Genomic DNA, 56,451 nt, shown 5'->3' with positions numbered 1-56,451 from the left:
CACGGCGGGCGTCGCCCATCGTGTCGGCCTTGAGGTCCGACAGCTCCACGGGCTTGCCGAAGTGGACCTTGAGCACCGGCCGCCTGCGCACCGCGCGCAGCCACGACGTCAGGTAGGGCAGGACGTCCTTGAAGCCGCTGACGCTGAGGTTGCCCCAGTAGACGGCCTCGTGCGCGCCCCACTGGCTGATGGGGATCACCGGGATGCCGCCACCCAGCGCCATGCGGGCGACGCCGGTCTTGCCGCGCTCCGGCCACAGACCGGGGTCCAGGCTGATCTTGCCCTCGGGGTAGACCGCGATCGGGTCGCCGCCCTTGTTCAACGCCTCGACGGCCCGGTGCATCGCCTCGCCCACGTTCGCCGACCGCCGGTCGACGCGCAGGTGACCGCACGCCTTCAGGGCCGGTCCCATGATCGGCGCGTCGAGCAGTCCGCCCGCGAGCATGAAGCGCGGGTTGATGCCGATCTGGCGGCACGCCGCGATGAGCACCATCGGGTCGAGGTTGCCGATGTGGTTGGAGGCGAGCAACAACGGCTTGCCGAGCAGTTCCGGTGGAACGTCGCCGGACACTTCGAGCTTGCCGGTCAGCGCGATGAGGCCCCGGTCGACAGCCATGAGCACGCGCCAGAAGAGCGGTGTGGACACGCGGGGCAGCGTACGGCGTGTCGGAACGACACCGTGCCCGATCCGGTGAACCATGAGGATTCGGGCGCGTCCCAGTTGCCAACGGGGCTGGTGAGACGCGAGGGACTACCTTATACACATGGCCGGGCGCACAGGGACTTCGAGAAAGACCACGTCACGCGGCAAAGCACCAGCGAAGCCGCGGGCGCGATCCACCGCGTCCAGAAAGCCCGCTCCACGCAAGAGCGGCGGCGCCATCAGCGCCGTGTGGGGTGCTTTGGGGCGTGGCGTCGGCAGCCTCGTGCGCACCGTCAGCCGCACCAAGGACCTCGATCCCGAGCACCGTCGTGACGGTCTCGGACTGCTGCTGATCGCCCTGGCCGTCATCACCGGCGCGGGCGTGTGGTGGCAGGCGGGCGGCCCGGTCGGCCAGTGGGTCGACGTCGCCGTGCGCAGCTCCGTCGGGTTCCCGGCGGTGATCGTGCCGGTCGTGTTCCTCGGCATCGGCATCACGTTGATGCGCACCGACCCGAAACCCGACGCGCGCCCTCGGCTGATCATCGGCTCGTTGCTGATGATGATCGGCGTGCTGGGCATGTTCCACCTCATCGGCGGCCTGCCGATGGACCCGCTCGAACGCCGCGACGCCGGCGGCGCGCTGGGCTACCTGGCAGGCGGGTTCCTCGCTCAGGGCCTCACGCCGTGGGTCGCCGGGCCGCTGCTGTTCCTGATCTTCGGCTACGGCCTGCTCGTCGTGACGCACACGCCGATCCGCCAGGCGCCCGAACGGATCCGCTCGCTGCTGCACCCCGGCAAGCAGTCCGACGAGTTCCCGTCCGACACCGAAGAGCCCGTCGAGGAGCCGAAGCCGGTCCGCCTGCGCCGCCCGTCGCGCCGCCGCCAGGCCGTCGAGCCCGTCGAGGACGAGCCGCAGGCCGAACTGCCGCTGGAGGAGCCTTCGGAGCCGGCGCCCGTCAAGCCGCCGAAGGAGAAGAAGGCCGCGGCACCGGCGATGGTCGTGCGCGCCGTCGACGGCGAGTACCAGCTGCCGCCGCCGGACGTGCTGAAGGACGGCGACGCCCCGAAGACCCGCAGCAAGGCCAACGATCAGATGATCGAGGCCATCACCGGCGTCCTCGACCAGTTCTCGATCGACGCCCAGGTCACCGGCTTCACCCGCGGCCCGACGGTCACGCGCTACGAGGTCGAGCTCGGCCCCGGCGTGAAGGTCGAGAAGATCACCGCCCTGACCAAGAACATCGCGTACGCCGTGGCGACGGACAACGTCCGCCTGCTGGCCCCGATCCCCGGCAAGTCCGCGGTGGGCATCGAGGTCCCGAACAGCGACCGCGAGATGGTGCGACTGGGCGACGTGCTGCGCGCGCCGTCCACGGTCAAGGACACGCACCCGATGGTGATCGGCCTCGGCAAGGACATCGAGGGCCACATGGTCACCGCGAACCTGACGAAGATGCCGCACCTCCTGGTCGCGGGCTCCACGGGTTCCGGCAAGTCGTCGTTCGTCAACTCGATGCTGGTGTCGTTGCTGGCGCGCGCGACACCCGATGAAGTCCGGATGATCCTGATCGACCCGAAGATGGTCGAGCTGACGCCGTACGAGGGCATCCCGCACCTGATCACCCCGATCATCACGCAGCCCAAGAAGGCCGCCGCCGCTCTGGCCTGGCTCGTCGAGGAGATGGAGCAGCGATATCAGGACATGCAGGTCAACCGGGTGCGGCACGTCGACGACTTCAACCGGAAGGTGAAGTCCGGGGAGATCACGGCGCCGCCTGGGTCCGAGCGGGTCTACCGGCCCTATCCGTACATCATGGCGATCGTTGATGAGCTCGCCGACCTGATGATGACCGCGCCTCGTGATGTCGAGGACGCGATCGTGCGGATCACGCAGAAGGCCCGTGCGGCTGGTATCCACCTCGTGCTGGCCACTCAGCGGCCGTCCGTCGACGTCGTCACCGGGTTGATCAAGACGAACGTGCCTTCCCGGTTGGCGTTCGCCACCTCGTCGTTGACCGACTCGCGGGTGATCCTGGACCAGCCCGGTGCCGAGAAGTTGATCGGCATGGGTGACGCGTTGTACCTGCCGATGGGTGCCGGGAAGCCGGTGCGCATCCAGGGGGCGTTCGTCGGTGACGAGGAGATCTCCTCGATCGTCGAGTTCACCAAGAACCAGGCTCAGCCCGAGTACACCGATGGGGTCACTGCCCAGAAGGCCGGGGAGAAGAAGGAGATCGACGCCGACATCGGCGACGATCTGGAGCTGCTGGTGCAGGCGACCGAGTTGATCGTGACGTCTCAGTTCGGGTCTACGTCGATGTTGCAGCGGAAGTTGCGGGTCGGGTTCGCGAAGGCCGGGCGGTTGATGGACCTTCTGGAGACCCGTGGGGTGGTCGGGCCTTCCGAGGGGTCGAAGGCTCGTGAGGTTTTGATCAAGCCTGATGAGCTGGAGAACGTCGTTCATCTGATGCGTGGTGGCGGTTCAGCCGAGGAGTGACCCCGTGCGGGTGGTCGCCTTGCGGCGACCACCCGCGACTGGCGTGGCCTACTTCAGGCCCGCCTTCTGGATGCTCTTCGCCGTCGAGCTCGCGCTGCCACCGAACTCGCGCACTGCCGCGTAGTACAGGTCGGCGGTGCGCTTGCAGGCCCAGTTCGAGCCGCACTGCTTGTACATGTCGGACTTGAAGTTGTTGTCGATGCGCAGCCGGTTCGCCTCGTTCCAGCGGCTCTGGCGCTTGTAGTTGCGGTAGCCGAAGTCGTGGCGTTCGCAGGTCGGCAGGAACTTGAAGCCGAACGGGTTGTCCGGGGAGTACGAGCAGCCGTCGGAGGACCAGTCGAGCTGGCCCGCGTAGGGCTGTTGGGCGCGCAGTGTTGTGAACTGGCTGATGGTCTTCGAGTAGAGGTAGTCGTCGGTCACCGCGACGATGTCCACGGCTTGTGCCGGGGTGCCCGTGACGATCAGGGCGATGGAGGCGGCGGCACCCACGAATGCCGAGCGCAGGGTGTTCGACATGGCGAGCTCCTCGGTGTGTGAGCAGGGTCTCGCCCAGTTGTAGCTGGTGATCGACTGTCGCCGGTAGACACGATCTGATGAACGTCAGGTGATTCTGCGGCCGCAGGCGATGGCTGTGGCGACGCGGAGGTCGCGGGGCAGGGACAGGGCGTGCAGCATCTCGTTGTCCGCCACCCCGCCGAGCAGGTAGCCGCCCAGCTTCTGTTCGGCCAGGCGGAGGCAGATGTTCTGCGCTGCGGCGCCTGCTTCGATCAGGCCGAAGCGGCCCGCGCGTTCGCCGTACTTGGCGAACGAGTCCTTGTCGGTCAGCACCAGGACGATGGTCAGTGGTGGTGCGGAAGGGGTTCCGAGGATGTCGGCGAGGTCGTCCGGGGACGGGCCGATGTCCTGCAGCGCGTGGCGGTGGATGTCGTAGCGGGCCGCGCGGCCGTCGTGGAAGGTGTAGCAGCGCAACGGGTGCAGGCCGCCCGCGGACGGGTAGCTGTTGTCCGACAGGGCGCCCAGGACCGTGCCGAGCTGGGTGGGGGACAGCGGTTCGCCGGCGAAGTCGCGTGTGCTCCTGCGTGCTCGGAACAGCCTTTGCAGGCGGTCGTCGCGGCGGGGGAGCGGGGTCGGTGGTGACGGCAGTTCCAGCGGGTCGATCAGCTGCTGTTGCGGGCGGAAGTCGCGCAGGCGGTCGCCGAGCCTGCGCTGGTGCAGTGGTGAGAAGCGGCTCGCGGCCCAGAAGTCGTCGAACATCGGCGTCACCCCAGGGGATGCGGTGCGGGATTGGGGAACACGCCCGGTGAGGCGTGGGGGTAGCGCCAGTCGAGGTCCCGGGCGCGGCCGCCCAGGTGGGGCCAGCGGTGGTCGGAGTGCAGCGGGGCGAGGTCGGGGGACACGACTCGCACGCAGTGCAGGCCCACGGCGGAGAGTTCCGGCGTGGTGAGTTCGCGGTACGCGAGCCGGATGTTCGCGCGGTCCAGGGCGTGGACCAGTTCGGTCAGTTCGGCTGTGGTGCCGCGGGCGGTGGCGTCGGGTGGTGGGTCCGCCTCGAAGCCGGTGAACCACGGCAGGTCGTCCCACTTCGACGGGTGCGTGGCGTAGTAGGCGGCGTGCTCGTCGAAGTCGGTGGCCTCCTCGACGGGGCTGTCGCCGTTGCGGGCCAGCCACACCTCGATGAACACCGTGCCCTGGACCCACTCCTCGTAGGCCTTCCGGACTGCTTCCGCCGTTGTCGCTCGGCAGGCCAGTCCCAGTGTCGGCCGGGGTTTGCCCGCTATCGGGAGCGAACCGGCCACTGCCACCACCGGGTGCGGGCTGTAGGCCGGGGTGAGGTCGAACGCCTGGGCGCCGTGCGGGAGGCCGGCGTCGAACCGTTGCGGTGCGATGGAATGCAGCCAGGTGGTGGTGAACGCGTCGCGCTCCACCAGTTCCTGGACTGCTCGCAGCAGGGCGTTGGCCGTCGACGGACCCGCTGCCAGGCCGGAGGAGGTCGTGGGGAGGCCGTAGGAGGCGTCCAGCGCCACGAGGCCGGCGGGGACCCGGATCGGGTCGTTGCCGGGAAGCGTCCACGCCCGCGTGTACGGCGTGTCGACGTATCCTTTGCGGTAGCGGTAGTTCGGCGACACGCGCTGCTCGACGGTGTGCAGGCTGAAGTGTTCCAGCGGCCAGCACTCGCCGTTGGTGACGATCTCCACGTGTGCTCGTGCGGCGGCGTGGCGTTCCAGGGCTTCGGCGATCGCGGCGATCCTCGTGGTGCCGCCGGACGTGCCGCCGGTCGCGAACGGCTCGGGCACCGCGGCCCAGCCTTCCGAGTCCACATCGGACAGACTGTGCGGCACGGGGTGCAGTTGCGACACGACTCCCTGCCGCCAGCCGACCGCGCGTTCGATCAGCGCTTCCGCGACGGTCTTCACGGTGTCCTCCGGTAGCGGCGGAAGAGCCAGATGCCGAACCACAGCGCCCCGCCGAGGTACAGGACGCCGGCGATCGCCGCCACTTCCTCGCCGCCCTCGCCCGCCACCGCCAGCAGTGGCAGTGCGATGAACGGCTCGACGCACCACAGCAGCATCCAGCCGAGCAGTCTGACCAGGCTCATCCACGGTTTCGGCGACCGGGCCAGGAATCCCGCGGCGACGGCCCACGCCAGCGCCGCTGCGCCGGTGCCTGCCCACCAGCCCCAGTGCAGGTCGAAGACCGCGCCCATGGTGGCGAACGGCAAGGTGAGGACGAGCAGCGGGAGGATCGCGGAGGGCAGGATGAGCGCGCTGCGCGGTCGCGGGAGGGCTTTGGTGTCCTCGTGCAGCGCTGCGGGGATGTGCACGGCCGCACCGACCGAGGAAACCGCGCAGCAGCAACAACAACAGCAACAGGTGGGCGTCGCGGCGTTCGCGGCGGCCGCACCGGGTGAGAACTGGTCAGGTAACCGGACTGCCGTTGCGTTCATGGTTCCCCCAAGGAAGTGACACGCGCCCGAACTCGACCGTCGGGCAGATCTCGCAGCCGGCGGCGGGAAGAACGCTCTCGCGCGTCGTCGTGAACTCGTCGAGGTCGACGGTGACGACCGTGTCGAGCAACGCCAGCGAACCGCCGCGGATGTTCTGGACCGCTTGCAGGGCAAGGGAGATCGGGAAGTCGTGCGTCATCGCCGCCGGAAGCGGGGGAGGCGGCGGATCCCCCCACCGCCGCCCCGCCCGCACCGCGAGGCACGCCAGGCACGCGCCGGCACCGGGCACCACGAAGGGCCCGACGGCGGCGGTGTGGTGGTACGCGAGGTCCAGCAACAGGTGCGGGACCTTCGTCTCGCGCGCCACCTCGACCAGGTCGAGCAACGTGCCGGTGGTCCGCACGACGAGAAGGAGATCCGGATTCTCGTTGTGCGGCAACCGCTCTACCAGCCCGGCGGGCGCCTCCCCGACGACGCGCGTGCCGACCCCCACCGGCTTCCGCGCGTCGTCGTTCGGCAACCCGGCCGGGCGGAGAGCGCCCAGGGTCCTCAGCTGGGCCAGGTGCTGACGAACCGGTTCCCCCAACCGGCTCTCGTCGACCGTGCGAGCCACTCCCCTCAAAACTGGCTCGAACAGGCCGGCCAGCGCCACGGCCACCGCCCTGGGCAGGTCCGGGATCAGGTACGCGAGATCCGCGCCCGCGTAGACGACGAGGCCTTCGTCCCGGACCTGGGCGTGCCAGGCGGGATCAGCGACCAGGCTCATCCTCGTCCCCCCGTTTCAGGAAGTTCTCGATCTCCTGCTCGCTCGGCAGATCTCCCGCCGGATCCAGGATGTTCTCGGCGATCGGCGGCAACGGCTGCTCGGCCCACGCGGGCTGGTAGTCGTCACTGGGCAGCAGCCCGTGCCGTGACGCGAACTCCTCGGCCGCGTCCCGGATCGACTCCCGCAGCGTCCCCACCACCGCGGTCTCCGCGGTGTACGTCAGCTCGACCAGCAACGCCCGCACGTTCTCCAGCTGGTTCTCGTCGCCGGCCTTGCGCGCGAGCTCCGGCCAGAACTGCCGCTCGAACAACCGCACGAAGTCCGCCGCCACCGCGTCGGTCGCCGTGCGCAGGCGCGTGAAGCTGTCCATGACGTCATCGCTGGGCACCCGGAGACCGGCGAGCCTGCCGCCCGCCTCGAGTGCCCAGCGACGCGCGTGCGGCCAGCCGTACTTCCACCGCACCAAGCCCAACCGCATGGCCCGGAGGAGGAGTCGCGGTTGGACGTCTCCCATCGGAACGAGGTGCCGGATGTCGCGCACCTTGATCCGAACCCAGTCGTCGGGCCCCTCGGTCTCGCCCATGCCGAGCACCGCGGCGACCGACTCGCCCTTCTCCCGTGCCGAGATCAGCTCAGCGATCGCCGGCAGCGAGAACCCCCGCTGCTGCAACCGCTGCACCAACGTCAACCGCTCGACGTGCGAGGCGTCGTAGTACGCCACGCGCCCCTGCCGTCTCGGCGCGTGCAGCACACCCTTCGTCTGGTACATGCGAATGGTGCTGCTGGGCAGGCCGATCCGGGCAGCGAGCTCGTCGACGGTGAGCGATTCGGGCACAGGGGAGATCCTGGCGCGTCCGCGTTCTGTGAGTCAAGACTCTTCGAGTGATTACTCGAAGAGTTACAACTCCAGGAGCATCCGGCTGTTGCCGAGCGTGTTCGGCTTCACGTAGCTCAGGTCGAGGAACTCGGCGACACCCTCGTCGACCGAGCGCATGATCTCCTCGTAGACCTCGGGGCTCACCGGCGTGCCCTCGATCTCGATGAAGCCGTGCTTCTTGAAGAACGCGGTCTCGAACGTCAGGCAGAAGATGCGCCCGAGCTGCAGCTCCTTGGCCGTCGCGATGAGCTGCGCCACGATCCGGTGCCCCACGCCCTTGCCCAGCGCCAGCGGGGAGACCGCGACGCTGCGGATCTCGGCCAGGTCCTCCCACATCACGTGCAGGGCCCCGCAGCCGAGCAGCTCGCCGTCCTCCTCGGCCACCCAGAACTCCTGGACCGCCTCGTACAGCGTGACCAGGGGTTTGGCCAGCAGGACCTTGCCCGCGTACCCGTCGATCAACGCCTTCATGGCGCGCACGTCGCTGGTGCGGGCGCGCCGCACGACTACCCCACTGGTCACAACCGTCAAGTATGGGCCGCGCCTCCGGGATGGTCGCTTGCCGGTGCACTTCCTGTCGGGATGGTGATCGGAGGAACCTACGAGCACTCTGGTGCGGTTTACTTGCACAGGATGCTCTGTAACTCTTCGAGGAGGTGGATCTGATGCTCAGAAGCTTCCGGCTGGGGAATCATCGTTCGTTCCGCGACGAGCACGAGTTGTTGCTCATGCCCGCCTACTCGAAGGACCGGGACGTCCTACCGGTGGCGGCGATCTACGGGGCGAACGCCTCGGGAAAGTCGAACCTTCTCGACGGCCTGCGGTTCATGGCCAACGCTGTCCGGGACTCGTTCGCGGTCTGGACACACGACGGCGGTGTGCCGAGACAACCGTTCAAGCTCGACGACTCGTCCGGTCGGCCGTCCGTGTACGTGGTCGAGCTGATCGAGTCAGGTGTCCGATACACCTATGGGTTCGAAGTAGACGACCAGTGGGTCCGGGAGGAGTGGCTGTACAGCTACCCGGAGAAACGGAAGCGAGTCCTGTTCGAAAGGGTCGGAAGCGAGATCAAGTTCGGTACGACGGTGGCCGAGGGCACGGCCGTCGGCGAAGCGCTCAGGGGCCTTCTTCGCCCGAACTCCTTGTTCCTCAGCCTCGGTGCGCAGTCGGGGCTATCAGCTGTGCTGCCGGTTCAACAGTGGTTCGCCCACAAGTTGGTCTTCCGCGCCGAGGTGCGTGCTGACTTCGACCACAGCATGATCACGCGTTTTCTCCGCGCCAACGCCCGGTCGACCGAGCAGCTCGTGAGCTTGCTGAGAGTTGCCGACCTCGGCATTACCGGTATTCGGTACGACGAAGCACGAGAGCCAGATGACGACGAGGTCTTGGAGCTGTCTCGCGTGTTGAAATCCGGGCCACCGGAGGAACAAGTCCGGGAACTCCTGCGCCACTTTCTTCAGCGACAGGAGCGCGTCCAGCTCACCCACGGCTCGCTGAACAGACCGTTCGACATCGAGGAGGAGTCAGCGGGGACTCAGTCGTGGCTGATGTTGCTGCCTACGGTCCTGCTCATGCTCCGTGACGGCGGCACGCTGGCCGTCGATGAGATCGACGCGAGCTTGCATCCCCGGCTCACCGCTGCCCTGGTAGGGCTGTTCCGCAGTGCGGAGGTGAATACGGGCGGTGCGCAACTTCTGTTCACCACTCACGATGCGAGCCTGCTGAGCCCGGTTCTGGGCAACGAGGTTCTCACCCGTGAAGACGTGTGGTTCGTGGACAAGACCCCCGAGGGCGCATCTGACCTGTACTCGCTGACGGACTTCAAGCCACGTAAAGAGGGAGAGAATCTGGAACGGCGTTATCTCGGCGGAAGCTACGGCGCTGTACCTGACGTGGAAGCGGACGCATTCGTGTCCGCGGTTCTACGAGGCGCCGATGACGCGGCGTGAGAACTCTTCGCATCGTCGCCGCACACCGTCAAGAGTCTCAGCTAGCCGCGTACTCGTGGTGTGCTGCGGGCAGACTGAGCAGGCTTATCTGAACGGGTTGAAACGGCTGTCGAAGCCGGTCACCTTGAAATCGGTTGTGAAGGTCGGTTCACCTGCGCAGTTGGTCAGGCACGCGGCGAAGCTCAGGGAGAATGATCGCGGTGGGTTCGACTAGTACTGGTGTGTGGTCGACGTCGACGAGTTCGACATCCACGAGGCCATCGCCGAGGCCGAGTCGACGGGCATCTCCCTGGCCGTGTCGAACCCGTGTTTCGAGGTGTGGCTCATCCTCCACTTCGCGGACTGCGCTGCCGGCCTCTCCAGTCCGAAAGCGGCTGCCGAGAAGCTGCGCAGGCACCTGCCTGGCTACGCGAAAGGGACACTCGACTTCACGTTGCTCGTGGAGCGGGTCGACAAGGCGGTCGAGCGTGCCAAGGCGTTGAGTTCGGGCAACCCTTCGACCGACATGTGGAAGCTCGTCGAGGTCGTTCGGAAGCACTGAGTTCAAGGCATCGGACCTGGGGCGGTTACTCTGAGCGCCGTGTCTTCTCCCACCACTCCGCGACGCGTGTCGCTGCTGACCCTGGGCTGCGCCCGCAACGAGGTCGACTCCGAAGAGCTCGCCGGACGCCTCGGCGAGGGCGGCTGGGAGCTGGTGGACGAGGGCGCTGACGTCGTCGTCGTCAACACGTGCGGCTTCGTCGAGCAGGCGAAGAAGGACTCGGTCGACACGCTGCTCGCCGCGTCCGACACCGGCGCCAAGGTCGTCGCGGTCGGGTGCATGGCGGAGCGGTACGGCAAGGAGCTCGCGGACAGCCTTCCGGAGGCGGCCGCGGTCCTCGGGTTCGACCAGTACAACGACCTGGCCGAGCGGCTGCAGGACGTGCTGCACGGCAAGCCCGTCGAGTCGCACGTGCCGGTGGACCGGCGGACGCTGCTGCCCATCACGCCGGTCAAGCGGCAGGAAGCCGCTCAAGCCGTCCAGGTCCCCGGCCACGGCTGGGGGCCGACGAAGACGCCGCGCAAGCGCCTCGACGACGCGCCCGTCGCGCCGCTGAAGATCGCGTCCGGCTGTGACCGGCGGTGCAGCTTCTGCGCCATTCCGAGCTTCCGCGGCGCGTTCGTGTCGCGGCACCCGGACGAGATCGTGTCCGAGGCCATGTGGCTCGCCGAGAACGGCGTCAAGGAGCTGTTCCTCGTCAGCGAGAACTCGACGAGCTACGGCAAGGACCTGCCGCGTGAGCAGGGGGCGCTCGAGCAGCTGCTGCCGCGCCTGGCGAGCATCCCGGGCGTCGAGCGGGTGCGCGTGAGCTACCTGCAGCCGGCGGAGACCAAGCCGAGTCTCGTGGCCGCCATCGCGAAGACCGACAAGGTCGCGAACTACTTCGACATGTCGTTCCAGCACTCCAGCGAGAACGTGCTGCGGCGCATGCGCCGGTTCGGCGACACGGACAGCTTCCTCAAGCTCGTGTGGCAGATCCGCGAGCACGCGCCCGAGGCCGGCATCCGCAGCAACTTCATCGTCGGTTTCCCCGGCGAGACCGAAGAGGACGTGCAGGAGCTCGAGCGGTTCCTGAACGAGGCGCGGCTCGACGCCGTCGGCATCTTCGGGTACTCCGACGAGGACGGCACCGAGGCCGAGGAGCTCGACGGCAAGCTCGACGCGGACACCATCGCGGAGCGGGTGCAGCGGATCGGCAACCTCGTCGAGGAGCTCACCAGCCAGCGCGCGGAGGACCGCGTCGGCACCGAGGTCGTCGTGCTGATCGAGACCGAGGAGGACGACGAGAACGACTGCGTCGGTCGCGCTGAGCACCAGGCTCCCGAGGTCGACGGCGAGTGCATCGTCCTCGAGGCGGAAGGTCTCAAGCGCGGCGAGTTCGTGCGCTGCCGCGTGGTCGACTCCGAGGGCGTGGACCTGATCGTCGAGGTACTCCCGACATGACGGAGGCCCGGAAGGTCCCGCTGCTCAACGTCGCGAACATCCTCACGATGGCGCGGCTGGCGCTCGTTCCGGTCTTCCTGTTCTCCCTCTTCGAAGCGGGCGGCTTCGACACCACGTGGCGCCTCATCGCGTTCGGGGTCTTCGCCGTCGCGAGCTTCACCGACCACATCGACGGCACGCTCGCGCGCAAGCACGGGCTCATCACCGACTTCGGCAAGATCGCCGACCCGATCGCGGACAAGGCGCTGACCGGGTCCGCGCTGGTGGGCCTGAGCATCCTCGACGTGCTGCCGTGGTGGATCACGATCACCATCGCCGTCCGCGAGATCGGCATCACGCTGCTGCGGTTCTGGGTGATCCGCTACGGCGTCATCCCCGCCAGCCGCGGCGGCAAGGCCAAGACGCTGGCCCAGGTCATCGCGATCGGGCTGTTCGTGCTCCCGCCGAACGACGTGCTGCAGCTCGTCGCGTGGGCGATCATGGTCGTCGCGCTCGTGCTCACCGTCGTCACGGGAATCGACTACGTGATCCACGCGTTCAGGATGAAGGCGAGAGCAGGCAGGGCTGTGCTGTGACAGGCGTCGTCGAGCTGCTCAAAGCGAGGAACCAGACCGTCGCCACGGCCGAGTCGCTCACCGCGGGTCTGCTGTGCGCGACGATCGTCGACACACCGGGGGCGAGTGCCGTGGTCCGCGGTGGGTTGATCGTCTACGCCACGGAGCTCAAGCACGAGCTCGCGGGCGTGGACCAGCAGCTGCTCGACGAGCACGGTGCCGTGCACCCGGACGTCGCGATCCAACTGGCCGAAGGCGCCCGCAAGCGGTGCGGAGCGGACTGGGGGATCGGGCTCACCGGGGTCGCCGGACCCGATCCGCAGGACGGTGTCGCTCCGGGAACGGTCCACATCGGCTTGAGCGGGCCTGGAGTGTCCACAGTGCGGACAATCACTCTGAGTGGTGACCGCGGAGCTGTCCGTTCGGGTGCTGTGGAAAAAGCCCTGGTCCTGCTCTCGGAGAAGCTGCTGGTCGCCGACGCCGGGAACAAATGATGACTCCGCGTTCGTTCGCCCTTGGCGGACGTGTTCGGAAGTCAGTGCCCGTTGTCGGTGTCGATCGGTAACGTAGGGACACGGCCGGCCGGAAGGAGGCGCGCGATGACAGTGCTGCTGCGCGAGGCGATCGGTGATCGGCTTCGCCATGCCCGCACCAACCAACGCCGCACGCTGCGCGAGGTCTCTCGGACCGCCCGCGTGAGCCTGGGGTACCTGTCCGAGGTGGAGCGCGGCCGCAAAGAGGCGTCCAGCGAGCTCCTCGCGGCCATTTGTGATGCTTTGGAACTGCCCCTGTCCGAACTGCTGCACCACGTCGCCTCCGACATCGGCGCCGTCCAGCAGACGCCGGACACGGTTCCCGACACCGTCCCGGACGGTCGCTCGGAGCGCGGGAAGCTGGAGGGTGGCCGTGTGCTGCCGTCCACGCTGTCGGACGACCTGTCCGACCTGCGCCTGCAGCCCATGCTCACGCACCGGCTCACGAGCAAGATCGGCGAGACGCCCAAGGCAGTCGTCGCGGCTTGATCCCATGTCATCCACCGGCCCCGCACGCCCTCCGGCGAGCGGGGCCGCCTGCATTCGGGTGACATGTCATCGACTGTGGCCGCCGCCACGTGACGGTCTGCAACAAGTTCGGCGCTCCGTACGTTCAACTCACAACGGACGCAGCGCGCTGAACGGCAGGCAACGGCTTGGCATCAGCACGCTGGGTCACCGCGTCTGCGGGCGCGGGTGCGGGCAGGATTGGCACGTCGTCAGGCGTGTACTCCTAAGTCCCGGGGTGGGTCAGGGTGTTCCCGGATATCTCCCCGTGTCGGTGGATACGCCGACGCACAATTGAGACGATGGATCCAACACCGGCACCGAGAAGGCAGGCGTAGGAGATGGCCAGTCCGTTCGTGAAGTTCTGGAAGTACCTGATGGCGTCGTTCTCGTCGAAGATCGACGAGCACGCTGACCCGAAGGTGCAGATCCAGCAGGCCATCGAGGAGGCGCAGCGTCAGCACCAGGCGCTCTCCCAGCAGGCGGCAGCCGTCATCGGCAACCAGCGGCAGCTGGAGATGAAGCTGAACCGCCAGCTCGGCGACGTCGAGAAGCTGCAGGCCTCCGCCCGTCAGGCCCTCGTGCTCGCCGACGAGGCGCGCTCGAAGGGCGACGAGCAGAAGGCGACGCAGTTCGAGAACGCCGCTCAGGGCTTCGCCACTCAGCTCGTCACCGCCGAGCAGGGCATCGAGGACCTGAAGACGCTGCACGACCAGTCGCTGGGGGCCGCCGCGCAGGCGAAGCAGGCCGTCGAGCGCAACTCGATGATGCTGCAGCAGAAGCTGTCCGAGCGCACCAAGCTCCTCAGCCAGCTGGAGCAGGCCAAGATGCAGGAGCAGGTCTCCGCGTCGCTGAACCAGATGAGCGAGCTCGCGGCGCCCGGCAACGTGCCGTCGCTCGAAGAGGTCCGCGACAAGATCGAGAAGCGCTACTCGACCGCGCTGGGGTCCGCCGAGCTCGCCCAGAACTCGGTGCAGGGCCGGATGCTCGAGGTGCAGGCCTCGACCACCCAGCTGGCCGGTTCGTCGCGTCTCGAGCAGATCCGCGCGTCCATGCACGGCGGTCAGGCGAGCACGCCGCAGCAGGTCACGGCGGGCAACAGCGCGGCCGCGCAGATCCAGGCCGAGATCGCGCAGCGCGTCCAGTCAGAGCAGAAGACCACGCAGCAGCAGGTCCCGCCCGCCCAGAACTGACGGGCAGCGGGGCAGGAGGAGTCAGCAGGTGATCATGGAGCCCTGGAGAAACCGTCCCAACAACGAGATCGTCCGCAAGGTCGTCAACGAGTTGGGTGCGTCGCTCCAGGGCCACCCGCTGGCCGAGCAGGCGCGCTACCGCATGCAGAAGTGGAACGACCCGGTCGCGAAGCTCGAACGCAAGCGCAAGCGCACCAACGCCGTGCTGACGTTCTGGCTGATCGTCATCTCGATGCTCGGCACGCTCGCCGTGCTGGGCTTCACCGACGTGCTCGGCACGTGGGCCGCCGTCACCGGCTCGATCGGCGCGGCCGTGCCCGCCGTCCTCGCCGTGCGCAGCGGGTTCAAGCTGAAGGAACTGGGCGTCGCCCGGCAGCGGCTCGCGTTGTCGCCGCCACCGCCGCCCCGGCCGCCGTTGCCCGCGCACATCTCGTCCGCGCGCGTCCCGATGGAGAAGCTCCACAGCGCCGAGGACGCGATGGCCCAGCTGCTCGTGCAGCTCGACTCGCCCGCGCTCACGTCGATGCCCACCGAGTCCGTCCAGCACGCCCGGCAGACCGCCCAGGAGGCCGCTCTGGCCATCAGGGCCGTGTCGGCGCAGCTGCAGGCCGTCGAACGCGCCCGGGACAACGCGCCGCACCTGGAGCGCGGGTCGTTGGTCGAGGGCGTCCGGGTGCTCAGGGGTCAACTGGCGGACGGCGTGGACCGCTACTGTGCGTTGGTGGCCGAGGCCGGCAAGGCCCTGGCGGCGAGCACGCAGTTCCAGAACCCGGGCGAGGTCCTGGACGACGCGACCGACCACATGGCCGGTTTGGCGTCCGCGATGCGCGATGTCTCAGGCTATTCAGCGTACTGAATGTAACTCTGAGTAATCGCGTGCCGCTATTCGGCGAGTCTCTCTGGAGATCTTTGCTGCAATCGTGTGATTATCGGACTGTTATCTAGCCGTAGCCGCTACATGGCGTGGCAGGATCTCGGGGCCGGTCTGCGGGAAGTCCGGCTGAATTGCCGGGAGGCAGTGCGTTGGCGTTGTGGACCGTGCACGGGGACGGTCGGATCACCGACAGTGAAACCGTCGCGCCCCAGGAACGGGTGAGCTGGCCGCTCACCATCGGGTTCGGAGTGCAGCACCTCGTCGCCATGTTCGGCGCGACGGTGATCGTTCCCACCGCCACCGGCCTTCCCGTCGCCACCACCCTGCTGTTCTCCGGCCTGGGCACGCTGCTGTTCCTGGTGATCACGAAGAACCGCGTCCCGAGCTACCTCGGCTCGTCCTTCGCCTTCGTCGCGCCCCTGGTGGCCGCGCGCGAGCAGGGCATCGCGGCCCAGCTCGGCGGTGTCGTCGCCGCGGGCCTGCTGGTGATCGTCGTCGGCATCGCGGTCAAGGCGCTCGGCGTGCGCCTGCTGGAGTCGGTCATGCCGCCGGTCGTCACCGGTGCCGTCGTGATCATCATCGGCCTGAACCTCTCGCACCAGGCCACCACGAACTTCGGCGAGCAGCCCCTAATGGCCGCACTGACGACCGTGGTGATCCTGCTGGCCGGCGTGCTCGGCCGCGGCCTGGTGTTCCGGTTCTCGATCCTGATCGGCTTCGTGGCGATCTGGATGGGCGGGCTGGCGTTCGGCGCCGTGTCGTCCGAGCGGATCACCGCGCTGCGCGACGCGGCCTGGGTGGGCCTGCCGAAGCTGTACCAGCCGGAGCTGAGGCCGTCCGTCGTGCTGCTGATGCTGCCCGTGGTGATCGTCCTGGTGGCCGAGGTCGTCGGGCACGTGAAGGCGGTCGCGGCGCTGACCGGCCGCAACCTCGACGGCAGCGCGGGCGACGCGATCATCGCCAACGGCCTGTCGACGGCGCTGTCCGGCCTGGGCGGCGGCGCCGGCACCACGACGTACTCCGAGAACATCGGCGTGATGGCCGTGACCCGCGTCCAGACGACGGCGGCGTTCGCGTTCGCGGGCGTGTTCGCCGCGGCGCTCGCGTTCTCCCCGAAGGCCATCGCGCTGTTCGGCACCATCCCGCCGGGCGTGCTCGGCGGCTGCACGCTCGTGCTCTACGGCCTGATCGTGCTGATCGGCGTGCGGATCTGGATGGACCGCGGCGTCGACCTGGCGAACCCGGTCAACGCGATGGTCGGCGGCGCCGCGCTCGTGGCCGGTGTCGGCGACCTGACCATCGAGATCGGCGACCTCGAGATGGGCGGCATGGTGTGGGGCTCGCTGCTCGTCGTGTTCCTGCACCCCGTGATGCGCTGGCTCAGGGCCGCACGGCACAACTAGCCGCTCCTCCACTCCGGACCGGTCCGAAGTGGAGGAAGTCCGCTGTGGACGGTGCCTACCTCAGCGCCTTGTTGATCCTCGACACCAGCCCGGGACCCTCGTAGATGAACCCGGTGTAGATCTGCACGAGGCTCGCGCCGGCATCGATCATGCGCTGGGCGTCGTCGGCGGACGCGATGCCGCCGACACCGATGACCGGCAGGTCGCTGTTCTTCGTGATGAACCGGACCACGTCGTTCGCCCGCCGGGTCAGCGGCTTGCCGCTCAGCCCGCCGGTCTCCGACGCGTGAGCGCTCGTGAGCCCCTCACGGCTGAGGGTGGTGTTCGTGGCGATGAGGCCCTTGATGCCGTTGTCGACGCACACCTGGATGACCTCGGCGATGGCGTCCTCGGTGAGGTCCGGCGCGATCTTGACCAGCATCGGCTTGTCGGTGGCCCTGGTGAGCGTCGCGACGAGCTCGGTGAGCGCGCCCTTGTCCTGCAGGCTGCGCAGACCGGGCGTGTTCGGCGAGCTCACGTTGATCGCGTAGTAGTCGCCGTGGTCCTGCAGCGCGTTCAGCGAGTTCAGGTAGTCCTGCACGGCGTCCTCGACCGGCGTCACCTTGGACTTGCCGAGGCTGATGCCCAGCGGCGCCTTGAGCCGGATCTTGCCGAGCTTCGCGGCAAGCGCTTGCGCACCCGCGTTGTTGAAGCCCATCCGGTTGATGATCGCCTCGTCCTCGCGCAGGCGGAACAGGCGCGGCTTCGGGTTGCCCGGCTGCGCGTGCCACGTGACCGTGCCGACCTCGACGAACCCGAACCCGAGCGCGGCCCACGCCGGCAGCGCCCGCCCGTCCTTGTCGAGGCCCGCCGCGAGCCCCACCGGGTTCGGGAAGCGGACACCGAAGACGGTGCGCGGGTTGTCCTGCCCGCGGGCGAACCTCGCCACCGGGCTCAGCCGGGCCATGGCGTTCAGCGTGGTCTCGTGGACCCGCTCCGCGTCGCCGCCGTGCATTCCGAACAACGCCCTGCGCACCACCTGCTTGTACACCACGCACCCACCCTATAACGCCAGCTCAGGGTGGCTGCGAACCCCTCGGGTCAGGCTGCGCTGTCACGCCGCCGGGCATCATGGGACGCATGGGAGATCTCACGGACGAGGCGCGCGCTCTGCTCGAAGGCGGAGCGACCGCTCGAGAGGCGTTCATCGCGCTGTGGCGGCCAGACAGGCCGTACTACGACGTGGCGCTCGCCGTCAGCGTGGCGGTGGGCAACTCGGTCGAGAACGTCGTGGGTCGCCTCGAGCCCAGGTCGGCCTGGGCCGACGAGCCGGAGGCGGACGAGATCGACGGCTGGGCCGCGGAACTGGACGCGTGCGGGATCTTCGACCTGCACGTCGAACTGACGGCGGGGCAGCAGTCGACGGCGGCAGAGCTGTGGCGGAGCTTCCAGGCGCTGCTGCCGATGCCGTCCGGACGCGGCCACCACTTCCTGCGGCTCTTCCGGGCGGGCAACCTCGACGAGGCAGGCCGGGAACTGGAGAGGCTGCGCGCTACATCGGCTTCGGCACCTTGATCGTCGCCTGCTCGTCCAACGGCATCGCGGGCTTCGCCAGGAACGTCACCGGCAACGCCCGCAACCCCCTGCTGCCCAGCGACACCCTCCACCCGAGCGGCTGCGAGGTGTCCAGGGCCAGCCCGGCGCAGCGCCCCAGCAGCGTCCGGAACGCGATCTCGCCCACCAGCCGGGCCAGCGGCGCGCCCAGGCAGAAGTGGACGCCGTGCCCGAAGGCCAGGTGCTGCCGGTCGGCCCGTTCGATGTTGAGCTGGTCGGCACGCGGGTAGCGGTTCGGGTCGTGTTCGGCCGAGGCGAGTGACAGCAGCACGACGTCGCCCGCCGGGATCTGCACGCCGCCGATCGTCAGCGGCTGCGTGGCGAAGCGCAGCAGGTGCGAGGTCGGGCCGTCGAACCGCAGGAACTCCTCGATCGCGCCGGGGAGCAGGGACGACGAGCGCTGCAGCAGTTCGAGTTGCTCGGGGTGGCGCAGCAGCGCCAGCGCGCCGTTGCCCACCAGGTCCACGGCGGTCGTGTAGCCCGCCACGAGCAGCAGGAAGGCGAGTGAGGCCAGTTCGGTGTCGGACAGGGCGGCCTCACCGGAGGAGCGGGCCAGGCCGCCGATCAGGTCGTCGTCGCCGGACGTGCGCTTGTGCGTCACGAGGTCGCGCAGGTAGCCGGAGGTCTCCTCGCGGGCCGAGGACGCGTCGCCGTCCGCCAGGCCGGTGACCACGTCCGCCCAGTAGCGGAAGTTCTCCTGGTCGACGGTGGGGACGCCGAGCAGTTCCATGATCACGGTGATGGGCAGCGGGGCCGCGAAGTCCGCGATCAGGTCGCAGCGCCCGGAGTCGGCGAAGGAGCCGGTCAGCTGGGCGGCCACCTGCTCGATGCGGGGACGCAGCCCGGCGATGCGGCGGGGCGTGAGCTGGCTCGACACCGCGCGGCGCAGGCGCGTGTGGTCGGGCTCGTCGCTGTTCATCATGTGGTCGGACAGGTCGCCGAACCACCAGGACGCGAAGTGCGGATGGCCGCGCAGGGGTTCGGCGAGCGCTGAGCCGTGGGAGGACAGCAGCGGGTTGTCCAGCGCGGCGCGCACGTCGGGGTAGCGGGTCACGAGCCACATCGGCACGCCGAAGGTCTCGACCCGGTGCACGGGGCCTGCGTCGCGCAGGCTCTTCAGCACGGCGTACGGGTCGTCGGTGAAGCCGGGGCGCAACGCATCCAGATTTACCGCCATATTGGGGCACACGGCCCCGGAGGCGTCTCGGTTCAACCGGATTGGCATTTTGGGCAGAAGTACACAAATCTGCCGTCGATCTCGTCCGATCGGACTCTTGTGCGGCACCGCAAACAGGGTTTGCCGGTCCGTTCGAAAACGTAGTGCTGCACGCGCAGGTCGCCGGTGGTGCTCTGTTCCGGCCGCCACTGGTTCGCCTGCAACAGCTTGCGTGACAACGCAACCGCACGTGAGGGGTCCACGGCGGACACGGGGGCGGTCGGTAGAACGCGCAACAGGAAACACACTTCCGCGCGGTAGAGATTGCCGACGCCGGCCATGATCCTTTGATCCAACAATGCGAGGCCGACGGGTCGCGAAGTGTCGGCGGTCAACCGCCGAACGGCCTCAGCGGCGTCGAAGTCGGGTGCGAGAAGATCAGGTCCGAGGTGCGAGATCAATCGATCTTCCTCGGAGGTCGGCACGAACTCCATGTCGTGCAGCGCGAATCCGATGGCCTGCCGGTCGTCCACCTCGAACACGGCGCGGGCCTGGTGCGCGGGGCGGCGCCAGCGCTCACCGGGCCGGTAGAGGTGCCACGAGCCGTCCATCCGGAAGTGGCTGCGCAGGCTGTTGCCGTCGGAGAAGTGCGTGAACATGTGCTTGCCGTACGTGCGCACGCCGAGCACGTCCAGGCCGGTCAGGTCCACCGCGGCCAGCCGGGGGTGCCGCAGCTCTCCCCGCAGCAGGGTCTTCCCGGCCAGCGCGTCGTTCATGCGATGACCGGCCAGGAAGACCGTGTCCCCTTCAGGCATCCACCGCTTCCTGGATCTCGTCGTCGTCGAAGTCGTGGTGCACGGCGCGGCGCCGGCTCCGCGAGATGCGCTGGATCCGGGCGAGCAGCAGGTTGAACGCCAGCGCGACCTCTCGGGCGCCTGGAGTACCCCACTCGTGGATGGGCATGCATGCGCCCTGTGCCTGCTGCACGGCGAGACGGTCCGGCAACGCCACCGGCATCACCAACGGCCCGAAGATGTCGCGCAGCTCCTCGATGCGGAACTGGTGCTCGTGCGAGCGCGGACGCACGCGGTTCACCACGACGCCCAGCGGCTGCAGGTCGGCGTTGTTGATCTCCCGCTCGTTCTGCACCGCCTCGAACGCACGCTGCACGCCCGCCACCGCGAACATCGTCGGCTCGGTGACCAGCAGCGCGCGGTCGGCCGCCACCAGCGCCGACCGGGTCAGCTGGCCCAGTGACGGCGGGCAGTCGAGCAGGACGAGCTGGTACGGGAACTCGTCGTACATGTCCCGCAACGTGCGCAGCGCGTCCTTGAGCCGGTGCAGCCGCGACTCGTTCGGATCGGGGTGGTTGAGCAGCTCGGCGTCCTCGGACCCGGACAGCACGTCGATGCCGTCGCCCCACCTGCTGGGGCGGATCGCCTGCTCGACGTTCTCCTCGGACGGGTCTTGCAGAACGTCGTAGATGGTCGCCTTGGACTCCTCGGGCTCCAGCGTCGACGTGGCGTTGCACTGCGGATCAAGATCGATCACCAGAGTGCGGACACCACGGCGGAGGGCGGCAGAGGCCAGGCCGAGCACCACCGTCGTCTTGCCGACGCCTCCCTTGAGGCTGAGCACGGACACCGTATGCACAGACCTACTCTAGGGTCTCCTACTCTGTTGGACATGCGACCGGACGCCGTACAGAGGGTGCTCGACGCCGAATTGGCCGCCGCACGCGAGCGCAGGGGTGGAGAACAGCCCCGCGTGCTCGACGTGGGAGGCGGCAGCGGCGTCTGGGCCGTGCCCCTTGCCGCAGCAGGGTGCGTCGTCACGGTCGTGGAGCCCTCACCGAACGCGTTGGCCACGTTGAACACCCGTGCGCGCGAGGCCGGTGTGACGATCAACGCTGTTCAGGGCGACACGGACGCGTTGGGTGTTCCCGCCGGCGAAGCCGATCTGGTGCTGGCGCACGGGCTGCTGGAGGTCGTGGACGACGCACCGGCCGCGCTCGCCTCGCTGGCCGCCGCCGTGGCGCCCGGCGGCGCGGTGTCGGTGCTGGTCGCGAACCGGTTCGCGGCGATCCTGCACCGGGCGATCGCCGGGCGGATCGTCGACGCGCGCAGGCTGCTGGACGACGACGCGGGGCAGCTCGCGGGCACGCGCGACCCGTTGCAGCGCCGGTTCGACGTCGCCGGACTCGAAAAGCTCGTGCTGGATGCCGGTCTGGGTGTCGAGATCCTGCAAGGTCACGGTGTAGTTTCAGATCTCGTGCCCGGTGTGGTGCTGGACGCGAATCCGGGTGCCGCCGACGCACTCGCCGAGCTGGAACTGGCCGCCGCAACGCGTTCCCCGCTCCGAGACGTCGCCGCCCGGCTGCACGTGCTCGCCCGCCGGACCCCCTGACCGCACTCGATCATCCGGGTTGCATTCCCAGCTTTTATGACCCTGATGAGTGGTCCCAAACGACGCGGCGGCGACAGATAATGGCTCCGCTGCCGACGTAGGGAACCAACGCGATGGAAAGTTCCGACCTGCTGGCCTCCTTGGTCAACGAGGCCGTTGCGGGTGACCGGCCTGCCGTCGAACGGCTGCTGGCCTCCGTGCGACCGCTCGTGGCGCGGTACTGCCGTGCGCGCGTCGGCCGCAATGAACGGGCGTACGCGTCGGCTGACGACGTGGCGCAGGAGGTGTGCCTCGCCGTGCTGACGGCGCTGCCGACCTACCGCGAGCAGGGAAGACCGTTCCTCGCGTTCGTCTACGGAATCGCCGCGCACAAGGTCGCGGACGCCCACCGGGTGTCGGCGCGCAACCGCTCCGAGCCCGTCGCCGAGGTTCCGGACGGTCCGTCCACGACGGTCGACCCCGAGGAGAACGCGCTGCTCGGCTCGCTCTCGGTGCGGCTGGGGCAGCTGCTGCGGCTGCTGCCGGACAAGCAGCGCGAGATCCTGCTGCTGCGCGTCGTGGTCGGTCTGACGGCGGAGGAGACGGCTGAGGCGATCGGGTCGACGCCGGGCGCCGTGCGGGTGGCTCAGCACCGTGCGCTGGCCAAGCTGCGGACGACCGTGGGGGTCGAGGAGCTGATTTGACCGGTGCCTTCTACGACGCACTCGCCGGGACGTACGAGCTGATGTTCCCGGACTGGGACGCGTCGATGGCCCGGCAGGCGTCGCAGCTCGCGGAGTTCATCCCGGCGGGCGCGCGCGTTCTCGACTGCGCGTGTGGCATCGGCACACAGGCGATCGGTCTGGCTCTGCGCGGCTATCAGGTCGTGGGCGCCGATCTGAGCCCCAAGGCGGCCTCTCGGGCCGTTGTGGAGGCCTCGGCGCGTGGCGTCACGCTGCCCGCGTTCGCCGCGGACATGCGCTCGCTGCCGTTCGCGGATGGCTCTTTCGACGTGGTCCTCGCGGCGGACAACGCGTTGCCCCATCTGCTGACGGCCGAAGACGTGCTCGCGGCGTTGCGGGAAATGCGGCGCGTGCTGCGTCCCGGCGGCCGGCTCGTCCTCTCGACACGGGACTACGACGCGATCCGGAGCGCACGTCCGTTGTCGACTCCTCCGTCCGTCGGGCCGGGTCGTGTCGTGTGGTTCCAGCTCTGGCACTGGGACGGCGATCAGTACGAACTGGAGATGTTCCGGCTGCACGAAGCCGAGTCCTGGCGGGTGGTCGTGGGCAAAGCACGGTATTGGGCGATTACTCGTCACGAAATCACCGAATTGGCGGAACGCGCGGGTTTCGATTACGTGGAGTGGTTGCTCCACGCCTATTTCCACCCGCTCTTCGTTGCGACAAACGGGTGACGTTTGAAGTTTCTCCCTACTTTCCGCATAAGGAGTGACGGGTCGCACGTCTCCTCCACGGGAAGTCGACGAGGGGACACTTCGGATGGAGAGTTCAGCGTTATCCGCGGAACTGGTCAACCTGGCTGTGCGGGGCGAGCGCAGGGCCACTGACCAGCTACTTCGCTACCTGCGTCCGCTGGTGGTGAAGTACTGTCGCGCACGTGTGGGACGTTCCGCGACAACCGCGGACGACGTCGCGCAGGAGGTCTGCCTGGCCGTGCTGACGGCCCTCCCGAACTACCGGGAGCAGGGCCGGCCGTTCCTCGCGTTCGTCTACGGCATCGCCGCGCACAAGGTCGCCGACGCGCATCGGGCGCTGGCCCGTAACCGTGCGGAGCCGGTGGCGGAGGTGCCCGACCAAGCCGTGCGGGCCGGTGGACCGGAGGAGTTCGTCCTCCAGGACGAGCTGAACGGCACGCTCGGTCAGCTGTTGCACGTCCTTCCGGACAAGCAGCGCGAGATCCTCGTGCTGCGCGTCGTGGTGGGCCTGTCCGCGGAGGAGACCGCGGACGCCGTGGGCTCGACGCCGGGTGCGGTGCGCGTCGCGCAGCACCGCGCGCTCGGTCGCCTTCGCAAGGAAATCGCGTTGCTGGCTGTCCCGATCGGGTGACATTCGTTTGCATTTGTGACGAGTCGTAGCGGATGCGTGGGGTGAACGCACCCAAACGACATACCTAGAGGGCAGGAAGACACCGACATAGGGACCAGGGGGCATGGACAGTTCGGACTCAGCGCCTGCCGCCGACCGGCTGCGCGTCGACGGGGTGCTGGTGCAGCACTTCCGCGAGTCGGGGTTGTCCGGGCCGCGCTGGGACCAGTTCCACCGCCAGCTTCTCGGACACGGCCTCACGATCGTTACCAAGCTCGTGCGGTCCGGGGCCATCTTCGCCCGCTCCGGCCGCAACGGCCGGTACCTGCAGCAGCAGGAGATCCCGCGGCAGGAGGCCGAGGAACTGGCGAGCGACGCGGTGTACGAGGGGTTCGTCTACTTCCGGGACCGGGGTCTGCTCGGCCGGGAGTGGTCCGTCGAGAAGGGGCAGCCGTTGAACGAGTACTTCGTCAACGCCTGCGTGCTCGCGTTCCCCAACGTGTACCGCCGCTGGCAGACGAGGGCTCACGGCTGGCAGGACGTGCGGCTCGTGGACACCCTCGCCTCCCTCGAACACGTCGTGGCCGAGGGGACCCCCGAGGACGCGGTGATCGAGCAGCAGGTCGCGAACGCCGCGTTCGCGACGCTGAGCGAGGACACCCGGCGGTTGCTCTTCCTCCATGACCAGGGCTATTCGCATGCGGAGATCGGTGAGTTGATGCGACTCACCCCGCGCGCGGTCGAAGGACGGATCCGGCGGGCGCGTCTCGCGGTGCGCCGGCGTCCAGAAGAGGAACGGTGATCTGCGTGGAGTTCACACCCGGTCTGCACCGCAAGGTGCCCGCGGAGGCCGTTCAAGGCTCATCCGTCGGTGGGCCGGTCTCCGCTTCGAGGGGCACTCTCGACGCTTTGGTCGAGCGGACCACCGTCGCTCCTGAGGCTCCGGTCGATCCGCCGGCGCCCTCCTACTACTCAGGCCGTCCGCAGTCCGCCGACGAGCACGTCGCGCGCGCTGTCGCCGGTGAGCGCGCCGCCATCGAACGGCTGCTGGGCACCATCAGGCCGTTGATCGTGCGGTACTGCCGTGCGCGCGTCGGGTCGTTCGCGTCGGCGGACGACGTCGCGCAGGACGTGTGCCTGGCCGTGCTGACCTCGCTGCCGTCGTACCGCGACCAGGGGCGGCCGTTCCTGGCGTTCGTCTACGGGATCGCGGCGCACAAGGTGGCGGACTCGTTCCGCAGCTTCTCGCGCAACCGCTCCGAGGCCGTGTCCGAGCTGCCGGAGTCGATGGACACCGCGGCGGGACCGGAGCAGCGGGCGATGCAGGGGGAGCTGTCCGACCAGATGGCGACGCTGCTGCGCGTGCTGCCCGAGAAGCAGCGCGAGATCGTCGTGCTGCGCGTGATGGTCGGGTTGTCGGCGGAGGAGACGGCCGAGGCGGTCGGGTCCACGCCCGGCGCGGTGCGGGTGGCCCAGCACCGGGCGTTGTCGCGGCTGCGCAAGGAGCTCAGTGCCGCCAGCGAGTGATGTTCGCGATGCCCTGCGGGCTCGCGTCCTTGTACCGCTCCATCTCGCCGCGCCGCACGTCGGCGATCGTGCCCGCCAGCTCCCGGCCGAACGCCTCCGTGAGCACGGCGTCCTCCTCGAACTCGTCGACGGCTTCCTTGAGCGACGTGGGCAGGCGCTGGACGTCGCCGAGCAGCGCCGGGTCGACGTTGAGGCCCTCGGGTAGCCCGGCCCCGGTCGCGATGCCGTCCAGACCGGCCGCGATCACGCCCGCGACGACGAGGTACGGGTTCGCGGTCAGGTCGAAGCACTTGATCTCCAGGTTGTCCCGGACCAGGCGCAGGGCCGTCTCCCGGTTCTCCTCGCCCCACGCCACGAACGGCGCGGCCCACGTGTTCGGCACGAGCCTGAGGTAGCTCGCGAGAGAGGGACAGCCGATCGCGCACAACGCGCGGAGGTGGGTGAGAACGCCCGCGCTGAACCGCCTGGCCTCGTCCTGGAAGCCGTCGAAGAGGTTCGTGCCGTCGCGCCAGAGGCTGAGGTGCAGGTGGCCGCCGTTGCCGACGCCGCCGTTGACGACCTTGGGGGAGAACGACGGGCGCAGGCCGTGCCGGATCGTGACGGCGCGGACGGTCTCCTTGACGAGCACCGCGGTGTCCGCGGCGGCCACGGGGTCCTCCGGCGTGGTGGAGATCTCGAACTGGCCGGGTGCGTACTCGGGGTGGAACTGGAGGACCTCGACGTCCTGCTGGTCCAGGGCGTTGAGGAGGTCGACGCAGTAGTCGGACAGCTCGACCTGGCGGGCGTGGCCGTACGCGGAACCGCTGGTCGCGGGCACCCAGTCCTCGGTGCCGGTCTTGCCGACGCACCACTCGATCTCGAAGCCGGCCCGGGCGGTGAGGCCCTGCTCCGCGAGGGTGCGGACCGCCTTGCGGGCCTGCAGCCGCTGGTCCATCGGGTACGGGACGCCGCTCTGGAAGTGGCGGTCGGCGGGGGCCCAGGCCCAGCCCGGCTGGCCCGCGAGCACCGTGAGGCGGTCGAGGTCGGGGTGCAGGCGCAGGTCGCCGACCGGGCCTCCGGCGAAGCGGCCCTGGATGATCCAGTCGTCGAACAGGAACACGTCGAACACCGGTGACGCGCCCACGCCGTGCGCCGCCGCGTGGGCCAGCCTGCGCAGGGGGACGGACTTGGTGCGGGTGATGCCGCTGTTGTCGACCCAGGTGAGCGCCACGACGCTCACGTTCCGCGCGTGAAGCCCGTCGAAGAGTTCCGTCGCGCGCTCGAACCGCTGGTCCCGTTCCGCAGAGTCCACGATCCTGAGGGTATGGGCATTTTGCCGTTCGTCGCCGAACTCGGGCTGGTCGACCACCACTGCCACGGGGTGTTGCGGGAGGACAGCGCTCGTCCGGAGTTCGAGTCGCTGTTGCTGGAGGCCGGCGAGGTCTCCCCGCTGGGCGGGTCGTTCTTCGACTCCGCCGTGGGGTTCGCGGTGCGGCGGTGGTGCGCGCCGTTGCTGGACCTGCCCCGGCACGCCCCGGCCGGGGAGTACCTCGAACGGCGGAACTCGCTGCACGTCGCCGAGGTGTCGCGGACGTTCCTGATGGCGTCCGGGATCCACACGTTCCTGGTGGACGGCGGGTTCCGGCCCGACCGGCTGTTGCCGGCGTCCGAGCTGGCCGGGCTGGGCGGGGGTGTCGCGCACGAGATCGTGCGGCTGGAGGCGCTGGCTGAAGGACTGAGGCCCACGGTGTCGCCGTCGGAGTTCGTGTCCGCTGTTCGGTCGGCCCTGGCGTCGTCGCCGGCGGTCGGGGCGAAGTCCGTCGCGGCGTACCGGATCGGGCTGGGGCTTCCGGGTGTGCGGCCTGCCGACGCGGACGTGGTCCAGGCGGTCGGGCGGTGGTCGTCGGGGCGGCTGGTGGACCCGGTGGTGATCACCTGGCTGGCGTGGGAGGCGTTGGACGCGGGGCTGCCGTTGCAGTTCCACGTCGGGTACGAGGACTCGGACCTCGACCTGCACCGGTGCGATCCGTCGCTGCTGACGCCGTTCCTGAGGGCGACTGCTCCGCTCGGTGTGCCGGTGCTGCTGTTGCACAACTACCCGTTCCACCGGCAGGCCGGATATCTCGCGCAGGTGTTCCCGCACGTGTTCTGCGATCTCGGGCTGGCGACGCACGGGCTGGGGCATCAGGCGTCGCGCGTGTTCGCCGAGGCGCTGGAGATCGTGCCGTACGGGAAGTTCCTGTTCTCCACCGATGCGTTCGCTCTGCCCGAGTTGTACTACCTCGGCGCGTTGCTGTTCCGGCGCGCGTTGTCGGACTTCCTGACCGATGGTCTGCGGCGTGACGCGTTCGCCGAGGAGGACGCCCAGCGGATCGCACGGCTCATCGCGTCGGAGAACGCTGCTCGCGTGTACGAACTGTAGGATTCGCACTGGCGTTCGAAAGGGGTGTTCATGGGTCGCAGTGCGAACCTGCCACGCGGCCTGGTCGACCGGTTCCGCGCACGTGACGGCGTCTGGCCTGACGACACGGGCTGCCGGATGCTGCACGTTGACATGGACGCCTTCTACGCGTCGGTGGAGATCCGCGAACGGCCCGAGCTCGAGTCCGTGCCGGTCGTGGTCGGCGGCGTTGGTGGACGTGGTGTCGTGTGTTCTGCCAACTACCTCGCGCGTGAGTACGGCGTGCGTTCGGCGATGCCCACCGCACATGCTCGCCGTCTGGCTCCTCATGCCGTGTACCTGCCGCCGCAGTTCCACCTCTACCAAGAGGTCTCGCGCGGGGTCATGGAGATCTTCCGCGACATCACGCCGTTGGTGGAGCCTCTCTCGTTGGACGAGGCCTTCCTCGACGTCGGTGGCGCGCTGCGCCGGCTCGGTCTCACGCCGGGCGGTGTGGGGGAGCTGATCCGGTCCCGCGTGTTCGCCGCCCACGGTGTCTCGTGCTCGGTCGGTGTCGGGTCGACGAAGTTCCTCGCGAAGCTCGCCTCGGGCATGTGCAAGCCCGACGGCATGATGGTCGTGCCCGCCGCTGCATCTCTGGAGTTCCTGCACCCGCTGCCGGTGTCCGCTTTGTGGGGCGTGGGCGCGAAAACCGCCGCACGCCTTGAGGAACTGGGCCTGGAGACGGTCGCGGACGTCGCCGCGATGCCTCTGCCGCGCCTGCGCCGCAAGATCGGCGTGGCCCTGGCGGAACACCTGTACGCGTTGGCCGCCGGTGTCGACGACCGCGCGGTGGTGCCCGTGTCGCGGGAGAAGTCGATCGGCGCCGAGGAGACCTTCGAGGTCGACGTCACCGACCGCGCGATCCTGCGCCGCGAGCTGCTGCGACTCTCCGAACGCTCGGCAGGATCGTTGCGCGCCAAGGGTTTGCTCGGCCGGACGGTGTCGATCAAAGTCCGCTTCGGCGACTTCACCACGATCACCCGCTCGCGCACCCTCCCGGTGGCAACTGACGTGACCCAGGAGGTCTACCGCGTCGCCGCCGAGCTGCTGGACACCCAGGTGCCGCCAGGAGCGATCCGCCTGATCGGCGTCCGGATAGAGGGCCTTGACAACGCCGACTCCGCCCAGCAACTGATCTTCGACGCCCCGGAACGCGGCTGGCGCGAAGCCGAACAAGCCGCTGACCAGGCCCGTTCCCGCTTCGGCTCACTGGCCGTCCGCCCGGCCTCACTCCTGCGCGACAGTCCCGAAAGGACAGCGGACTTCGAACCGAAGCCCGAGTGATCGCAACCTGTCCACACCCCGCGAGTTGTCCACAGATCCCCGCCCACCCCGCTTCCCCACCCCTCCCCCGGGCGCACCCTTGACCCATGCGCCACCCCATCGACCTCGAAGCCCTGGGCACCCTCTTCGTCCACCGAGTGGCCCCGGTGGCCGCCCTGCTCCACATCGGACTGTCGTCGTCCCTGATCGACCAGCGCTCCCGCCCCGGCGGCCCCTGGCAACGCCTGTTCCCGAGCATCTTCCTGCTGTCCAGGGCGGGCCCGTCCCGCGAACAGCTCGTGCAGGCAGCCCTCCTCTACGCGGGCGAGGGCGCCATGCTCACCGCCTTCGACGCCTTGTACCTGCACGGCATGAGATCCGTCCTGCCGACAGCAGACGCCATCCACGTCCTCGCCCCACGCCACTCCAGAGCCTGGGGCCACGCCACCCTGCGCCTGGAACGAACAGACCGCCTCCCCAGACCGGCCCTGCGCCGGGGCTTCCACGTGGCCCCCTTGGAACGCGCCGCCGTGGACGCGATCCGCCGCACCCACTCGATCCCGGACACCAAGGCCATCCTCGACGAGGTGTCGCACTACGTGGGCATCCAGGCCCTGCGGGCCGAACTGGCCATGGCCCCGCGCAAGGGCACCACCCTGGCCCGCAAACTCCTGGGCGACTCCCCGGCCCGCCAGCTGGAGCTGGCGGTGATGGACGGCCGCGCCCCGGCGATCCCGCAGGCCCGCACCCCGCTACCGATCGGCTGACGCCCTTGGCCCACAGGGAAACCGCGCCCACCGCACCTCGCACCTCGGGCACCGCACCTCGCGCCTGGTGTCTCGGGCACCGCACCTGGCACCTGGTGTCTCGGGGACCGGGCCTCGCACCTGGTGTCTCGGGCACCGGGCCTCGCACCTCGCTTCTCGGGCACCGCGCCTCGCACACCTGGTGCCCCAGGCAGGGCGTCTCGGGCACCGCGCCTCGCAGCTGGCGCCTCGGGCACCGCGCTTCGCACTTGGTGCCAGGCGCGGGGCGCATCGAGCAGGACGGCCTCGCGCCTGGCCTCGGGCACCCTTCACCGCGCATCTCAAACGGGCCTGGCCGCTTTCCCGCCCGTCCACCGAGGACACCCGAAGGCGCGCCACGCCCCTGCGCGGACCTCCGCCGCGAAGTCCCGGTCACCGCCGGCTCGAAGCACCCGCGCACCACCCACCTCACACCCCGCGCATCACACGACACCTCAATCGGGCAGGCCGCCTTCCCACCTGCACCCCGCGCAGACGCCTGCGAGGCGCGTCGTCACCGTGTGGGGACCTCCACCGCCGCCAACCCCAGTCACCACCGAGTTCCGCTCAGCCACAACATCCAAGCCGTCAGGCACCCGAGCTGCCGAACCAGAAACAGCCGACACCGCCGGCACCGCCGCCTTGCCGACACCGCCGCCTTGCCGACACCGCCGCCTTGCCGACACCGCCGCCTTGCCGACACCGCCGCCTTGCCGACACCGCCGACCCGCCGACACCGCCGACCCGCCGACACCGCCGACCCGCCGACCCGCCGACACGCCGACCCGCCGACCCGCAGGGAGTGGAGGCCCTCACCGTCCAGCCCGAACAGCACCCAGAAGCCCCCACAACCCAACGCGGTCAGCGGGTCCGGCACCCCCTAAGCCCGCCGGTACTGCGCCGCAGACCCCACCGTCCCCAGGTCCTCGTAACTCCCAGCCTTCCCCCGGTCGACGTGGAACGTCGTCAGCGTCGACACCGGCGACGCGGCGTCCCGCCGATCCCCGATCACCTTCATGTGCGTGGTGAACCGCTCCGGCGTCACCTCGTACACGTCGTAGCCGTACCTGTTGCCCTCGAAGTACTTCAGGTGCGGGTTCGCCGCCCCCATCACGGGGCCGTTGACCGCGTTCCACTCCGGCGAGTAGGCGCCGGAGGTGACCGAGTGCGCGGTGAACTCGGTCCCGATCACCGGAGAGGAGAGGTCGTCGAAGTCGGGCCTGATGTCGTCCACGAAAGCGGAGTGCCAGTCGCCGGTCAGGACGACGAGGTCCTTCAAGCCCGAAGAGGCCACGTGGCCGAGCACCTCGCGGCGTTCGGCGAGGAAGCCGTCCCACTGGTCGGTGAAGTAGTAGCCGCCGCCCTGGCGGGCGAGTTGGGAGAGCATGATCGAGTTGATCCACACCTGCCACGCCTCGCGGGCGCCCGAGATGCCGTCCAGCAGCCACTGCTTCTGGGAGGCGCCGAGGATCGTGCCGTCGGCGAGGTTCTGCGCGGAGCGGAACTGGCGGAGGTCGAGCACTGTCAGGTCGAGCAGCGAACCCCACTGGCGGCGGCGGTGGATCTGGGGCTCGAGAGCGCTCCCAGAGCGGATCGGGAGGTGTTCGTACCAGGCCTGGTAGGCGGCGGCGCGGCGTTTGACGAAGGGGGCGGAGCCCTCGGTGCCGCTGTAGTCGTTCACGACCTCGTGGTCGTCCCACGTCAGGTAGAAGGGGTGGGCGGCGTGGGCGTCGCGTAGTGACGGGTCGCCCTTGTACAGGGCGTGGCGGCGGCGGTAGTCCGCGAGGGACAGCACGGCGGGGCCCTCGTGGTCGCGCACGTGTGCGCCGCCGACCTGGCCGTGCTCGTAGATGTAGTCGCCCAGGTGCACGACGAAGTCGAGGTTCTCGGCGGCGATCCCGCGGTGGGCCGCGTAGAAGCCGTCGTGGAACGCCTGGCAGTTCGCCGTCGCGAAGCGCACCTTCGGCACCGGGCCGACGGGGGCGGTGCGGGTGCGGCCGACGCGGGAACGCTTGCCCAGGGCCGAGAACTGGTAGTAGTAGGTGCGGCCGGGACGTAGTCCGTGCACGGGCACGTGCACGCTGTGCCCCAGCAGGACGGACGCCGCGACGGTTCCGCCGGCGACGCGCGAGCGCATGGTGCGGTCGGTGGCGACGGACCACTCGACCTCGACGATCTCGGGCAGCGGTTGTTCGAAGGCCAGGGGTTCGGGGGCGAGCCGGGTCCACAGGACCACGCTGTCCGGCAACGGGTCCCCGGATCCGACGCCGAGGCAGAAGGGTGCCGCGTCCCAGGACGCTCCGAGGTCCAGGGCGGCCGCGTGGGCTTCGGCGGGGGACAGGCCCGCGGACAGCGGCCACACGGTGCCGAGAGCGCCGGCGGCGGCCGCGGCGCGCAGGAGATCACGTCGGTTCAGCATCAGCGGCCTCCGACCGTGAACGAGATGTTGTCGGCGTAGCCGTCGTTCGACGTGCCACCACCGGATCGGGTCATCTGCAGCGTCACCACGGCGGTGCGGCTGCCCGGCGGCACGGTGCCCGTGGCGGACCGCTCCAGCAGGCCCGTGCGGCCCGAGCGCTCCTCCGCGGTCACCGGTCCGAGCACCACCAGACCGCGTGGCGTGCCGCCCGCGTCGAGGAACTCGACCGAGAGTCGAGCGCCGTCCTGTTGCGAGGCGTAGCCGCCGAGCCACGCGGACACCGCGAACTGAGACGATCGGCGGGGCAACGTCACGCTCTGTCGCAGCGTGCTCAGTGGTGTGCCGCCGCCGCCGAAGAACGACGAACCGCGCTGCGGCGGGCCTGGATCAGCCGGCCCCGGATACCCCTGGCCGGTGTCGTACCGCAGCGCCACGGGGGTGCCGGCGACGACGAGCCAGCCGGTCAGGCCCTGCTCGGCGGCGCCGTTGACGATGAGTTCGGTCATGCGACCGATCCGAGCAAGCGGGGCTTTCCCGGGCAAGGCCCGCAGCCGAACTGCATGTGAACGCAAGGCCACAAGGGGCCGGAAGGAGCCTCACGAAGGCCTCACCACTGCCCCAGGAGGATGATGGTGACAGAACAGACCGTATGAGAATGCCGACTGGCTAGTCGCCGGGGCGCGCGGATCGTATCCTGGAAGGTGACGTCCCCAGGGTGGGTCGTCCGCCGGGTTCGGCGGAAACCGAAAACACCCGGCGCCCGCGACCGCTGTGCCGGAGGAGGAACGATGCCACTCTCCGAGCACGAGCAGCGACTGCTCGACCAGATCGAGCGCGCGCTCTACGCCGAGGACCCGAAGTTCGCATCCACCGTACGAGGCGCCAAGTTGCGGCGGCCGTCCAAGCGGCGCCGCGTACAAGGCATCGTGTTGTTCGTCGTCGGCGTTGCCGCGCTCATCACCGGAGTGATGCTGCCGGCGCTCTCGATCGCCAGCATCCCCGTGGTGAGCGTCTTCGGCTTCCTGCTCATGTTCTTCGGTGCGCTCATCACCCTGACGACGTTGCGTCGCGGTGACCAGGTCGCCGAGGGAGCGCAGGAGGACGGCAAGCCAGCGCGCAGCCGCAGCTCGTTCTCCGAACGGATGGAAGAGCGCTTCCGCCGTCGCTTCGACGAAGAGCAGTAAGCCCCACCGAACAAGCTTCGAAGCGAAGGGCCCGCCCCCGAGAGGGGGCGGGCCCTTCGCTTCGTCCGACGAACAGCTACACCCCGACGGGCTCCCGGTCGGGCGCGTCGGCCACCGGCGCGGGCGCCGGCTTCAGCACCGACTTCGGGAACAGCTTCGCCCGCACCGACAGCGGGGCGTTCTGCCGCAGCGACTGCCGCACCGCGGCCAGCGCGCCGGGCAACGCCGGGTCGGCGGCCGGGTTCGGGCTGTACCAGGACCGCTCGATCGCCCCGATCACCGTGCGCAGGCCGTCCTTGCCCGCGTCGTCGAGGTTGTGCTCCCGCGCCAACCGGCGGGCGGCGATCCTGATCGTCTCGGCGGCGGGCACCGGCGCGCCGCGGTCGATCGACTCCGCCATGAGCTCGCTCCAGGCCGCCGAAGCCGCTCCGGGACCCAATGCCGTCACCGCGTGCAGGTGGTTGCGCCGTCGTACGGCACGCACGAGCATCGGTGTGAACAGGAGCCCGGCGAGCACGAGCAGCACCGCGAGCCACCACGACAGCAACGCGGCCGCGAGCCCCACGCCTATCAGCCACAGCCCGGCCGCGGCCGGCACCAGCAGCTTGCGCGCCCACGACACGCCCATCAGGCCCGCGCCGATCACGCCGAGCAGGGCCAGCACCAGGAAGATCGACAACAGCGCCGCGAGCAGCAGGACCACTCCCAGCGCCCACAGGTGCCACGACGGCGTGCTCTCGGCACTCGCCTGCGGCAGCCCCTGGTCACCGTCCTCGCCGTCGGGCGAGGCCGAGGCCTGGGCGGAGCCGGACGCGGACGGCGCCGCCGACTCCGTCGTCGTCTCGGCGGTCGGCACCTCCTCCTGGCCCGGCGCCGTCTCGCGCAGGTACGGCGGCTGGATGCCCCGCCCGTCGGAGATCGGGGTCGGGTCGAAGGTCATCCAGCCGAAGTTCGGGAAGAAGATCTCGACCCACGCGTGCGCGTCGTCGGTGCTGATCACGCGGTAGGAGTTGTCCGCGGACATGACACCGGCGGTGAAACCGATCGCCACGCGTGAGGGCAGGCCCACCACGCGGGCCATCACGGCCATCGCGGACGCGTACTGCTCGCAGTAGCCGACCTTGCTCCTGAGCACGAAGTCGGTCAGCGCGTCCCTCGTGACGTCGCCCTGCGTCCTGAGCTCGTACTTGAAGTCGCTGGTGGGGCTGTTGAAGAACTCGGAGAGCTTCGCCGCCTTGTCGAAGTCGTTGGTGGCGCCCTCGACGACCTTCTTCGCGAGGTCCACGACCTCCTGCTCGACCCCGTCGAACTTGTAGTACTCGCGGTCGACCGCGTTCGCCTGGGTCGGCGCCAGCCGCAGCGCCTGCTTCGTCGGCGTCGACATCACCGTGTCGATCTCGTAGGAGTCCGGTTCGCGCTCGCGCTGGGTGTAGATCACGCCCTTCTTCGAGTCGAACTGGTAGTCGTCGTCCGGGGTGTCGATGCGGCGGACGGCGCCGTAGGTCGGCAGCCAGAAGCTCCGCCAGTCACGCGGTTCGACGTTGATGCGGGTGGTCTTGCCCTCGCCGCGGTCGCCGGGCTGGGGCGGAAGCTCACCGCGCGCGGGCTGGCCGCCGGGAGGACTGCCGCGCACCCAGCCCTTGTTCGGCACGTACTCGGCGAGCGTCGACGCCCGCATGTAGGCCGCGTCCTCCATACCGCGCACGTAGAACACCTCGGCGGTCCTGCCGCGGTCGAGCATGCCGCGCAGCGACGTCATCTCGCTCAGCCCGATACCGCCCTTGCCGCCACCGCCGACGCCGCTGCCGGGCAGCCTGCCGACGGTGCCGACGAGCGTGAAGCCCGCGCCGACCACCAGCGCGATCACCATCGCGATCGCCGCCACCGAGGTCGCGGACCCGCCGGACCCGCTCGCCGACCCGGAGCCGAGCCTGCCGCGCCACGCCTCGTGCCGGTGCTGGCCGTCGACCGCGAGCAGCATCGCGAACGCCGCCGCGCCGAGGATGAACGTCCAGAACGGCAGCATCTCGTCGGCCAGCGACGCGGGCACCGCGAACACGCACAGCAGCACCAGCCCGGACGCCGCCGGAGCCGCCGCGGCCACCGCGAGCGTGTCGACCAGCACCGCGACCAGGCCGATCGCCAACACCACGAGCGCCTGGATCGCCGGTGACGCGTGCACCGGCGGCACCCCGGTCTGCACCTGCGCGACGGACTCCGCGAGCACGTCGCCGAGTTCGCCCAGCGCTTCGGGACCGGGGATGAACAGGAAGATGCCCGACCGCGTGTGCAACGCCGTGAGCAGGCACAACAGCACGACCACCTGGGCGATCGCGACCAGCGGCGGGGTCAGCCGGGTCGCGCGCAGGAACGCGCCGGTCACGGTGATCGCGACGATCACCACGCCGATGCGCACGAGCCACAGGTCGCCCTCGATCACACCGGACAGCGCGGTGGAGGCGCAGAGCACGGCCAGCGCGGCGATCCACGGCGTCGCCGACGTGAACCACTCGGGCTCCGCGTTCCTCGCGGGAGCGGAACGGGTCCCCATCTCAGCCCACCTCCGAGCGGAACGACGAACCCCGGGTCCCCGCCGAGGCGCACAACTCCTGCCACACCTGCTGCATCGAGGCGGACGGCTTCGCGATCGCCACGCCCCAGCCCGCGCCGCTCAGCAACCGCCGGGCGTCCTCGGGTTCCGGAGCGGCGGCGTCGGTGCCGCCCGACCACGCGTTCACGTCCAGCAACACGGCCAGGCTGCGCGTGCCGCGCGGCCGGTACCGGACCAGTTCCTCCGCGGACGCAGGCGACAGTCCGCCGAGCACCGCGATGACCTCCTGGCCCGCGCCGGGGTCCATCCCGCCGCTGAGCTCACGGCGGTGCGAGCCCTGCAGCGCCGCGAGGGAGTCGAGCACCACGTGGTCGCTGTGGCCGCCGTCGGACGACCCGCCCGCGAGCACCCGCCCGTCCTCGGCGACCAGGCGGACCTGGTGGCCGAAGTGGTGCAGGTGCAGGCAGATCGACGCCGCGAACGAGATGGCCCACTCCAGGGACGCCGTCGGCCCGCTGCCGCGGTGCGCGTGGACCCGGTGGTCGAGCAGCACCGTCGTGCCGCCGCGCCACGGGCGTTCCTCGACGCGCACCATCAGCTCGTCCCGCCGGGCGGTCGACCGCCAGTGGACCTTCCGCAGGTCGTCGCCCTGGCGGTACGGCCGCACGACCGCGTCGTCCTCACCCTGACCGGCCCGCAGGCGCACCGAGCCGTCGTCGCCCGCGCCCATGCCCGAACCACCGGGCAGACCCGCCAGCCGCACGACGCGGGGCACCACGACCAGCCGCGACCGGCCCGCGAGTTCGCGGTCGAACTCGGCGAGCCCGAACGGGTCGGTGATCCGCGCCATCAGCGGGCCGACCTGCTGGACCCCGCGCATCACCGGCTTGAGCGGGTAGCGCAACGTCGTCGGCGTGTTGCGGGGCAGCCGCTCCACCAGGAACCGCGGCCGCGCGCCCAGGGCGTACGGGACGGTGTCCTCCAGCATGAGCCCGCCCGTGGGCAGCCGGCCCGTGCTGCGCAGGTCGAGCTTCACCTCGGACGCGGCACCGACCGGCACCCGGCTCGGCGCGAGGAAGCGGGCGGCGCGCAGGCCGACCCGGGCCCTCGTCGCGAGCCACGCTGCCAGCAGCGGCAGCGCGATGACGAAGGCCGCGACCCTGAGCAGGTCGCGTTCGTTCAGCACAGCGGCGCACACTCCGGCGGCGAACCCCGCGGCCAGCAAGCATCGTCCGCGTGTGGTCAGACCGGAGAGTGCGGTGCGCATCGTCAGCGTGGCGTCCCTGCGTTGTTGTTCATGCGGACGAACGCGGCGCTCGGGTCGAGCGCCGCCGTCGGCACCGGCACCCGCTGCAGCAACGCCCTGATCAGCTCGGCGGGGGACCGGCGGGCGGCCTGCGCCTCCGCGGTCAGCACCAGGCGGTGGGCGAGCACCGGGATCGACACCGCGTGGACGTCGTCCGGCACCACGAAGTCGCGGCCGGCCAGTGCGGCCTGCGCGCGGGCGGCGCGGACGAGGTGCAGCGTCGAGCGAGGAGAGGCACCCAGCCGCAGTTCCGGCAGGCGGCGCGTGGCCGACACCAGCTCGACGGCGTACCGGCGGACCTCGGGGGACAGGTGCACCCGGCGGACGGCCTCGATCAGCCGCAGGATCTGCGCCGCGTCCGAGACCGGCCGCAGGTCGTCGAGCGGGTTGTGGCCCGCGTGCTCGTCGACCATGGCGAGCTCGGCCTGCGGGTCGGGGTACCCGATCGACACGCGCGCGGTGAACCTGTCGCGCTGCGCCTCGGGGAGGGCGTAGGTGCCCTCCATCTCGATCGGGTTCTGCGTGGCGATCACCATGAACGGCGAGCCGAGCGGGTAGGTGTTCCCGTCGACCGTGACCTGGTGCTCCTCCATGCACTCCAGCAGCGCGGACTGCGTCTTCGGGGAGGCGCGGTTGATCTCGTCGCCCACGACGATGTTCGCGAAGATCGGTCCCGGCCGGAACTCGAAGTCGTTCTCCTGCCGGTTGTAGATCGACGAGCCGGTGATGTCGCTCGGCAGCAGGTCGGGCGTGAACTGCACCCGGCTCACGGTGCAGTCGATCGAACGGGCAAGCGCTTTCGCCAGCGAGGTCTTGCCGACACCCGGCACGTCCTCGACCAGCAGGTGCCCCTCGGCGAGCAGCGTCACGAGGGCGAGGCGGACCACGTCGGGTTTGCCGACGAGCACCCGCTCGACGTTGGCGGCGATGCGCTGGACGGCGCCGTGCAACTCACCCAGAACCTGATCGACCGGCGCGTGACTGTTCGCGCTTGGGCTTCCCGGCGTCACTAAACCTCCAGCAGCCGTGTCCGGAACACGGACGTGTGAGCGTTTCACGCAGTGTGTCAAACCACGGCTAAGTGCCCTACACCTGCGGGCCACATCGGGTTCGCGCCACCTCATTCCACCTTCCCCCACCGATGCGTTCCAACCGCATGTTTTGGCCAAAATTTCTAGGCCGTTCGAGTGCTTATTCGGGGCAGAACCCTCACCCGCGAAGGTGGTGCCTGACCACTTCCCCCACCGTCCCCCCAGGGCGCCCCACGGCGTCTACCTGGGAAAACAGGTTGCGACATGGTGTGCAAACACCTGTTTCAACGTTGACTGTGGTGAAAAGTGGGGTACTGTGGCGGCCGGTGGGGCAGACGGGGGCTCCACTGCCGGTCTCGTCGCCCGGCAAGGGAGGTGTTCGCCGATGTTCCTCGGCACTCACTACCCGCGCCTGGACGACAAAGGTCGGCTGACACTGCCTGCGAAGTTCCGGGACGAACTGGCGGGAGGTCTCATGGTCACCAAGGGCCAGGACCACTGCCTGTACGTGTTCCCCCGGGCGGAGTTCGAGCAGATGGCGAGGAAGGTCGCCGAGGCGCCGTTCACCAACGACGCCGTACGCGCCTACCAGCGTTATCTGTTCGCAGGAACGGACGAGCAGCGTCCGGACGGTCAGGGCCGCGTCCTGATCGCACCGGAACTGCGCCGGTATGCCGGGCTGACCAAGGAGTGCGTGGTCGTCGGCGCGTTCACCAGGTTGGAGATCTGGGACGCGGCGGCCTGGCAGACCTATCTCGACGAGCACGAGGACGGCTACGCCACCGCTCGCGAGGAGGTCATTCCGGGCGTCTTCTGATGGCGGTCAGCCGAGCAACAGGCCGGATGTTCAAACGCGATTCGGGTGCCGTGAGGCCTCGGTCCGCTCGAGTATCGGCCCTGGCGCACCTTCCCCGGCGCCAGGTTCGACGGGCGGGCGGGGACCTGACGTCACCCGAAACGCGCATCAGGGGAGCAGAGGGACGATGGATCAGCCGCGGCACGTACCGGTGCTGCTGGACCGCGTCCTGGAACTCTTCGCTCCAGCGCTGCACGGCAAGCCTGCCATCGTTGTCGACACGACCCTCGGCATGGGCGGCCACTCCGACGCGCTGTTGAGCGCCCACCCCGAACTCACGCTCATCGGGCTCGACCGCGACCCGCAGGCCATCGAGATGGCCGGCAAGCGCCTCGCCCGTCACGGTGACCGCGTCCACCTCGTGAACGTCACCTACGACCACATCGACGAAGCCGTGGAGGACCTCGGTTTCTCGAAGGTCGACGGCGTGCTGATGGACCTCGGCGTGTCCTCGTTGCAACTCGACGAGGAGGAGCGCGGGTTCGCGTACTCGAAGGACGCCCCGCTCGACATGCGGATGTCCAAGGGCACCGGCATGACGGCGGCGGACGTCCTCAACACCTACGGGCACGGCGACCTCGCGCGGATCCTCTCCACCTACGGCGAGGAGCGGTTCGCGGGCAAGATCGCCTCCGCGGTGCTGCGGGAGCGCGAGAAGGAGCCGTTCACGAACTCGGGCCGGCTCGTCGAGCTGCTCTACGCCGTCGTGCCCGCGGCCTCGCGGCGCACCGGCGGGCACCCGGCGAAGCGCACGTTCCAGGCGCTGCGGATCGAGGTCAACGGCGAGCTGGAGTCGTTGCGGCTCGCGCTGCCGGCCGCGCTGGGCGTGCTCGGCATCGGCGGGCGGATCGTCGTGGAGTCCTACCAGTCCCTCGAGGACCGGATGGTGAAGCAGGCGCTCGCGGAGCTCGCGAAGTCGAAGACGCCGCCGGGCCTGCCGGTCGAGCTGCCGGGCCACGGGCCCGAGGTCAAGCTGCTCACCAAGGGCGCGGAGCTCGCGAACGAGCAGGAGATCGAGGACAACCCGCGTGCGGCGCCGGTGCGCCTGCGCGCGGCCGAGCGGATCGGAGCACCGAGGTGACGGCACCCGCACGGGTCGGCGGGCCGTCGCCCCGCGACCCCTCGAAGGACAAGGCCGAGCAGAAGGACAAGGCCCGGCGCCGTTCCGCCGGCGCCGAGCGCGCCTACGCGCGGCGGGCCCAGCGCGCGTCGAACCTGCGCGGCGGCACCGCGAGCCCGCAGCAGAAGGTCGTGTCCAACGCCCCGTTCGTCGTGCTGGTCATGCTCGTGCTGGGCGCGGGCGTCGCCGGGATCATGTACTTCTCCACCCAGGCCGCCGCCGACACCTACCGGTTGCAGGAGGCACGGGCGGAGGCCGAGAAGCTGACGTTGCAGATGGAGCAGCTGCGCCGCGAGGTGGCGTTGCTCGAGTCGCCGACCGACCTGTCCCGCCGCGCGAGCGAGATGGGCATGGTCGAGCCGACGAACCCGGCACGGCTGCGGCAGAACCCGGACGGGTCGATCGAGGAGTTCGGCAAGCCGAGCGCGCCGACCAAGTCGACGCCTCCGCCTCCGCCGTCCCCGGAGACGCCCGCGCCGCCGCCCGGTCAGGAACCGCCCGCCGGCCAGCAGCCGCCCGCCGGCCAGCAGCCGCCCGCCGGCCAGCAGCCGCCCGCCGGCCAGAACCCACCTGCCGGTCAGACCCCTCCGGCGGGTGGCTGATGCCCGGTCCGCAGCAAAGGGGCCCGCGCCGCCCGTTGTCGGTGCGCGGCTCCCGCCCGGCCGCGCGCCTGGGCGGCAACAGCAGGCTGCGCATCGGCGTCGGCCGCGTGCTGCTGATCGGCGCGCTGCTGATCGCGGGCGTCAAGCTCGTGCAGGTGCAGGGCATCCAGGCGGACGAGCTGTCGCTGCAGGCGCAGAAGCAGCGCACGACGCCCATCGACATCCCCGCCGAGCGCGGGTCGATCCTCGACCGCAACGGCAACCAGCTCGCGTTCTCGATCGAGGTGCGCGCGCTCTACATCCTTCCGCAGCGCGCGCGCAAGACCTGGGACGAGGCGCACGCGAAGGACGCGGAGAAGTACCCGGGCACCTATGACGAGCACGCGCGCGAGGTCGCGAAGTTCATCTCGTCGACGCTGGGCCCCGAGGTCAACGGGGAGAAGACCGACGAGGAGACGGTCTACCAGCAGCTCGTGAAGGACATCTCCTACGAGGTCCTGGTCAGCGAGGCCGAGCCGGCGAAGGCCGCGAAGATCGTCGAGAAGTTCCCGACGGAGATCGGCTCGGAGTACCGCTCCAAGCGCATCTACCCCAACGGCGAGCTGGCGTCGAACATCATCGGCGCGGCCAACTGGCGCCAGGAGGAGAAGCCTCCGACCGTCCAGGGCATCCTCGGGCTGGAGAACGCCCAGGACAACGTGCTCGCGGGCCGCACGGGCCGGCGCGTGGTCGACACGATGTCGGGCGACGACACCCTCGTCATCCCGAACACCGAGCGCGAGCTCGTGAAGCCGCAGCCGGGCAAGAGCCTCGAGCTGACGATCGACATCGACACGCAGCACGCCGTCCAGAAGATCATCACGGACTACACGAAGAAGACCGGCGCCAAGAACGGTTCCGCGGTCGTGCTGGACAGCCGCACCGGCGAGATCGTCGCGATGGCCAACGACAAGACCTACGACCCGACCGACTTCGGCAAGGCCTCCGAGGACCAGAAGCGCAACACCGCGGTCGCCTACAGCTTCGAGCCCGGCTCCGTGAACAAGATCGTCACGGCCGCCGCCGCCGTCGAGTACGGCCTGTTCAAGCCGGGCGACGTGCTGCAGGTGCCGGGGTCGATCAAGGTCGCCGACCGGGTCATCAAGGACGCCTGGAACCACGGCACCGTCCCGATGTCGTTCACCGGCGTGTTCGCCAAGTCCTCCAACGTCGGCACGCTGGAGGCCGCCCAGCAGGTGGGCCAGGAGCGCTACGCCGAGATGCTGCAGAAGTTCGGGCTCGGCCGCCGCACGAACTCCGGCGTCCCGGCGGAGGAGGCAGGCCAGGTCCCGCCGCTCGGCCAGTGGTCCGGCTCGACCTTCGGCAACCTGCCGATCGGCCAGGGCCTCTCCATGACGTTGCTGCAGATGACCGGCATGTACCAGGCCATCGCCAACGACGGGGTGCGCATCCCGCCGCGGCTGGTCCGCGCCGAGATCGGCGAGGAGGGCGCGCGCTCGGAGAAGCAGCGTCCGGACGGCGTGCGCGTGGTGTCGCCGGAGACGGCGAAGACCGTCCGCGAGATGTTCCGCTCGGTCACCCAGTCCGACCCGCGCGACGCGAACCAGAACGGCACCGGCAAGCCGGCCGCCGTGCCCGGCTACCAGATCGCGGGCAAGACCGGCACGGCGCAGCAGATCGACCAGGCCTGCAAGTGCTACTCCCAGTCCCAGTACTGGACGACGTTCGCCGGCATCCTCCCGGCCGACAACCCGCGCTACGTCGTCGGCATCATGCTCGACGCGCCGTCCGGCGCCCAGTCGGCCGCGCCCGTGTTCCACGACATCGCGACCTTCCTGACCCAGCGGTTCCAGGTGCCGATGTCGGCCGAGCAGACGCCGTACGTCCAGCTGCAGCTGTAAGGGCGCGCATTGTGCGTGGCGCGCCCCGGATCCACAAGAGGTGCGGATGCGCCCAGGCGTGATCCCGTTCTTTTGACTGTGAAAACTTCTTCGTGTTGAGACGCATTTCATCCCGTTTAATTCTCCGAAACCGGAGAGCTGAACGAGGTGAGGTGCGTCGTGCGTTCCATCGGATATTCGATCTTGGCGTTGTTGCTGGGGATTCCGGTCGTTCCTGCAGCTCAGCCTCCGGAGGAAGTGCCTGACGTGAAGTCGTACTGGCTGCACATGAACAGCACGAACGTTTCCGTGGAAATGATCGAGAAAGAGGCTGAACGACGTTCGTACGTCGTGTTGAACGCCTGGGAAACCGATCTTGCCGCGAAGTTCAAGAAGGCGAACCCGGAGATCCAGGTGTTCGTCTACAAAGATCTCTCCTCGACGCGCAGCTACGCCTGTTCCGGCGGTGCCGACGACGCCGACCTCCCCACCGGCGTCGGCTACTGCGCGGCCGACCCCTCGTGGTTCCTCACCGACTCCGGCGGCAACCGCCTCGAGTACGGCGGCTACGCGGGCCACTGGCAGATGGACGTCGGCAACGCCGAGTACCAGAACGCCTGGGCGGACAACGTGATCGCGTCCTCGGCGAAGGCCTTCGACGGCGTCCTGATGGACAACGCCCTGTTCGCCTGCGACACCTACCACCAAGGCGTCTGCCCGGCGGCGTACCCGACCGACGCCGCGATGCGCGAGGCCTACCTCTCGATGCTCGCCGGCACCAGGCAGAAGTTCGTGGACGCTGGCCTCAAGACCGTCGCGAACATGTCCAACGCCCGCTTGTACGAAGGCGCGTGGGACTCCTACGTCGAACACCTCGACGGCGGCTTCGACGAGTGGTGGCTGACCTTCGGCGACAAAGACCTGCTCTCGGAGTACCCGCAGGGCTGGAGCCGGCAGATCGCCCAGATCACCGCCAACGAGGCCAAGGGCAAGATCACCTGGGTCCAGCCGCACCACAGCGGCGCCGAACAGCCGTTCCGCTACGCCTTCGCGAGCTACCTGCTGGCCAAGGGCGAGCACGCCGCGATCTCCGAGATCGACAAGACCGACGGCTACGACGGCCCCTCGCAGTGGCGCGGCGAGTACGACTGGGACCTCGGCGCACCCCTCGGCGAGCACCACGAGATCGCGAAGAACGTGCACCAGCGCGACTTCGAGTGCGGCACCGTGCTCGTCAACGCCAACAAGACCGGCAGCGCCCCGCTCACCGTGCGCCTCGCCGAGACGCAGAAGAACGAGCACGGCGCGCCGGTCACCTACGTGGTGTTGCCGGGCACGACCGGAACGGTGCTGCGCAAGGCTTGTTAAGGAGTCTTGCGGTCGTCGTGCATCGGCTCCGGCCGAGCCACCAGCACCGGACACGACGAGTGGTACAGCGCGGCTCTGGTGATCAGACCGACCCCGTCGTGCTGCCCGCCGCGCCCCACCACGACGAGGTCGGAATCCAGGGCGGCCAACGCCTCGTGCGGGTGCCGTGACTCCACCTGCACCTCCGGCGTCAGCTCGGGAGCGGTGGTGCGCAGGAACAGCACGGCCCGGCGGACCGCGGCCTCGTCGCGCGGCACGGAGTCGCCGTGCTGGGCCGGCAGGTGGACGTGCAGCAGCCGCAGCCGCGCTCGGCGGGTGCGGCAGAGCTCGACCGCGCGCCGCAGCACGACCGGGTCCTCGCACCCGCCGACGGCAGCGGTGATCCAGCCGTGCTCGCCGCGGATCGCCTGTGGACGTCCGCGCACCACCACGACACCGCACCGCGCGCGGCGCAACACCGGGAGGACGAGGGATCCCAGCCCCAGGCCGCGGTGCTGTTCTCCCTTGCACCCCAAGACCAAGGTCGCGCTGGAGTCCGACGCCCCCACCAGTGCGGCCACCGGGTCGTCCCCACTGCGGCGGAAGTGGGCGGTGAGCATCGGGAGCCGTTCCAGGACCCGCTGGACCGTCGTGTCACCGGGGTCCGCGAGGTACACCTGGAGGTCCGTCCTGAGCGACCACGCGTGGCGCGCCGCCCATTCGAACGCGTGGTACGCGAACTCGGACGTGTCCACACCGACCGTCACGGATCGACTGAAGTCCGGTGCCCAGAAGGAAAACCTCCTGGGTTCCACCGCCGTGCCTGTTCTCATCGCCGCCTCCTGCCGACTCACACCTCACCGCAGGTGCACGAGTGCTCACAGGGCACTAAGTCACCAACCCGGCAGGAACTTGTGCGGCCGGACGGGCTCGCTCACGAGGACCAGCGCGGACGGCCACCCGAACGGCTCAGAGCCGCTGATCATCACCCGAACGCCAACGCGCCGCTCGGCCACTCCGCGCACGCCGGTAGCCTCTTGCCCGTGCCTGCCAAGCTCGAGGGCAAGGTCGCGACCGCCCCGCCCCGCCCCAACGCCATTCGCCCTGCTTCCGTGGCTGCTCTCGCCGCGGTCGCCGACGTGCACCTGACCAGGCCAGCGCATGCCGACGTCCAGGTGACAGGGGTTACTCTGCGTGCTCAGCACGTGGTCGCCGGAGACCTCTACGCCGCGCTCCCGGGCGCGCACGTGCACGGTGCCGACTTCGCCGCGACGGCGATCGAGAACGGTGCCGTCGCCGTCCTGACCGACGAGGCCGGAGCCGCGCGCGACGCCCTCAAGGACGTGCCCGTGCTGATCCACCCGCGTCCTCGCGAGGTCGTGGGCCTGCTCGCCGCGCACGTCTACGGACAGCCGTCGACCAAGATCAGGTTGTGGGGTGTCACCGGCACGTCCGGCAAGACCACCACCACGTACATGATCGAGTCGGTGCTGCGCGCCGCGAACAGGCAGACCGGTCTCATCGGCACGGTCGGCACCCGCATCGGCACGGAGCAGCTCGACAGCTCCCACACCACGCCCGAGGCGCCCGACCTGCAGGCGCTGTTCGCGGTCATGGCCGAGCGCGGCATCACCGACGTGGCCATGGAGGTGTCGAGCCACGCCCTGGAACTGGGCAGGGTCGCCGCCACCGAGTTCGAGATCGGCGCGTTCACGAACCTCAGCCAGGACCACCTCGACTTCCACTCCTCGATGGAGGAGTACTTCGAGGTGAAGGCGCAGCTGTTCGACGGCCGCGCGCGCAAGGAGGTCGTCTGCGTCGACGGCGAGTGGGGCGAGCGGCTCGTGAAGCCGGGCACCACCACCGTCGCCACGACCAGGGCCGCCGACTGGACCTCCGGCGACATCGAGGTGTCGCCGACCGGTGAGCAGACGTTCACCGCGCACGGCCCCGGCCTCGACGTCGAGATCCACCTCCCGCTCGCGGGCAGCTTCAACGTCGCGAACGCGCTGCTGGCCATCGCCTGCCTGCACGCGGAGGGCATCCCGGCGGCCGCCATCCAGGAAGGCCTGGGGAACGTCCAGGTCCCCGGCCGCATGCAGCGCGTCGACGAGGGCCAGGACTTCACCGCGGTCGTCGACTACTCGCACAAGCCCGCCGCCGTCGCCCTCGCGCTCGACGCCGTGCGCGCCAAGACCGACGGCCGGGTGATCATCGTGCTCGGCTGCGGTGGCGACCGGGACCGGGCGAAGCGGCCGTTGATGGGCGCGGCCGCCGCGGAACGCGCCGAGGTGTTGATCATCACCGATGACAACCCGAGGAGCGAAGACGCGTCCTCCATTCGGGCCGCCATGCTCGAGGGCGCCCTCGCCGCCGAGAACCGGGGCGAGGTGCTCGAGATCGGCGACCGGTTGCTCGCGATCCGCAAGGCCGTGGAACTGGCACGTCCGGGCGACGTGGTCGTCGTGGCGGGCAAGGGGCACGAGACGGGACAGGAGATCGCCGGCGTGGTCCAGCCGTTCTCGGACGTCGAGACGCTGACCGCCGCGATCAGAGAGGCGCACCGTTGATCGCACTCACGCTCGCCGAGATCGCTGAGATCGTCGGCGGACGCCTGCACGCCACCGATGGCAGTCCGGTGGTCACCGGCACCATCGAGTTCGACACCCGCAAGGTCACCGAAGGGGGTCTCTTCCTGGCCCTGCCCGGTGAACGCGTGGACGGTCACGACTTCGCCGCGCAGGCGGTCGCCCAGGGCGCCGCCGGCGTGCTGGCGGGTCGCGAGGTCGACGCGCCGTCGGTCATCGCGCCGCCGGTGGAGACCAGGCACGCCAACGCCTACGTGCTCGCCGGTGACACCGGCGGCGAGGGCGCGGCGGTGCTGGAGGCGCTGGCCAAGCTCGCGCGCCACGTCACGGACCGCCTGAAGGACCTGACGATCGTCGGCATCACCGGCTCCGCGGGCAAGACGTCCACGAAGGACCTCATCGCCCAGGTGCTGAGCCCCGCCGGGGAGACCATCGCCCCGCCCGGTTCGTTCAACAACGAGCTCGGCCACCCGTGGACCGCGCTCAGGGCCACCGAGGACACGAAGTTCCTCGTGCTGGAGCTGTCGGCGCGCGGCATCGGCCACATCGCGAACCTGTGCGAGATCGCCCCGCCGAAGTTCGGCGCCGTGCTCAACGTCGGCACCGCGCACCTCAGCGAGTTCGGCTCGCGCGAGGGCATCGCGCAGGGCAAGGGCGAGCTGGTCGAGTCGCTGCCGCAGGACGGCGTCGCCGTCCTCAACGCCGACGACCCGCTGGTCGCGGGCATGGCGAGTCGTACGAAGGCCAAGGTCGTCCTCGTCGGCGAGAGCCAGAAGGCCGACGTCCGCGCCGAGAACATCGTCCTGGACGAGCATGCCCGTGCGAGCTTCACGCTGAAGACCGCGAAGGGCGACGCCGAGGTCAAGCTCGGCGTCAACGGCACCCACCAGGTCGGCAACGCGCTGGTCGCGGCCGCCATCGCACTCGAGCTGGGCGCCACGCCGGACGAAGTGGCGCGACGGCTCGGCGCGGCCGAACGGGTCTCCGCGCACCGCATGGACATCAGGGACCGTCCCGACGGCGTGACGGTGATCGACGACGCCTACAACGCGAACCCCGACTCGGTGCGGGCGGCGTTGAAGGCGCTCGCGTCGATCGCGCGCTCCTCCGCGCCCGCCCGCCGCAGCTGGGCCGTCCTCGGCCCGATGGCGGAACTGGGCGACGACGCGGTGCGCGAGCACGACGAGATCGGCCGCCTGGTGGTGCGCCTGGACATCAGCAAGCTGGTCGTCGTCGGGGAGGCGGCCCGCGCGATGCACCAGGGTGCGCACCTGGAAGGATCTTGGGGAGACGAATCCGTCAGGGTGCCGGATGCCGACGCGGCCATCGCGTTGCTCCAGGGGGAAGTCCGGCCCGGTGACGTAGTGCTGGTCAAGGCATCCAACGCCTATCGCCTGTGGCGCATTGCCGAGGCCCTGCTGGAGGCAGGAACCAAGTGAAGAGCATCCTGATCGCCGCAGCGATCGCACTGGCAGTGTCGATCCTGCTGACGCCCTACCTGATCAAGGTCTTCTCGCGCCAGGGTTTCGGCCAGGAGATCCGCGAGGACGGTCCGCAGCACCACAAGACCAAGCGCGGCACGCCGACCATGGGCGGCCTCGCCATCCTGGTCGCGATGTGGGCCGGTTACCTCGGCACCCACCTCGTGAACTCGATGTCGGCCTCGGCGTCGGGGCAGACCCCGACGGCGTCCGGCCTGCTCGTGCTGATGCTGACGACGTCGCTCGGCATCGTCGGCTTCCTCGACGACTTCATCAAGATCCGCAAGGCCCGCAACCTGGGCCTGAACAAGACGGCGAAGCTGGTCGGCCAGTTCATCGCGACGATCACGTTCGCGGTCCTGGTCCTGCAGTTCCCGAACAAGGACGGCCTGACGCCCGCGTCGGTCAACCTGTCGTTCGTCCGCGACATCACCGTGGTCTCGTTCGGCGTCGTCGGGTTCATCGTCTTCTGCTACGGCATGGTCGCCGCGTGGTCGAACGCCGTGAACCTGACCGACGGCCTCGACGGCCTCGCCGGCGGTTCGTCGGCGATGGTGTTCGGCACGTACGTCGTGATCTCGTTCTGGCAGTTCCGCTACAACTGCTCCAGCTACGCCGTGGCCGGTTGTTACGACGTGCGCGACCCGCTGGACCTCGCGGTGATCGCCGCGGCCGCGATGGCGGGCTGCATCGGCTTCCTCTGGTGGAACGCGGCTCCGGCCAAGATCTTCATGGGTGACACCGGTTCGCTCGCGCTCGGCGGTCTCGTCGCCGGTCTCGCGATCGCGACCCGCACCGAGCTGCTGATGATCGTCATCGGTGGTCTGTTCGTGGTCGAGGCCCTGTCGGTGGCGTTGCAGGTCGCGGTCTTCCGCACCTCACGACGGCGGCTGTTCCGCATGGCGCCGTTCCACCACCACTTCGAACTCGCCGGGTGGGCGGAAACCACTGTCATCATCCGGTTCTGGTTGATGGCCGGCATCTGCTGCATGTTCGGTCTCGGTGTCTTCTACAGCGAGTGGCTGACGGGCGGGTTCTAGAGCTATGACCAAGCTGGCCGGTTCGAAGGTGCTGGTGGCCGGTGCTGGAGTGACCGGCCGGTCCGCCGCGGAGGCGTTGCTCGCGGCGGGCGCCGAGGTCGTGGTGACGGACTCGTCGCCCCAGCGACTGAGCGCGCTGGAAACGCTGCTCGAGGGCGTGGAACTGGTGCCCGGCCTGTCGGAACCCCCGGCCGGCACCTCCCTCGTCGTCACGAGCCCCGGCTGGCGGCCGTCCAGCCCGTTGCTCGCGGCCGCCGCCTCGGCGGGCATCGAGGTGATCGGCGAGGTCGAGCTGGCCTGGCGGATGGCCTCGGAGCTGGCCGACCCGCCGGTGTGGCTCGCGGTGACGGGCACGAACGGCAAGACCACGACGGTCGGCATGCTGGAGTCGATCCTGCACGCCGCCGGAGCGGACGCCGTGGCCTGCGGCAACGTCGGCCTTCCCGTCGTGGACGCGCTGCTGGCCGGTCGCCGGGTGCTCGCGGTGGAGCTGTCGAGCTTCCAGCTGCACTGGGCGCCGTCGGTGCGGCCGCAGGCGGGCGTGCTGCTCAACCTCGCCGAGGACCACCTCGACTGGCACGGCGGCATGGACGCCTACGCGCAGGCCAAGGCGCGGGTCCTCACCGGTGACGTGGCGATCGGCTGGCTCGAGGACGACCTGGTCTTCGACCTGCTGGAGGCCTCGCCCGCCCGTGACCGCGTCGGGTTCACGCTGGAGGAGCCGGAACGCGGTCAGCTCGGCGTGCGCGACGGCTGGCTGGTCGACCGGGCGTTCGCCGACGACGAGGCGCTGGTCGAGGTCGCGAAGATCCGCCCGGCCGGTCCTCCCGGGATCGCGGACGCCCTGGCCGCCACGGCTCTGGCGCGTGCCTACGGCGTGCCGTCCGAGGCCGTGCGCGAGGGCCTGGAGGCGTTCGAACCGGCCGCGCATCGCGCCGTGCTCGTCACGGTCGACGCCGCGGACGTCAAGTACGTCAACGACTCGAAGGCGACGAACCCGCACGCGGCCGTGGCGTCGCTGCGGGCGTTCGAGAGCGTCGTGTGGATCGCCGGCGGGCTGCTCAAGGGCGCGTCGGTCGAGGACATGGTGCGCACCGAGGCGCATCGGCTGCGAGGCGCGGTCCTGATCGGCGCCGACCGCGCGGTGATCGCCGAGGCTCTCGCGAAGCACGCGCCGGACGTCCCGGTCCACGCGCTCGACCTCGCTGAGGACGAAGACCCGATGCTCGCCGTGGTGCGTGCCGCGCAGGAGCTCGCGCAGCCCGGTGACACGGTGCTGCTGGCTCCCGCGGCGGCGTCGATGGACATGTTCACCGACTACGCGCACCGCGGGCAGGCGTTCACGGACGCCGTCAAGCGCCTGACAGGTGGCCGGTAGGGTTCGAAAGGGGCGGCGACACGCCCCCAGGAATCCCCGTTCGAGCGCTTGACACAGGAGACGATGATCTGGTGACCGTCGTCGCCGACAAGCCGAGAAGCAAGCGGAAGGTCCGTCCCGCGGGCCGCGTGACCTCGTTGCGCACCGGCCTGACGTCGTGGCTGAGCCGCCCGCTCGCCGACTTCCACCTCCTGCTCGCGATCTTCGGCATGCTCACCGTGCTCGGCCTGGTGATGGTGCTGTCGGCGTCCGCGCCCGGCCAGGTCGCCTCGGGCGTGTCCGCGTACAGCGTGTTCCAGAAGCAGCTGATCTACGTCTGCATCGGAGCCGTGCTGTTCTGGGTGATGCTGCGGTTCCCGCTGCGCAAGCTCCGGCACTTCTCGACGGCCGCGATGGGCATCGGCGTCGTGTTGCTGGCACTGGTGCTCACGCCGCTCGGCGACGTCCGCGGTGGTGCGCGGTCGTGGTTCACGCTCGGGCCCGTCTCGTTCCAGCCGATCGAGGCCGTGAAGCTCGCGCTGGCGTTGTGGGGCGCGCACGTGCTGGTCACCAAGCGGGCGCTGCTGTCGCAGTACCGGCACCTGCTGGTGCCCGTCGTGCCGGTCGCGATGCTGGTGTTCGCGCTCGTCATGTTGCAGCCGGACCTCGGCGGCACGATCACGCTCGGCGTGGTGCTGATCAGCCTGCTGTGGTTCGTGGGCGCGCCGATGCGGTTGTTCGGCGTGATCGCCGCCGGCGCGGTCGCGGGCGCCACCGTGCTCGCGATCGGTGCCGCGTACCGGCTGAAGCGCGTGACGTCGTTCCTCAACCCCGACGCCGACCCGGACGGCGCGGGGCACCAGGCGCGGCAGGCGATGTTCGCGCTGGCCGACGGCGGCCTGTTCGGCAAGGGGCTCGCGCGGGGCAGCTCGCAGTGGCGGTACCTGCCCAACGTCGAGTCGGACTTCATCTTCGCCGTCATCGGCGAGGAGCTCGGGTTCGTCGGGTGCGCGCTGGTGCTGGGGCTGTTCGGCGCGCTCGCGTGGGTCGGCCTGCGGGTGGCGTCGCGCAACACCGACCCGTGGATCCGGATCGTGGCCGCGACGCTGACGGTGTGGCTGGTCGCGCAGGCCGCGATCAACATCGGCTACGTCGTGCAGCTGCTGCCCGTCACGGGCCTCACGCTGCCGATGATCTCCTCCGGCGGCACCTCGATCGTGATCACCATGATCGTGTTCGGCATCCTCGCGAACTGCGCGCGGCACGAGCCCGACGCCGTGGCGGCCCTGCGCTCGCTCGGCCCCGGCCGGGTCGGTGGCCTGCTCAAACTGCCCGCACCCGAGGCCTACCGGGTACCCGCCAAGCGCAAGCCGGTCCGTCCGTCCACACCGCCGCGCGCACCGGGACGTTCACGCACGCAGCAACTTCCGGTGGTGGACGAACGTCGTATGGCTGGACGCTCGGCTCCGCCGTCGGAGTACCGTCGCCGCGAATCGCGGCGCACACAGGGCCGTTCTGAGCTTGGCCGGTCGACCCGCGGTCGCGGGCGATCGAACTGATTTGATTCCTCGGAGGAAGTCTTGACCGGGCACCCTGCCCCCAGTGGTCCGTGCGTCGTGGTCGCAGGTGGTGGCACCGCGGGACACATCGAGCCGGCACTGGCGCTGGCCGACGCGGTCATGCGGCTGCGGCCGGACGCGCGCGTCGTCGCGCTCGGCACCGAGCGCGGCCTCGAGAGCAAGATCGTGCCGGCCCGCGGCTACCCGCTGGAGCTGATCCCGCCGGTGCCGATGCCGCGCAAGCCCACCCTCGACCTGCTGAAGCTGCCGCTGAACGTGCGCGGCGCCGTGAAGCAGACCCGTGAGGTGCTGGAGCGCGTCGGCGCGGACGTCGTCGTCGGGTTCGGCGGTTACGTGGCGCTGCCCGCGTACCTGGCCGCGCGTGGCCGCATTCCTATCGTGGTGCACGAGGCGAACGCCAAGGCCGGTCTCGCGAACAAGGTCGGCGCCAAGTTCGCCGAGCACGTCGCGGCCGCCGTGCCGGACTCCGGCCTGAGCGACGCCCAGATCATCGGCATCCCGCTGCGCCAGTCGATCACGTCGCTGAACCGCGCGGCGCTGCGCGACGAGGCCCGCCGCTTCTTCGGCCTGGACCCGCACGCACCGGTGCTGCTGGTGTTCGGTGGCTCCCAGGGCGCGCGTTCGATCAACGAGGCCGTGGCGCCCGTGGCCGCCGAGTTCGCCCGTGCGGGCGTGGGCGTGCTGCACGCGTACGGCCCGAAGAACACCATTGCGGTGCAACAGGTTCCGGGCCGTCCGCCGTACGTGCCGGTGCCGTACCTGGAGCGCATGGACCTGGCGTACGCCGCCGCGGACGCCGTGCTCTGCCGTTCGGGCGCGATGACCGTCGCCGAGGTGTCGGCCGTCGGCCTGCCCGCGGTGTTCGTGCCGCTGCCGATCGGCAACGGCGAGCAGGCGCTCAACGCCGGCCCCGTCGTCTCCGCGGGCGGCGGCATCCTCGTGCCGGACGAGGAGCTCACGCCGCAGAAGGTCGCGTCGCTCGTGGTGCCGCTGATGGCGGACCGCAACCGGCTCGCGCAGATGTCCGCGGCGACGCTCGGCACCGGCCGTCGCGAGGCGGACGAGATCCTGGCCCGCACAGTTCTGGATGTGATCAAGAAGTGAGCCTCGAACGCGTCCACCTCGTCGGCATCGGTGGTGCCGGCATGAGCGGAATCGCCCGCATCCTCCTGGCGCGCGGCGTGCAGGTGTCCGGTTCGGACGCCAAGGACTCGCGCACCGTGCTGGCCCTGCGCGCCCAGGGCGCGCGGATCGCCGTCGGCCACGACGCCGCGAACCTGGACCAGCTCGACGGCGGCGCCACCGAGGTCGTGGTGTCGACCGCGATCAAGGACACGAACCCGGAGTACGCGGCGGCTCGCGAGCGCGGCATCACCGTGCTGCGCCGTGCCGAGGCCCTCGCGGCGTTGATGGAAGACCATCGCGTCGTGTGCGTCGCCGGCACGCACGGCAAGACGTCGACCACGTCGATGCTCACCGTGGCGTTGCAGCACTGCCGTGTCGACCCGTCGTTCGCGATCGGTGGTGACCTGAACGAGTCCGGCGCCAACGCCCATCAGGGCACCGGTGGCGTGTTCGTGGCCGAGGCCGACGAGTCCGACGGCTCGTTCCTGTTCTTCTCGCCGTCCGTCGCCGTCGTCACGAACGTCGAGGCCGACCACCTCGACCACCACGGCACCGTCGAGGCCTACACGGCCGTGTTCGACTCGTTCCTCGAGCGGATCGTGCCGGGCGGCGTCCTGGTGTCCTGTGTGGACGATCCCGGTGCGGCGCGGCTGATCACCGAGGCCCGTGCGCGCGGAATTCGCGTGCGCGAGTACGGGCGTTCGGCCTCCGACGCGCGTCTGGTCGACTACAAGCCGTTCGAGTCCGGTGGCCTCGCGTCGGTCGAGATCGACGGCGTGCCGGTCGAGGTCCGGGTCGCGGTGCCGGGCGAGCACATGGCGTTGAACGCGATCGCCGCTCTGCTGGCCGGTCTGGAGCTCGGTGCCGACCAGGCCGGGCTGCTCGAGGGCCTCGCGGCCTTCGGCGGTGTGCGGCGGCGGTTCGAGTTCAAGGGCCGTGGCGGTGGCGTGTCGGTGTACGACGACTACGCCCACCACCCGACCGAGGTCGACGCACAGCTGCGTGCGGCACGCCCGGTCGCCGGCGCGGGCCGCGTCGTCGTGGTGTTCCAGCCGCACCTGTACTCACGCACGCGCACGTTCGCCACCGAGTTCGCCGCCGCTCTGTCGCTGGCGGACGAGGTCGTCGTGCTGGACGTCTACGGCGCCCGCGAGGAGCCGGAGCCGGGCGTGACCGGCGCGCTGATCGCGGACCAGGTCACGGCCTCCGTGCACTACGAGCCGTCGTTCGACCGCGTGCCCGCCCTGGTGGCGTCGCTGGTGCGCGAGGGCGACCTCGTGGTCACCATGGGCGCGGGCGACGTGACGATGCTCGGCCCCGAGATCGTCAGCGCCCTGGCGAGCGACGAGCAGGCATGAGCGCCCCGGTTCGCGGCAGGTCCACGCGAGTTCGCCCCGCGAACCGGAGACCGAAGAGCGCGGAGTTCAAGGCGCGGCGCAGGGTCATCCTGCGCCGCCGCCTGGTCGCGCTGCTGACAGTGCTGTCCGTGGTGGCGTTGGTCTACTGCGTCTTCTTCACGCCGTTGCTCGGCGTCAGCCAGGTGGACGTCCGCGGCAACGTGGCACTCACCGAGGACGAGGTCCGCGCCGTGGCGTCGATCGAAACGGGATCACCCCTGGCGCGCCTGGACCTCCAGGAGATCCACGACCGCGTCGCCGGCGTCCCCCGCGTCGCTGCGGTGGAGGTGGAACGCCAGCTCCCCGGCACGGTCCGGCTGCTGCTCACCGAACGCGTCCCGGTCGGCTCGGTGAAACTGCCCGACGGCTTCCACCTGGTCGACTCGACCGGCAAGGACTACGCGGTCCTCCCGGCCGCCGCCCCCGGCGTGCCCGAGCTGGTGCTGACGCTGCCGTCCTCCACCGACCCGGCCACCCGCGCCGTCGTCGGGGTGCTGAACGAGCTGCCGGAGAAGCTGCGGCCCGAGGTCGTGTCGGTGGCGGCGACGACCGGCGCCGACGTGAAGCTGACGCTCACCGGCAACCGCGTGGTGAAGTGGGGCAGCTCCGACGAGACACCGCGCAAGGGCGCCGTGCTGGTCGTGCTGCTCACCCGGGAGGGCACGACCTACGACGTGTCGTCGCCGGACCTGGCCACGGTCTCCTAGCCCGCTAGCGGCGCGGTGACCGCGGACGGGACGGCGCCGGGAACCTGCGCACGCGCCGATTCGAGGACCTCGTGATCGGCTGTGAGCACACGGGGACCGCTCGAGGTTCGCCGGCTGTCCCGCCCGGTCGCGCCGACGCGACCCGCACGAGCAGGCTGCCCAGCCTGCTCGTGACGAGTTCCAACACGATCGCTTCGACGAAGAGCGAACGCACGGACGCGGGTGCGGATGCCAAGACTTGCCTCCTGGTGATGAACGACTGCCGTGTTCATCGGAGGACCACCGGCGGTATTAGCCGGATTGATCGTTGTCACCCGAAGGAAGTATCAAGGCACTGCCGGTCAGGCCGGCAGGAGGTTCCAGAGCTGCCACGCGCCGGTCTGCTGGGCGTACAGGAACACCCAGTTGGACCCCGGCGTCAGGAGCTGCCCGTCCGCGGACTGCCTGACGCGCGCGGCGCCGGTCCTCGTCGGTTCGATCGTCCACAGCTGGCGGACGTCTTCCGGTGAGCAGTTGGACGCGACGTCGAGCGAGATGGACTGGCCCTCGCGCACGGTGACGCACTTGCCGTTGGCGAGGCTCTGCAGCGCCGTCCGGCCGTCGGGCAGCTCGATGCGCTGGAACTTCTGCTCCGGAACGTCCGCGCACGGCGAGTTCGTGAGGCCGGTGCCGTTCGTCAGGCTGACGCAGCCGTAGTAGTCGAACTGGACGGAACTGATGCGCACGACCTCGCCCTTGGTGTCCGGGAGCGGCGCCGCCGTGCCGACCGCGCGCACCTGCCAGAGCTGCTCGTCGTAGTCGCGCAGCGGCTGGTACCAGGCGTCACGGGCGCCACTGGACCAGGTGAACCCGCTGAGGTACCTCTCCCCGTCGCTCAGCTTGATGCGCACGGCACCGGATGGCTGCGGCAGGATCGCGGCGAACGAATGAACGCCCTCGTCGTCGCAGTAATAGGAACCGTACGTCTCGCTCAGGCA

54 protein-coding genes (2 of these 54 running past the window's edge) are annotated in these 56,451 nt (G+C 69.8%); 34 read left to right on the top strand and 20 right to left on the bottom strand.

Annotated elements, in window-relative coordinates; translation table 11 throughout:
* Positions 1–616, bottom strand: the 5' portion of a protein-coding gene (locus IE307_RS30960; RefSeq protein ID WP_229905264.1) for a lysophospholipid acyltransferase family protein. Its footprint begins 128 nt before the window's first position; only the first 616 of its 744 coding nucleotides appear in the window; it begins with the start codon at positions 614–616; its stop codon lies off the left edge, out of view.
* 148 nt (positions 617–764) lie between these two features.
* Between IE307_RS30960 and IE307_RS30955 the strand changes: the two genes are divergently transcribed.
* Positions 765–3,140: an FtsK/SpoIIIE family DNA translocase gene (locus IE307_RS30955; protein ID WP_191302927.1), complete on the top strand. Its 2,376-nt coding sequence runs from the start codon at positions 765–767 to the stop codon at positions 3,138–3,140.
* A 48-nt stretch (positions 3,141–3,188) separates the two neighbouring features.
* Here the strand turns inward: IE307_RS30955 and IE307_RS30950 are convergent, their stop codons facing one another.
* The 7 genes from IE307_RS30950 to IE307_RS30920 form a co-directional block, all read right to left on the bottom strand.
* Positions 3,189–3,656: a phospholipase gene (locus IE307_RS30950; protein ID WP_191302926.1), complete on the bottom strand. Its 468-nt coding sequence runs from the start codon at positions 3,654–3,656 to the stop codon at positions 3,189–3,191.
* A gap of 84 nt (positions 3,657–3,740) precedes the next feature.
* Entirely contained in the window at positions 3,741–4,394 is a 654-nt protein-coding gene (locus IE307_RS30945; RefSeq protein WP_191302925.1) for a nitroreductase family protein, read from the bottom strand.
* Positions 4,395–4,399: 5 nt separating this feature from the next.
* Entirely contained in the window at positions 4,400–5,554 is a 1,155-nt protein-coding gene (locus IE307_RS30940) for a YcaO-like family protein (protein ID WP_191302924.1), read from the bottom strand.
* On the bottom strand, positions 5,551–5,961 hold the full coding sequence (locus IE307_RS30935) for a hypothetical protein (protein ID WP_191302923.1): 411 nt from the start codon (positions 5,959–5,961) through the stop codon (positions 5,551–5,553). Before IE307_RS30935 ends, IE307_RS30940 begins: the two co-directional genes overlap by 4 nt.
* A gap of 94 nt (positions 5,962–6,055) precedes the next feature.
* Positions 6,056–6,850, bottom strand: coding sequence for a hypothetical protein (locus IE307_RS30930; protein ID WP_191302922.1), 795 nt, complete (start codon positions 6,848–6,850; stop codon positions 6,056–6,058).
* On the bottom strand, positions 6,834–7,685 hold the full coding sequence (locus IE307_RS30925; protein ID WP_229905234.1) for a MerR family transcriptional regulator: 852 nt from the start codon (positions 7,683–7,685) through the stop codon (positions 6,834–6,836). Before IE307_RS30925 ends, IE307_RS30930 begins: the two co-directional genes overlap by 17 nt.
* A 63-nt stretch (positions 7,686–7,748) precedes the next feature.
* Complete coding sequence (locus tag IE307_RS30920) at positions 7,749–8,249, bottom strand: amino-acid N-acetyltransferase (protein WP_191302921.1); 501 nt, start codon at positions 8,247–8,249, stop codon at positions 7,749–7,751.
* Between the two features lie 143 nt (positions 8,250–8,392).
* On the opposite strand from IE307_RS30920, the gene IE307_RS30915 reads away from it, so the two are divergent.
* The 9 genes from IE307_RS30915 (at position 8,393) to IE307_RS30875 (ending at position 16,724) form a co-directional block, all read left to right on the top strand.
* The gene (locus IE307_RS30915; RefSeq protein WP_191303092.1) at positions 8,393–9,676 is read left to right on the top strand and encodes an AAA family ATPase; all 1,284 of its coding nucleotides are present in this window, start codon (positions 8,393–8,395) and stop codon (positions 9,674–9,676) included.
* A 223-nt stretch (positions 9,677–9,899) separates the two neighbouring features.
* On the top strand, positions 9,900–10,217 hold the full coding sequence (locus IE307_RS30910; protein WP_191302920.1) for an RloB family protein: 318 nt from the start codon (positions 9,900–9,902) through the stop codon (positions 10,215–10,217).
* A gap of 39 nt (positions 10,218–10,256) precedes the next feature.
* A complete protein-coding gene (gene rimO / locus IE307_RS30905) occupies positions 10,257–11,660 on the top strand; it encodes a 30S ribosomal protein S12 methylthiotransferase RimO (RefSeq protein ID WP_191302919.1) in 1,404 nt (467 codons plus the stop codon).
* Entirely contained in the window at positions 11,657–12,235 is a 579-nt protein-coding gene (gene pgsA, locus IE307_RS30900; RefSeq protein ID WP_191302918.1) for a CDP-diacylglycerol--glycerol-3-phosphate 3-phosphatidyltransferase, read from the top strand. The genes rimO and pgsA overlap by 4 nt, the downstream gene beginning before the upstream one ends.
* Positions 12,232–12,708, top strand: a complete 477-nt coding sequence (locus IE307_RS30895) for a CinA family protein (RefSeq protein ID WP_191302917.1) — start codon at positions 12,232–12,234, stop codon at positions 12,706–12,708. Before pgsA ends, IE307_RS30895 begins: the two co-directional genes overlap by 4 nt.
* A gap of 105 nt (positions 12,709–12,813) precedes the next feature.
* Positions 12,814–13,236, top strand: a complete 423-nt coding sequence (locus IE307_RS30890; protein ID WP_090073917.1) for a helix-turn-helix domain-containing protein — start codon at positions 12,814–12,816, stop codon at positions 13,234–13,236.
* A 359-nt stretch (positions 13,237–13,595) separates the two neighbouring features.
* The gene (locus tag IE307_RS30885) at positions 13,596–14,447 is read left to right on the top strand and encodes a PspA/IM30 family protein (RefSeq protein WP_191302916.1); all 852 of its coding nucleotides are present in this window, start codon (positions 13,596–13,598) and stop codon (positions 14,445–14,447) included.
* A 34-nt stretch (positions 14,448–14,481) separates the two neighbouring features.
* A complete protein-coding gene (pspM, locus tag IE307_RS30880; protein ID WP_191302915.1) occupies positions 14,482–15,303 on the top strand; it encodes a phage shock envelope stress response protein PspM in 822 nt (273 codons plus the stop codon).
* A gap of 236 nt (positions 15,304–15,539) precedes the next feature.
* Positions 15,540–16,724 carry a uracil-xanthine permease family protein gene (locus IE307_RS30875; protein WP_308436414.1) on the top strand — a complete coding sequence of 395 codons (1,185 nt, stop codon included), beginning with the start codon at positions 15,540–15,542 and terminating at the stop codon, positions 16,722–16,724.
* 55 nt (positions 16,725–16,779) lie between these two features.
* Here the strand turns inward: IE307_RS30875 and IE307_RS30870 are convergent, their stop codons facing one another.
* Positions 16,780–17,757: a quinone-dependent dihydroorotate dehydrogenase gene (locus IE307_RS30870; RefSeq protein WP_191302913.1), complete on the bottom strand. Its 978-nt coding sequence runs from the start codon at positions 17,755–17,757 to the stop codon at positions 16,780–16,782.
* A gap of 86 nt (positions 17,758–17,843) precedes the next feature.
* Here IE307_RS30870 and IE307_RS30865 point away from each other — a divergent pair, with 86 nt between their 5' ends.
* A complete protein-coding gene (locus IE307_RS30865; protein WP_191302912.1) occupies positions 17,844–18,278 on the top strand; it encodes a hypothetical protein in 435 nt (144 codons plus the stop codon).
* On the opposite strand, the gene IE307_RS30860 is transcribed toward IE307_RS30865, so the two are convergent.
* From IE307_RS30860 to IE307_RS30850, 3 genes are read right to left on the bottom strand one after another with little or no spacing between them, the layout of a single operon-like run.
* Positions 18,256–19,494 (bottom strand): cytochrome P450 family protein, encoded by a 1,239-nt coding sequence (locus IE307_RS30860; protein ID WP_191302911.1) that lies wholly within the window; start codon positions 19,492–19,494, stop codon positions 18,256–18,258. The two genes, IE307_RS30865 and IE307_RS30860, sit on opposite strands and share 23 nt — an antisense overlap.
* A 32-nt stretch (positions 19,495–19,526) precedes the next feature.
* Complete coding sequence (locus tag IE307_RS30855; RefSeq protein WP_191302910.1) at positions 19,527–20,288, bottom strand: Fpg/Nei family DNA glycosylase; 762 nt, start codon at positions 20,286–20,288, stop codon at positions 19,527–19,529.
* Positions 20,281–21,126: a ParA family protein gene (locus IE307_RS30850; protein ID WP_191302909.1), complete on the bottom strand. Its 846-nt coding sequence runs from the start codon at positions 21,124–21,126 to the stop codon at positions 20,281–20,283. Before IE307_RS30850 ends, IE307_RS30855 begins: the two co-directional genes overlap by 8 nt.
* 33 nt (positions 21,127–21,159) lie before the next feature.
* Here IE307_RS30850 and IE307_RS30845 point away from each other — a divergent pair, with 33 nt between their 5' ends.
* The 6 genes from IE307_RS30845 (at position 21,160) to shbA (ending at position 25,433) form a co-directional block, all read left to right on the top strand.
* A complete protein-coding gene (locus IE307_RS30845) occupies positions 21,160–21,879 on the top strand; it encodes a class I SAM-dependent methyltransferase (protein WP_191302908.1) in 720 nt (239 codons plus the stop codon).
* 113 nt (positions 21,880–21,992) lie between these two features.
* Positions 21,993–22,562 (top strand): sigma-70 family RNA polymerase sigma factor, encoded by a 570-nt coding sequence (locus IE307_RS30840; protein WP_191302907.1) that lies wholly within the window; start codon positions 21,993–21,995, stop codon positions 22,560–22,562.
* Entirely contained in the window at positions 22,559–23,275 is a 717-nt protein-coding gene (locus IE307_RS30835) for a class I SAM-dependent methyltransferase (RefSeq protein ID WP_229905233.1), read from the top strand. The genes IE307_RS30840 and IE307_RS30835 overlap by 4 nt, the downstream gene beginning before the upstream one ends.
* Positions 23,276–23,360: 85 nt before the next feature.
* A complete protein-coding gene (locus tag IE307_RS30830; protein ID WP_191302906.1) occupies positions 23,361–23,927 on the top strand; it encodes a sigma-70 family RNA polymerase sigma factor in 567 nt (188 codons plus the stop codon).
* Positions 23,928–24,030: 103 nt separating this feature from the next.
* A complete protein-coding gene (locus IE307_RS30825) occupies positions 24,031–24,708 on the top strand; it encodes an RNA polymerase sigma factor (RefSeq protein ID WP_191302905.1) in 678 nt (225 codons plus the stop codon).
* A 233-nt stretch (positions 24,709–24,941) separates the two neighbouring features.
* On the top strand, positions 24,942–25,433 hold the full coding sequence (gene shbA, locus IE307_RS30820) for an RNA polymerase sigma factor ShbA (RefSeq protein WP_229905262.1): 492 nt from the start codon (positions 24,942–24,944) through the stop codon (positions 25,431–25,433).
* Here shbA and IE307_RS30815 read toward each other — a convergent pair.
* The gene (locus IE307_RS30815; RefSeq protein WP_191302904.1) at positions 25,414–26,724 is read right to left on the bottom strand and encodes a type I glutamate--ammonia ligase; all 1,311 of its coding nucleotides are present in this window, start codon (positions 26,722–26,724) and stop codon (positions 25,414–25,416) included. The genes shbA and IE307_RS30815 overlap by 20 nt on opposite strands.
* Before the next feature lie 12 nt (positions 26,725–26,736).
* On the opposite strand from IE307_RS30815, the gene IE307_RS30810 reads away from it, so the two are divergent.
* From IE307_RS30810 to IE307_RS30800, 3 genes are all read left to right on the top strand, one after another.
* Positions 26,737–27,834, top strand: a complete 1,098-nt coding sequence (locus tag IE307_RS30810; protein ID WP_191302903.1) for an amidohydrolase family protein — start codon at positions 26,737–26,739, stop codon at positions 27,832–27,834.
* A gap of 30 nt (positions 27,835–27,864) precedes the next feature.
* Complete coding sequence (locus IE307_RS30805; RefSeq protein WP_191302902.1) at positions 27,865–29,139, top strand: DNA polymerase IV; 1,275 nt, start codon at positions 27,865–27,867, stop codon at positions 29,137–29,139.
* A gap of 86 nt (positions 29,140–29,225) precedes the next feature.
* Entirely contained in the window at positions 29,226–29,885 is a 660-nt protein-coding gene (locus tag IE307_RS30800) for a hypothetical protein (protein ID WP_191302901.1), read from the top strand.
* Positions 29,886–30,783: 898 nt separating this feature from the next.
* Here IE307_RS30800 and IE307_RS30795 read toward each other — a convergent pair.
* The gene (locus IE307_RS30795) at positions 30,784–32,322 is read right to left on the bottom strand and encodes an alkaline phosphatase D family protein (protein ID WP_229905232.1); all 1,539 of its coding nucleotides are present in this window, start codon (positions 32,320–32,322) and stop codon (positions 30,784–30,786) included.
* Positions 32,322–32,828, bottom strand: coding sequence for a phosphoesterase (locus IE307_RS30790; protein WP_191302900.1), 507 nt, complete (start codon positions 32,826–32,828; stop codon positions 32,322–32,324). Before IE307_RS30790 ends, IE307_RS30795 begins: the two co-directional genes overlap by 1 nt.
* Positions 32,829–33,110: 282 nt before the next feature.
* On the opposite strand from IE307_RS30790, the gene IE307_RS30785 reads away from it, so the two are divergent.
* Complete coding sequence (locus IE307_RS30785) at positions 33,111–33,506, top strand: SCO2097 family morphological protein (RefSeq protein ID WP_089917304.1); 396 nt, start codon at positions 33,111–33,113, stop codon at positions 33,504–33,506.
* 76 nt (positions 33,507–33,582) lie between these two features.
* Here IE307_RS30785 and IE307_RS30780 read toward each other — a convergent pair whose 3' ends face one another.
* From IE307_RS30780 to IE307_RS30770, 3 genes are read right to left on the bottom strand one after another with little or no spacing between them, the layout of a single operon-like run.
* Positions 33,583–36,057, bottom strand: coding sequence for a transglutaminase TgpA family protein (locus IE307_RS30780; protein WP_191302899.1), 2,475 nt, complete (start codon positions 36,055–36,057; stop codon positions 33,583–33,585).
* A gap of 1 nt (position 36,058) precedes the next feature.
* Positions 36,059–37,324: a DUF58 domain-containing protein gene (locus tag IE307_RS30775; protein WP_191302898.1), complete on the bottom strand. Its 1,266-nt coding sequence runs from the start codon at positions 37,322–37,324 to the stop codon at positions 36,059–36,061.
* Between the two features lie 2 nt (positions 37,325–37,326).
* Positions 37,327–38,487 carry an AAA family ATPase gene (locus IE307_RS30770; protein WP_373306055.1) on the bottom strand — a complete coding sequence of 387 codons (1,161 nt, stop codon included), beginning with the start codon at positions 38,485–38,487 and terminating at the stop codon, positions 37,327–37,329.
* Positions 38,488–38,779: 292 nt separating this feature from the next.
* Here IE307_RS30770 and mraZ point away from each other — a divergent pair, with 292 nt between their 5' ends.
* From mraZ to IE307_RS30745, 5 genes are all read left to right on the top strand, one after another.
* A complete protein-coding gene (mraZ, locus tag IE307_RS30765) occupies positions 38,780–39,211 on the top strand; it encodes a division/cell wall cluster transcriptional repressor MraZ (protein ID WP_053733094.1) in 432 nt (143 codons plus the stop codon).
* A gap of 166 nt (positions 39,212–39,377) precedes the next feature.
* A complete protein-coding gene (gene rsmH / locus IE307_RS30760; protein WP_191302897.1) occupies positions 39,378–40,331 on the top strand; it encodes a 16S rRNA (cytosine(1402)-N(4))-methyltransferase RsmH in 954 nt (317 codons plus the stop codon).
* On the top strand, positions 40,328–40,972 hold the full coding sequence (ftsL, locus tag IE307_RS30755; protein ID WP_191302896.1) for a cell division protein FtsL: 645 nt from the start codon (positions 40,328–40,330) through the stop codon (positions 40,970–40,972). The genes rsmH and ftsL overlap by 4 nt, the downstream gene beginning before the upstream one ends.
* A complete protein-coding gene (locus tag IE307_RS30750) occupies positions 40,972–42,873 on the top strand; it encodes a peptidoglycan D,D-transpeptidase FtsI family protein (RefSeq protein ID WP_191302895.1) in 1,902 nt (633 codons plus the stop codon). The genes ftsL and IE307_RS30750 overlap by 1 nt, the downstream gene beginning before the upstream one ends.
* Positions 42,874–43,119: 246 nt before the next feature.
* Positions 43,120–44,220 carry a putative glycoside hydrolase gene (locus IE307_RS30745; protein ID WP_191302894.1) on the top strand — a complete coding sequence of 367 codons (1,101 nt, stop codon included), beginning with the start codon at positions 43,120–43,122 and terminating at the stop codon, positions 44,218–44,220.
* On the opposite strand, the gene IE307_RS30740 is transcribed toward IE307_RS30745, so the two are convergent.
* The gene (locus IE307_RS30740) at positions 44,217–44,966 is read right to left on the bottom strand and encodes a universal stress protein (protein WP_191302893.1); all 750 of its coding nucleotides are present in this window, start codon (positions 44,964–44,966) and stop codon (positions 44,217–44,219) included. The two genes, IE307_RS30745 and IE307_RS30740, sit on opposite strands and share 4 nt — an antisense overlap.
* A 276-nt stretch (positions 44,967–45,242) precedes the next feature.
* Here IE307_RS30740 and IE307_RS30735 point away from each other — a divergent pair, with 276 nt between their 5' ends.
* From IE307_RS30735 to IE307_RS30700, 8 genes are all read left to right on the top strand, one after another.
* Positions 45,243–46,769 (top strand): UDP-N-acetylmuramoyl-L-alanyl-D-glutamate--2,6-diaminopimelate ligase, encoded by a 1,527-nt coding sequence (locus IE307_RS30735; RefSeq protein WP_373306054.1) that lies wholly within the window; start codon positions 45,243–45,245, stop codon positions 46,767–46,769.
* The gene (locus tag IE307_RS30730) at positions 46,766–48,226 is read left to right on the top strand and encodes a UDP-N-acetylmuramoyl-tripeptide--D-alanyl-D-alanine ligase (RefSeq protein WP_191302892.1); all 1,461 of its coding nucleotides are present in this window, start codon (positions 46,766–46,768) and stop codon (positions 48,224–48,226) included. Before IE307_RS30735 ends, IE307_RS30730 begins: the two co-directional genes overlap by 4 nt.
* The gene (mraY, locus tag IE307_RS30725) at positions 48,223–49,308 is read left to right on the top strand and encodes a phospho-N-acetylmuramoyl-pentapeptide-transferase (RefSeq protein ID WP_191302891.1); all 1,086 of its coding nucleotides are present in this window, start codon (positions 48,223–48,225) and stop codon (positions 49,306–49,308) included. Before IE307_RS30730 ends, mraY begins: the two co-directional genes overlap by 4 nt.
* A 4-nt stretch (positions 49,309–49,312) precedes the next feature.
* Complete coding sequence (gene murD / locus IE307_RS30720; RefSeq protein ID WP_191302890.1) at positions 49,313–50,686, top strand: UDP-N-acetylmuramoyl-L-alanine--D-glutamate ligase; 1,374 nt, start codon at positions 49,313–49,315, stop codon at positions 50,684–50,686.
* Between the two features lie 71 nt (positions 50,687–50,757).
* Positions 50,758–52,224 (top strand): putative lipid II flippase FtsW, encoded by a 1,467-nt coding sequence (ftsW, locus tag IE307_RS30715; RefSeq protein ID WP_191302889.1) that lies wholly within the window; start codon positions 50,758–50,760, stop codon positions 52,222–52,224.
* Between the two features lie 57 nt (positions 52,225–52,281).
* Positions 52,282–53,349: an undecaprenyldiphospho-muramoylpentapeptide beta-N-acetylglucosaminyltransferase gene (murG, locus tag IE307_RS30710; RefSeq protein WP_373306053.1), complete on the top strand. Its 1,068-nt coding sequence runs from the start codon at positions 52,282–52,284 to the stop codon at positions 53,347–53,349.
* A 41-nt stretch (positions 53,350–53,390) separates the two neighbouring features.
* Positions 53,391–54,728: a UDP-N-acetylmuramate--L-alanine ligase gene (gene murC / locus IE307_RS30705; RefSeq protein WP_191303086.1), complete on the top strand. Its 1,338-nt coding sequence runs from the start codon at positions 53,391–53,393 to the stop codon at positions 54,726–54,728.
* Positions 54,725–55,474 carry a cell division protein FtsQ/DivIB gene (locus tag IE307_RS30700; protein WP_191302887.1) on the top strand — a complete coding sequence of 250 codons (750 nt, stop codon included), beginning with the start codon at positions 54,725–54,727 and terminating at the stop codon, positions 55,472–55,474. The genes murC and IE307_RS30700 overlap by 4 nt, the downstream gene beginning before the upstream one ends.
* A 341-nt stretch (positions 55,475–55,815) precedes the next feature.
* On the opposite strand, the gene IE307_RS30695 is transcribed toward IE307_RS30700, so the two are convergent.
* On the bottom strand, positions 55,816–56,451 hold the 3' portion of the coding sequence (locus IE307_RS30695; RefSeq protein ID WP_191302886.1) for an RICIN domain-containing protein. 255 nt of this gene lie beyond the right edge of the window; 636 of the gene's 891 nt are visible here — the last part of the coding sequence; its start codon lies beyond the right edge, outside the window; the stop codon is at positions 55,816–55,818.

Origin of the sequence: Lentzea cavernae (assembly GCF_014653695.1) — a bacterium.
Lineage (GTDB): Bacteria > Actinomycetota > Actinomycetes > Mycobacteriales > Pseudonocardiaceae > Lentzea > Lentzea cavernae.
Note: the sequence above shows the minus strand (reverse complement) of the source record. Positions and strands in the feature narration are given on the sequence as shown.

Excerpts from the sequence above, each read along its gene's own strand:
- IE307_RS30955 (WP_191302927.1), top strand. The coding sequence starts at position 765 with ATGGCCGGGCGCACAGGGACTTCGAGAAAGACCACGTCACGCGGCAAA.
- IE307_RS30950 (WP_191302926.1), bottom strand. The coding sequence starts at position 3,656 with ATGTCGAACACCCTGCGCTCGGCATTCGTGGGTGCCGCCGCCTCCATC.
- IE307_RS30945 (WP_191302925.1), bottom strand. The coding sequence starts at position 4,394 with ATGTTCGACGACTTCTGGGCCGCGAGCCGCTTCTCACCACTGCACCAG.
- IE307_RS30930 (WP_191302922.1), bottom strand. The coding sequence starts at position 6,850 with ATGAGCCTGGTCGCTGATCCCGCCTGGCACGCCCAGGTCCGGGACGAA.
- IE307_RS30915 (WP_191303092.1), top strand. The coding sequence starts at position 8,393 with ATGCTCAGAAGCTTCCGGCTGGGGAATCATCGTTCGTTCCGCGACGAG.
- pgsA (WP_191302918.1), top strand. The coding sequence starts at position 11,657 with ATGACGGAGGCCCGGAAGGTCCCGCTGCTCAACGTCGCGAACATCCTC.
- IE307_RS30890 (WP_090073917.1), top strand. The coding sequence starts at position 12,814 with ATGACAGTGCTGCTGCGCGAGGCGATCGGTGATCGGCTTCGCCATGCC.
- IE307_RS30885 (WP_191302916.1), top strand. The coding sequence starts at position 13,596 with ATGGCCAGTCCGTTCGTGAAGTTCTGGAAGTACCTGATGGCGTCGTTC.
- pspM (WP_191302915.1), top strand. The coding sequence starts at position 14,482 with ATGGAGCCCTGGAGAAACCGTCCCAACAACGAGATCGTCCGCAAGGTC.
- IE307_RS30865 (WP_191302912.1), top strand. The coding sequence starts at position 17,844 with ATGGGAGATCTCACGGACGAGGCGCGCGCTCTGCTCGAAGGCGGAGCG.
- IE307_RS30860 (WP_191302911.1), bottom strand. The coding sequence starts at position 19,494 with ATGGCGGTAAATCTGGATGCGTTGCGCCCCGGCTTCACCGACGACCCG.
- IE307_RS30855 (WP_191302910.1), bottom strand. The coding sequence starts at position 20,288 with ATGCCTGAAGGGGACACGGTCTTCCTGGCCGGTCATCGCATGAACGAC.
- IE307_RS30845 (WP_191302908.1), top strand. The coding sequence starts at position 21,160 with ATGCGACCGGACGCCGTACAGAGGGTGCTCGACGCCGAATTGGCCGCC.
- IE307_RS30840 (WP_191302907.1), top strand. The coding sequence starts at position 21,993 with ATGGAAAGTTCCGACCTGCTGGCCTCCTTGGTCAACGAGGCCGTTGCG.
- IE307_RS30830 (WP_191302906.1), top strand. The coding sequence starts at position 23,361 with ATGGAGAGTTCAGCGTTATCCGCGGAACTGGTCAACCTGGCTGTGCGG.
- IE307_RS30825 (WP_191302905.1), top strand. The coding sequence starts at position 24,031 with ATGGACAGTTCGGACTCAGCGCCTGCCGCCGACCGGCTGCGCGTCGAC.
- IE307_RS30810 (WP_191302903.1), top strand. The coding sequence starts at position 26,737 with ATGGGCATTTTGCCGTTCGTCGCCGAACTCGGGCTGGTCGACCACCAC.
- IE307_RS30805 (WP_191302902.1), top strand. The coding sequence starts at position 27,865 with ATGGGTCGCAGTGCGAACCTGCCACGCGGCCTGGTCGACCGGTTCCGC.
- IE307_RS30800 (WP_191302901.1), top strand. The coding sequence starts at position 29,226 with ATGCGCCACCCCATCGACCTCGAAGCCCTGGGCACCCTCTTCGTCCAC.
- IE307_RS30795 (WP_229905232.1), bottom strand. The coding sequence starts at position 32,322 with ATGCTGAACCGACGTGATCTCCTGCGCGCCGCGGCCGCCGCCGGCGCT.
- IE307_RS30790 (WP_191302900.1), bottom strand. The coding sequence starts at position 32,828 with ATGACCGAACTCATCGTCAACGGCGCCGCCGAGCAGGGCCTGACCGGC.
- IE307_RS30785 (WP_089917304.1), top strand. The coding sequence starts at position 33,111 with ATGCCACTCTCCGAGCACGAGCAGCGACTGCTCGACCAGATCGAGCGC.
- IE307_RS30780 (WP_191302899.1), bottom strand. The coding sequence starts at position 36,057 with ATGGGGACCCGTTCCGCTCCCGCGAGGAACGCGGAGCCCGAGTGGTTC.
- IE307_RS30775 (WP_191302898.1), bottom strand. The coding sequence starts at position 37,324 with ATGCGCACCGCACTCTCCGGTCTGACCACACGCGGACGATGCTTGCTG.
- IE307_RS30770 (WP_373306055.1), bottom strand. The coding sequence starts at position 38,487 with ATGAGGTGGCGCGAACCCGATGTGGCCCGCAGGTGTAGGGCACTTAGC.
- mraZ (WP_053733094.1), top strand. The coding sequence starts at position 38,780 with ATGTTCCTCGGCACTCACTACCCGCGCCTGGACGACAAAGGTCGGCTG.
- rsmH (WP_191302897.1), top strand. The coding sequence starts at position 39,378 with ATGGATCAGCCGCGGCACGTACCGGTGCTGCTGGACCGCGTCCTGGAA.
- IE307_RS30750 (WP_191302895.1), top strand. The coding sequence starts at position 40,972 with ATGCCCGGTCCGCAGCAAAGGGGCCCGCGCCGCCCGTTGTCGGTGCGC.
- murD (WP_191302890.1), top strand. The coding sequence starts at position 49,313 with ATGACCAAGCTGGCCGGTTCGAAGGTGCTGGTGGCCGGTGCTGGAGTG.
- murC (WP_191303086.1), top strand. The coding sequence starts at position 53,391 with ATGAGCGGAATCGCCCGCATCCTCCTGGCGCGCGGCGTGCAGGTGTCC.
- IE307_RS30700 (WP_191302887.1), top strand. The coding sequence starts at position 54,725 with ATGAGCGCCCCGGTTCGCGGCAGGTCCACGCGAGTTCGCCCCGCGAAC.